This window comes from Lacticaseibacillus baoqingensis (genome assembly GCF_003946165.1).
Classification (GTDB): Bacteria; Bacillota; Bacilli; order Lactobacillales; family Lactobacillaceae; genus Lacticaseibacillus; species Lacticaseibacillus baoqingensis.
Map to the genome: position 1 here is coordinate 57672 of NZ_RHOI01000010.1, position 42066 is coordinate 99737.

Annotated in this window: 35 protein-coding genes (1 of these 35 cut by a window edge); 22 read left to right on the forward strand and 13 right to left on the reverse strand. The window is 50.9% G+C overall.

Going from position 1 to position 42066, the window contains the following annotated elements; genetic code table 11:
• Nucleotides 1-1016 carry the 3' portion of a DHA2 family efflux MFS transporter permease subunit gene (locus EKM91_RS05980; RefSeq protein ID WP_125751291.1) on the forward strand. It extends 490 nt beyond the left edge of the window, so the window shows 1016 of its 1506 coding nt (coding positions 491-1506); the start codon falls outside the window, past its left edge; the stop codon is at nt 1014-1016.
• A 53-nt stretch (nt 1017-1069) separates the two neighbouring features.
• On the forward strand, nt 1070-1747 hold the full coding sequence (locus tag EKM91_RS05985; RefSeq protein ID WP_125751294.1) for a DUF4811 domain-containing protein: 678 nt from the start codon (nt 1070-1072) through the stop codon (nt 1745-1747).
• 492 nt (nt 1748-2239) lie between these two features.
• Here the strand turns inward: EKM91_RS05985 and EKM91_RS14065 are convergent, their stop codons facing one another.
• Nucleotides 2240-2362, reverse strand: a complete 123-nt coding sequence (locus EKM91_RS14065) for a putative holin-like toxin (RefSeq protein WP_225419455.1) — start codon at nt 2360-2362, stop codon at nt 2240-2242.
• Between the two features lie 267 nt (nt 2363-2629).
• On the opposite strand from EKM91_RS14065, the gene EKM91_RS05995 reads away from it, so the two are divergent.
• On the forward strand, nt 2630-3391 hold the full coding sequence (locus EKM91_RS05995) for a DUF3923 family protein (protein WP_125751301.1): 762 nt from the start codon (nt 2630-2632) through the stop codon (nt 3389-3391).
• 90 nt (nt 3392-3481) lie between these two features.
• Here EKM91_RS05995 and EKM91_RS06000 read toward each other — a convergent pair whose 3' ends face one another.
• A complete protein-coding gene (locus tag EKM91_RS06000) occupies nt 3482-3847 on the reverse strand; it encodes a bacteriocin immunity protein (RefSeq protein WP_125751304.1) in 366 nt (121 codons plus the stop codon).
• Between the two features lie 148 nt (nt 3848-3995).
• Between EKM91_RS06000 and EKM91_RS06005 the strand changes: the two genes are divergently transcribed.
• From EKM91_RS06005 to EKM91_RS06040, 8 genes are all read left to right on the forward strand, one after another.
• Nucleotides 3996-4523, forward strand: coding sequence for a helix-turn-helix domain-containing protein (locus EKM91_RS06005; RefSeq protein ID WP_125751306.1), 528 nt, complete (start codon nt 3996-3998; stop codon nt 4521-4523).
• Nucleotides 4524-4955: 432 nt separating this feature from the next.
• On the forward strand, nt 4956-6269 hold the full coding sequence (locus tag EKM91_RS06010) for an L-cysteine desulfidase family protein (RefSeq protein ID WP_125751309.1): 1314 nt from the start codon (nt 4956-4958) through the stop codon (nt 6267-6269).
• A 194-nt stretch (nt 6270-6463) separates the two neighbouring features.
• Nucleotides 6464-10030, forward strand: coding sequence for a LamG-like jellyroll fold domain-containing protein (locus tag EKM91_RS06015; protein WP_225419456.1), 3567 nt, complete (start codon nt 6464-6466; stop codon nt 10028-10030).
• A 193-nt stretch (nt 10031-10223) separates the two neighbouring features.
• Nucleotides 10224-10616 carry an MORN repeat-containing protein gene (locus EKM91_RS06020; RefSeq protein WP_125751315.1) on the forward strand — a complete coding sequence of 131 codons (393 nt, stop codon included), beginning with the start codon at nt 10224-10226 and terminating at the stop codon, nt 10614-10616.
• Nucleotides 10579-12507: an acyltransferase family protein gene (locus EKM91_RS06025; protein WP_125751318.1), complete on the forward strand. Its 1929-nt coding sequence runs from the start codon at nt 10579-10581 to the stop codon at nt 12505-12507. The genes EKM91_RS06020 and EKM91_RS06025 overlap by 38 nt, the downstream gene beginning before the upstream one ends.
• Before the next feature lie 152 nt (nt 12508-12659).
• Nucleotides 12660-13505: an SDR family NAD(P)-dependent oxidoreductase gene (locus EKM91_RS06030; RefSeq protein WP_125751321.1), complete on the forward strand. Its 846-nt coding sequence runs from the start codon at nt 12660-12662 to the stop codon at nt 13503-13505.
• Between the two features lie 170 nt (nt 13506-13675).
• Nucleotides 13676-15037, forward strand: a complete 1362-nt coding sequence (locus tag EKM91_RS06035; RefSeq protein ID WP_125751324.1) for a LysM peptidoglycan-binding domain-containing protein — start codon at nt 13676-13678, stop codon at nt 15035-15037.
• Nucleotides 15038-15039: 2 nt separating this feature from the next.
• On the forward strand, nt 15040-15510 hold the full coding sequence (locus EKM91_RS06040) for a flagellar basal body-associated FliL family protein (protein WP_125751327.1): 471 nt from the start codon (nt 15040-15042) through the stop codon (nt 15508-15510).
• Between the two features lie 148 nt (nt 15511-15658).
• Here EKM91_RS06040 and EKM91_RS06045 read toward each other — a convergent pair whose 3' ends face one another.
• A complete protein-coding gene (locus tag EKM91_RS06045; protein WP_125751330.1) occupies nt 15659-16873 on the reverse strand; it encodes a Zn-dependent hydrolase in 1215 nt (404 codons plus the stop codon).
• Nucleotides 16874-17012: 139 nt separating this feature from the next.
• Complete coding sequence (locus EKM91_RS06050) at nt 17013-17906, reverse strand: DMT family transporter (RefSeq protein WP_125751333.1); 894 nt, start codon at nt 17904-17906, stop codon at nt 17013-17015.
• A 200-nt stretch (nt 17907-18106) separates the two neighbouring features.
• On the opposite strand from EKM91_RS06050, the gene EKM91_RS06055 reads away from it, so the two are divergent.
• The gene (locus EKM91_RS06055) at nt 18107-18793 is read left to right on the forward strand and encodes a TerC family protein (protein ID WP_125751336.1); all 687 of its coding nucleotides are present in this window, start codon (nt 18107-18109) and stop codon (nt 18791-18793) included.
• A 137-nt stretch (nt 18794-18930) separates the two neighbouring features.
• On the opposite strand, the gene EKM91_RS06060 is transcribed toward EKM91_RS06055, so the two are convergent.
• Complete coding sequence (locus EKM91_RS06060) at nt 18931-19875, reverse strand: Dyp-type peroxidase (protein WP_125751339.1); 945 nt, start codon at nt 19873-19875, stop codon at nt 18931-18933.
• Between the two features lie 300 nt (nt 19876-20175).
• Between EKM91_RS06060 and EKM91_RS06065 the strand changes: the two genes are divergently transcribed.
• Both EKM91_RS06065 and EKM91_RS06070 read left to right on the forward strand, forming a co-directional pair.
• Nucleotides 20176-21567: an amino acid permease gene (locus tag EKM91_RS06065; protein ID WP_125751342.1), complete on the forward strand. Its 1392-nt coding sequence runs from the start codon at nt 20176-20178 to the stop codon at nt 21565-21567.
• A 182-nt stretch (nt 21568-21749) separates the two neighbouring features.
• The gene (locus tag EKM91_RS06070; RefSeq protein WP_125751345.1) at nt 21750-25277 is read left to right on the forward strand and encodes a MucBP domain-containing protein; all 3528 of its coding nucleotides are present in this window, start codon (nt 21750-21752) and stop codon (nt 25275-25277) included.
• Nucleotides 25278-25392: 115 nt separating this feature from the next.
• On the opposite strand, the gene mmuM is transcribed toward EKM91_RS06070, so the two are convergent.
• Complete coding sequence (gene mmuM / locus EKM91_RS06075) at nt 25393-26328, reverse strand: homocysteine S-methyltransferase (protein ID WP_125751348.1); 936 nt, start codon at nt 26326-26328, stop codon at nt 25393-25395.
• Between the two features lie 141 nt (nt 26329-26469).
• Here mmuM and EKM91_RS06080 point away from each other — a divergent pair, with 141 nt between their 5' ends.
• The 3 genes from EKM91_RS06080 (at nt 26470) to EKM91_RS06090 (ending at nt 30110) form a co-directional block, all read left to right on the forward strand.
• Nucleotides 26470-27828 carry an amino acid permease gene (locus EKM91_RS06080; protein WP_125751391.1) on the forward strand — a complete coding sequence of 453 codons (1359 nt, stop codon included), beginning with the start codon at nt 26470-26472 and terminating at the stop codon, nt 27826-27828.
• Between the two features lie 85 nt (nt 27829-27913).
• Nucleotides 27914-29248 carry an MATE family efflux transporter gene (locus tag EKM91_RS06085; protein ID WP_125751351.1) on the forward strand — a complete coding sequence of 445 codons (1335 nt, stop codon included), beginning with the start codon at nt 27914-27916 and terminating at the stop codon, nt 29246-29248.
• An 82-nt stretch (nt 29249-29330) separates the two neighbouring features.
• The gene (locus EKM91_RS06090; RefSeq protein ID WP_125751354.1) at nt 29331-30110 is read left to right on the forward strand and encodes a putative ABC transporter permease; all 780 of its coding nucleotides are present in this window, start codon (nt 29331-29333) and stop codon (nt 30108-30110) included.
• 161 nt (nt 30111-30271) lie between these two features.
• Here EKM91_RS06090 and EKM91_RS06095 read toward each other — a convergent pair whose 3' ends face one another.
• Nucleotides 30272-31066, reverse strand: coding sequence for a hypothetical protein (locus tag EKM91_RS06095; RefSeq protein WP_125751357.1), 795 nt, complete (start codon nt 31064-31066; stop codon nt 30272-30274).
• A 211-nt stretch (nt 31067-31277) separates the two neighbouring features.
• On the opposite strand from EKM91_RS06095, the gene EKM91_RS06100 reads away from it, so the two are divergent.
• Nucleotides 31278-31946 (forward strand): hypothetical protein, encoded by a 669-nt coding sequence (locus tag EKM91_RS06100; protein WP_125751360.1) that lies wholly within the window; start codon nt 31278-31280, stop codon nt 31944-31946.
• A 165-nt stretch (nt 31947-32111) separates the two neighbouring features.
• On the opposite strand, the gene EKM91_RS06105 is transcribed toward EKM91_RS06100, so the two are convergent.
• A complete protein-coding gene (locus tag EKM91_RS06105) occupies nt 32112-32585 on the reverse strand; it encodes a GNAT family N-acetyltransferase (protein ID WP_125751363.1) in 474 nt (157 codons plus the stop codon).
• A gap of 22 nt (nt 32586-32607) precedes the next feature.
• Nucleotides 32608-33798: a hypothetical protein gene (locus EKM91_RS06110; protein ID WP_125751366.1), complete on the reverse strand. Its 1191-nt coding sequence runs from the start codon at nt 33796-33798 to the stop codon at nt 32608-32610.
• Between the two features lie 262 nt (nt 33799-34060).
• Here EKM91_RS06110 and EKM91_RS06115 point away from each other — a divergent pair, with 262 nt between their 5' ends.
• The 4 genes from EKM91_RS06115 to EKM91_RS06130 are packed head-to-tail and all read left to right on the forward strand — an operon-like array spanning nt 34061 to nt 38995.
• Complete coding sequence (locus EKM91_RS06115) at nt 34061-35401, forward strand: M20/M25/M40 family metallo-hydrolase (RefSeq protein WP_125751369.1); 1341 nt, start codon at nt 34061-34063, stop codon at nt 35399-35401.
• A 16-nt stretch (nt 35402-35417) separates the two neighbouring features.
• Nucleotides 35418-36596, forward strand: coding sequence for a metal-dependent hydrolase family protein (locus tag EKM91_RS06120; protein ID WP_125751372.1), 1179 nt, complete (start codon nt 35418-35420; stop codon nt 36594-36596).
• A 14-nt stretch (nt 36597-36610) separates the two neighbouring features.
• Nucleotides 36611-37789, forward strand: a complete 1179-nt coding sequence (locus tag EKM91_RS06125; RefSeq protein WP_125751375.1) for a metal-dependent hydrolase family protein — start codon at nt 36611-36613, stop codon at nt 37787-37789.
• A gap of 21 nt (nt 37790-37810) precedes the next feature.
• Complete coding sequence (locus EKM91_RS06130; RefSeq protein ID WP_125751378.1) at nt 37811-38995, forward strand: metal-dependent hydrolase family protein; 1185 nt, start codon at nt 37811-37813, stop codon at nt 38993-38995.
• 144 nt (nt 38996-39139) lie between these two features.
• Here the strand turns inward: EKM91_RS06130 and sdaAA are convergent, their stop codons facing one another.
• Genes sdaAA through EKM91_RS06145 form a run of 4 tightly spaced genes read right to left on the reverse strand, consistent with a single transcriptional unit; the run spans nt 39140 to nt 41837 of the window.
• Entirely contained in the window at nt 39140-40033 is an 894-nt protein-coding gene (gene sdaAA / locus EKM91_RS06135; protein ID WP_125751380.1) for an L-serine ammonia-lyase, iron-sulfur-dependent, subunit alpha, read from the reverse strand.
• Between the two features lie 27 nt (nt 40034-40060).
• On the reverse strand, nt 40061-40732 hold the full coding sequence (gene sdaAB, locus EKM91_RS06140) for an L-serine ammonia-lyase, iron-sulfur-dependent subunit beta (RefSeq protein ID WP_125751385.1): 672 nt from the start codon (nt 40730-40732) through the stop codon (nt 40061-40063).
• Nucleotides 40733-40756: 24 nt separating this feature from the next.
• Nucleotides 40757-41143 carry a PTS sugar transporter subunit IIC gene (locus EKM91_RS14175; protein WP_274379975.1) on the reverse strand — a complete coding sequence of 129 codons (387 nt, stop codon included), beginning with the start codon at nt 41141-41143 and terminating at the stop codon, nt 40757-40759.
• On the reverse strand, nt 41115-41837 hold the full coding sequence (locus tag EKM91_RS06145; RefSeq protein ID WP_274379976.1) for a PTS sugar transporter subunit IIC: 723 nt from the start codon (nt 41835-41837) through the stop codon (nt 41115-41117). The genes EKM91_RS14175 and EKM91_RS06145 overlap by 29 nt, the downstream gene beginning before the upstream one ends.
• Nucleotides 41838-42066: the final 229 nt, after the last annotated feature.

Below are 42066 nucleotides of genomic sequence, written 5' to 3' on the forward strand. Positions count from 1 at the left end.
GTTGGATTCTCAGTAAATCGCATGTTATCTTTGGACTCACAGTTTCTTCGTCATGGCGCTCGATGTTTCTGCCTTCGTTGCTGGTAACTGCGCTTTGTGTGGTATTGATTCCATTTGTGATGCATGATGTCGTTGAAAATCATCGACAAAAAATTGATTTCGTGTCAGTACTGCTTTCGACCATTGGGTTTGGTTTTTTTATTACCGGTTTCTCAAATGTTGCTGACAAGGGCTGGGGAGATCTGAGTGTCATTTTACCGGTGATTATTGGTGTTGTTTTCATTGGTTTGTTCGCATGGCGTCAATTACGCATGGATGATCCATTACTTGATGTTCGTCTATTTTTGAATTCGCGCTTCACCGTAGCGACTGTTGGCACTCTGTTGGTTACCATGGCGATGTATGGCGTTGAAATGATGCTCCCCACGTACTTACAGAATGTGCGAGGTATGTCGCCACTAAACTCTGGGATGACATTGTTTTTCGGTGCTTTAATGATGGGGGTCATGGCACCAATTGCAGGTAATTTGGCTGATAAATATGGGGTAAAAAAACTTGCCTTAACTGGATTTTTCATTTTGGCGATTGGGACGTTACCGTTTGCATTTATCAGTGCCACCACACCGACATTACTGATCAAGGTAATGTATGCGGTACGCATGATCGGGATCGCAACGGCGTTGATGCCACTGACCACTGCAGCCATGACGGCAGTGGCAGTGGAGCACTCAACCCATGCCTCAACGATCAACAACACAGCGCGTCAGATTTCCTCATCAATTGCGGTGGCCGTGTTGACTTCTTTGACTCAAAATACCACCACCAATGCACTGCCACAGCATGCATTGAAAATCGCAGATCCACTGGCTTATGGTGCTAAGTCAATTACCGCTGCGGTATCCGGTTTCCGCGTTTCATTCATCGCCGGATTAGTGTTGGCCATTTTGGGGTTTGTCTTTGTTTGTTTCATCAAGAAACAAACAAAATCTAATGACGTACAAATGGAGGTCGACTGAAGATTATCTATCTCATTTTTATTCTCACGATATTGGCTTTTGTCACAATTATTATGATCAAGTCGAAGACGTTGCGTGTGATTGCCAGTGGTATCTCTGTTGTGGGCTTGATCACAGCTGTCGGTTTCATGATCGGCAATCAAGAGTGGCACTGGGGCATGAAGCAGGAAACGTCGACTACGATGAGTACCAAGGTCTATTCTGCCTTGCCGATAGCAACGCCAAAGAATATTCTGATTTACCAAAATGTTGGAACAAACAGGCAACATCAGGTACTTGTTTTCCGCGATTCAAAGACTGAAAAGAAAGCAACCGCATATGCTAAGCCGGACGATGGTGATATATTGAAGGCGGACAAGACTACAGCAACCTATAAGCTCGCCAATACAACGGCACCCAAGCTGACGGTAAGGACTACATACTGGGTGTACACGTCTAAGCTGATGAACACTGTCTTTCACTACTCCGGTAATGGGAAAAAGTTTGTTTCAAAGTCGACTTTTTTGACGTTACCTAAATCTTCTTGGCAGGTGATGACTAAGAGACAGGTCAAAGATTATCAACAGCAATTGGTTGAATTGGCTAAGGTACAAGCAATGAAGGCTTCTCAAGGTGAAACAAGTGCAGTAATTAATCACCAATACAATGCAGAAAGTATGGAGATAAACTACGAGTGTATTTTTGAAAACAGGAATAGAGGTCTTCCATATTTGCTGTTTTTCATCAGTTAGTTCCATCATTGGCGAAAATCTTGGGATAAGGCTGAATACTGGGTGTTACTGGTATTTTGACTGAATCAACGTTTAATACTCAGTATAGAGTGCCACAACCGACGTAAAATCGGTTGTGGCACTTTATTTTTTCATGCGAGGAGGGGAAGCATAAGTACAAATGTAAGTCGTAGTGTAGAATTAACCGCAGGATTGTCTGTTACAGTAGTCCATATCACAAGTGAGGCGGTTAATTAAAGTGACCGCAGGTGAGGATTGCTTGACCGCAGGCGTTGTATCAAAGGTCTATTGAGTCGAAAAGAAGCATGAAGACCAGTCTGTGACGATGACATTGATAAACGTATGCAACCTGTTTCGTTTAGGAAACCTGCATGATATAATCAAGTCATAGAAAAAGACGTCATGCGTCAACATGGCGTCCGTGCAGACCGTTAAAGACGGTTGGCATTTAATAGAAGTTGGTACTAGACCGTTAAACTCCCGCCAAGAAGTTTACTGACGGTCTTTTTGATTGCCAACGATTGCTTGAATGATGACGACCACTAATCCGATGAGTGACAAGACGAACCCGCCGAACATCAGCATTAGGGTCAACGCATCAGCAACAGTTACCAAAAGGTGCCTCCTTTCCTTAGAGTTTGGATGATGTACATAGGCACCACCTCGCAATGGATCAGATTTACCAACCGTTTTCAACTTTCTGCCTGAATAGTGTATCATGACAGGGTACTTTGAACATGGTATACACGTTATGGTTTATTAAAGAGTAGAGGGCAAACTGCGTGAATGATTGATACATTCGTCCGTATCACAAATAGTGAGGATGCTAGAGAGACTAGCGTGACGTGATCGCAGTCGAGACGTACGCTTAGGAGGTCAACCATGTTTGAGCAAACATTACGTCAGACCAGGCAACAACGCGGTATGACACAGCAACAACTGGCGGAGCGGATGTTTGTCTCTAGGCAAACCGTATCCAGTTGGGAAACTGGCCGGAACCTGCCTAACCTCGAGACGCTGGCTGGACTTGCTGAATTGTTGGACGTCTCGACGGATTACTTGTTGGGACGGCAGTCCAATGACGTCGAGAAGCAAAAGTTGGCCTGCTTGCCAACGGCGGTGGCGATTGCCGTCATTATCCGGTTGGTGATTCCAACAACTGCTGAGATGTTGGTATTGTCTGATGCCATGATTGTTAGCCTGCTGGTCATACTTGGCTGTGAACATAAGCCGATTAAGCAGCGATACACCCAGATTGCCTCGTTTACGGTGGGTTTGCTGATGGTTGCTATCGCATGGGGACAAATCTTTGGGATGGATGTTGGCAATCAGCTGGCCTATGTCGTCATTGGCGCGTTGTTGACGAGCGAATCCGCGTGGCTACTTTGCCAAGATCGATTCCGTTTGAGGAGTGGTCTCTTGAAAAATAAAGCTTGGTGGATCGCCAATGGGATGCTGGGGTTTCTAATCGCCAGTGGGGGCGTATGGATCCTGATTCGACACGTTGATGGGTCAGGACACATCGAAAATACGGGCTCTCGACTGCTGGCGTTAGGCGTATTAGGGGTGTTCACAGCAGGTATTGTGGTGGTTGAGTTGGTAATCTATGCCGTGATCAGGCGCGCTCGTCGCTTCCCACGGTAGGCGAGATTTTGATGGATTCATCAAGACGAATAGAATACGAAAAAGGAGTCGCGCTGTGCGGCTCCTTTTCACGTTCAATCGGGTCTCGTTTCAGTCGCGAACCGGCATCTTCTCTAAGAAACTGTAAAACTGGCGCTTGTCTGAGAAATCCGCCATGTATTGGCCGTTGAAGCCGGCCTTAGCACCGATCCAAGCCAATTCGTCGATCAGGCTTTCTTGCGGCGTCGGGAATGTGATCTTACCGTTGCTTGCCTTGATGCGGATATAATTCACGAGCCGATTGATCAGCGCTTCTGGATTTTTGGCGGTGTCGAGCTTCTGGTAGACCTGACGCAACACATCTGTGATGTCTAACAATTGCGGCGATTGATCCGGGCGCTGGGCCAGCAATGCGGATAATGCTGTAATGGCTTGTTTTGCCGAAGTAGTCGTTTGCTTTTGTGATTTGGTTGACATCTATCTCACCTCGCCTTCAGCGTAGGCGTGCCTCTACTACAATGCAAGCAGCACCAGCAGATCCGAGCCGCAACCAACAGTTGCCCTGCCGTTTAGTTGACAATGTTGCGGTGGCTTTGTAGCCTTGGCTGATGGGGAGTGACGTAAAATGTTGAAGATGGGTAAATTGATTCAGGAACAACGGCAGCGCCGTGGGTTATCGCAGAGTGACTTGGCCGCGCAGTTGCACGTTACCCGGCAGGCGGTGTCTAAGTGGGAGAACGACCAAAGTTATCCCGATGTCGACATGCTGGTGCAGCTGGCACAGATTTTTCAGTGCGACGTGCGGGTGTTGCTGGGACTGAAGCAGAAGATGCAGTGGCGCGGCCTGTTTCGCTGGCGTGCTGAAGACAAAGAGATCAAGTGGTACGCCGGGGGTGGTGAACGGCGACGGCTGGCGATCTCATGGCTAGTTGATATCATCGCGCTACTGCCGCCGGAACAGGCGCCGCTGAAGGCATTGCTGGCACAACAGTATCAGCGCCTGATGACCGACGGCACGTCGACGCCTTATGTGCTGATGTCATTAAATATGGAGGTGGCGTCACTGATGCACCATGAGCATTTTGTCTTACCGACGGAAGCTGAAGCGAGGTATCAACAGTTGTTGCGGCTGTCGAATATTCGTTACAGGTGACCATACTGGAAATATTTCCCGGGAAAAGCCGCGATCAAATTACTTTGACGGCGGCTCTTTTGATCGAGGCGATGACGGCCCAGCCCGCCTGTTTCAGCAGTAGAATCGACCTCAAAACCGCTTAACATCGTTGAGTCATGTCACCAGCGCTGGCGGGACACATGAAGGGTGCTTGCAAGCAAAGCGTGTGACACCAGGGATGAAAAGGCCTTGCGAGCAACCTAGGCGTCACGCTGGTGCAAGGCGTCATCGCCGATGCGAGTCAAGCGGCCATTAGATCCGCGATCCGCGGATAGTCGTTTTTCGTGTTCAAAACCCGTATGCCGTTTCCATGGTTGACTTGCTGACGTTGATCAAGAGATAATAATGATAGCGTTTTCACCGAAATCTGCGTACAATAGTGATTAAAGCGGCAGATAGGAGCGTTCAAAAATGTCCGATGCAGATTTGTTCTTACATTGTTTACGCGCGGAAGTGGCGCCAGCTACCGGCTGTACCGAGCCGATCGCGATCGCGTATGCGGCGGCTAACGCGCTGACCTACTTAGAAGATGACACGATTGAAGCTATTACGGTGCGCGTATCACCGAATGTGATGAAGAATACTATGGCGGTGATGGTGCCGGGTGTTGGTGAACCAGGGCTGGCGGTGGCTGCTGCTGCCGGGGCAGTGGCAGGAGATCCTGATGCCGGCTTAGATGTGATCGCCGCGATCACCATGGCACAAGTCGCTGCGATCAAGCAATTAGCCCATTCAGGCCGGGTCCATACCAGCATGGCCGCAGTGGCTGATGATCTGTATGTCGCGGTAAAAGTGACGACTCGTGCAGGGTGGGCACAGGTGGAAATTGCGGGCAGCCACACCAATATTTATCGTGTCGAAAAAAACGGCACACGGTTAATTGACCAGCCTAAGCCGGCAGCACATGCTCGTTCTGCGCAAAAAGCGGCCTTACAACAAGTCAGTTTACAGCGGATCTGGGATTTTGCCACGACGGTGCCGCTGGCGAAGATCACCTTCATGCAAGCCGCGGATAAACTGAATTGGGCCTTAGCAGAAGCTGGGTTAACGCAAGCTTATGGCTTAGGCGTCGGCCGTGCTTACTCACCAAAGCATGCGCTTGATGCTGAGGCTGATTTGGCAGCGCAGATCCAAGCTTATACGACTGCTGCCAGTGATGCGCGCATGGGTGGGGCTGCACTGCCGGCAATGAGTAATTCTGGTTCGGGGAATCAAGGTATCACTGCCACGATCCCGATCAGCGTGATCGCACGCGCTCAAAATGTTGACCAGGAACACTTGTTGCGGGCCTTGACGCTAAGTCATTTGACGGCACTGTATGCGCATGCTTATTTGCCGGTATTAGGGCCGTTTTGTGCGACGGATACCGCAGCAATGGGGGCGGCAGTAGGCAGCAGTTACTTGTTGGCATTGGGGTATGCTGGGGCGTGCAAGGCGGTGCGCAACATGGCCGGAGATGCGCCGGGAATGGTTTGCGATGGCGCCGGCGCATCATGTGCCTTGAAAGTCGGCACGGCAGTCAATTCCATGTATCGGGCGGTGCAGTTAGCCGCTCAAGATATCGTGGTGCCGGCAACCAATGGGCTGGTTTGCGCTGATGTCGATGAAACTATTCGCGGGATCGGTCATTTAGGGACCGTGGGCATGCAAGGAGTCGATGCGGCGGTGTTGAACGTCATGTTGAATAAGCAAGCACCACGCATCACGATCAAGCCGCGGTCTTGATCACGGCTATTGGGGTCAGGTCATGATCCCTTTTTTTGTCCCATATCTCAATTTATTAATAGTTGGGTGTATCAGGCGTAAACTTAAGCATCGAAAACATTTACTGAATTATTGCGAAAATGCGATAGTAGGGTCTGCCAGTGGCGTGATAGGGTGATAAAGCATTAAATCATGCTATTGGAGGATATTTTTTGATGAGAAAAACGCGACTCGTTTCCCTGGCTGTCACGGCAGGTATCCTGTTTGGTCAGGCGGGACCTCTCACGACGATCCATGCGACAGAGACGCTGCCGCCAGAGTTGGCCCATTGGTCATTTGACGGTAATGCCAAAGACGCTACGGCGCAACACAATGGTCAAGTCACCGGTTCACCGCAATATACGCATGGGGTCAGTGGCCAAGCCTTACATATTACCAATCAACACGGCAGTAGTGGGCAGGCGGCGGATCAGTATGTGACCGTTGGTGATGCGACCACATTGCCGCTTGGCAAGCGCAATTTCGCTTTAAGTTTTTGGTTTAAGACCAAAGTCGGTACTGAAGGCGGCGGCGTCGTGATCGGGAACAAGGATTATAATTCCGGCTCGAATAAAGGGTTTGTCGTCGGCAATTTCAGCAATGATGTACGGATCAACTTGGCCAATGGACATTCACGGGTCGAAACCGCACGCATCGGCGGCGTGCATGATGACCAATGGCATCAATTTGTCGCCAATTATGATCGCAGCGGTAATTTAACCGCCTATGTGGACGGCCAACGCCGCTCCAGCAACTCATTGGCAGGGTTGGTCGACACGACGGCTGACGGCGAAAAAATCGTCATCGGTGCTGATAGCCGCGGGAAATACGGACTATTAGACGGCCAAATCGATGAAATGGTAATGTATGGCGGCACCGTGCCGGAAAGCTTGATCGCCCGGCGCTATGTCGACACCTTAGCAACCAGTACCAGCGCCGATGCTGAAGCTATGCTGCAAGCCGCACACACAGCTGGCTTAGGCACCGCTGAGCAGCATGCGCAAGCGCACAAGCTGGCTGCTGCGATCGCTGCTTTGGTTGGGCATGGCAGCCAGCAACAGCTAACCAGCATGAACGCCCAGCTGCAGGCGTTATTAGAAGCCATCAAGGCCACGCCGCAAGCTACTGTGGATCATGTCTTGCAGGCAAATTTTGATCATAATGATGCCGGGGATGCGCAAGGCCATCATCCCGGTGCTGTAGCCGGCCAGCCGACTTTTGTCGACGGGGTGAAAGGCAAGGCTGTGCGCTTGGTCAATCGGGCCGGCAGCCAGCCGCAGTTTATCGATTTTGGCCCGGTCAAGCTTGGCGCCGGCAGTTTCAGTACCAGCTTTTGGTATAAGAGCCAAGATGCGCCGAGCAGCGATGCGCTTTTTGGGGTAAAAAATTGGCAAACGGCGCAAACGCCTGGCTGGAGTATCGCGCGCAGTCAACAAGGCTTAGCCATGACGGCCACTGATGGACGCACCAACGTTAAGACCCCAGCCAAACAGTTAAATGATGGTCAGTGGCATTTCGTCGTCACGACTGTCGACCGGATGGCACAACAGTTGGCATTGTACGTGGATAATACCCAACAGCCGCTGGCAACGGCACCGCTGGGCAATTTAAGCGGCGCGTTAGATGATGGACGGTTGACCTTAGGGACAGATGCAGGCCATCATTATTCTGTTTCAGATGTTACCGTTGACGAAGTGAATGTTTACGCTCATCCGCTGTCGGCTGGCGAACGCGCTGGGTTGTATCTGCCCGTGCTAGGTGATCTTAAAGCGCATGAAGCGGCGGACTTTGAGCACGCTCATCCACAAGCTGATGCAGACAAAAAACAAGCCCTCGAAGCGATCCAAAAGCGTTTAGACGCCTTGAACGCTCAAAGCGGGGATGTATCGCGGACATTACGGGACTACGAACTGACCAAGGAATATTATTTGGATTCTGAGGCCAAAGCGGATGTGACCTTTAATGTCTTTTCAGATGTCCACGTTGGGCGCGGTCAATCTGCGACCCAATTTGCCACGGCGATGCAAGATCTCAATGCCTTGAGCCCGCAATCAGATGCCGTAATGTTTACCGGCGATAACACCGATTATGGGACCGTGGCCCAAGACGCCACATTTTATGATACGATCAAGCACTATACTGCACGCAAGGTGCCGATCGTGGCCAATGGGAATCATGATGTGCGCTGGCAAGGCACGCCAAACATTGGCCAGCCAAGCGATCCGCAGATCCCGACGACTGCTCCTGGCGGCACGACGCCAGCGTTTGCGCGATACTTGCAGTTCAATGGTCCTTACATGGTCAATTCCCGGACGCATGATGATCCAAGCAAGCGCGGACAATTGTATTGGGATCAATGGGTGCATGGGTATCATTTCATCGCGTTGAATACTGAACGTGATCTAAAAGATCAAGCCTATATTTCAGCTGAGCAGATCGCTTGGTTGAAAAAAACACTGGCCATCGACGCGCGTGCGGATAAGCCGATCTTTATCGCCTTGCACCAAGCGTTCAAAGGGACCAGTGACCATGAACGCGCCGATTGGATCGCTGGTGGTGAAACAGAATTGAAGGCCGCTTTGAAGGCGTATCCGCAAGCGGTAACGTTCACCGGGCACGTGCATAATGGCCCAGATCTGGTCGATCATTTTGCCCAAGGCTATGGCCATGTGGTCGATATGCCAAGTTTTGTCAACGCTGATTATGGGAGCAATCGCCAAGGCCAAAACGGGTATCAAATCAGTGTCCATGGGCGTCAAGTAACGGTGCGGATGCGTGATTTTGCCCATGACCAGTGGCGTGAAACGAAGCGGTTGGATTTTGACGTGACCAGCGTTGACCCAGCAACAACGGCAACCGTGCTGCCAAAGTCGAGTTATCAGCTCAAAGCGGCCAGCCAAACGTCAGAAGATACGGCCCACAAAGAAGGACCAGCCGCGTATTTGAATGACGATCAGCGCCAAACCAGTTGGCACTCGCAACCTAACGCTGATTTGAAGCAAGCTGCTGTTGAATTCAGCTTCGACAAGAAAACACCGGTCAGCGGGATCTATTACCAACCGTACGCCGGTTATAGTTATCACTGTGATTCCAACGGGAACATCACCCGTTACCAAATTGAAACCAGCACCGACTTTGGGCAGACGTATCAAATCGTGGCCCGGGGTAATTTTGCCGATGGCTTAAAAGCAAAAGTGGCTGAATTCCCGAAAGCAGCCGTCACCAACGTCCGCTTAGTACCGTTAGAAACCTATTTGACGCGGCAACAAACGCGCGCGGTCCCGTATGTGGCAGCAGGCGAGCTGAAGCCGGTATTAGTCAAAGAGTCTGCGGTGGTCCCAGGGCCAACACCTGAAAAACCGGATCAAAAGCCAGGTGAGAAGCCAGGTGAGAAGCCAGGTGAAAAGCCAAGCGAGAAGCCGGATCAAAAACCAGGTGAAAAGCCGGATCAAAAGCCGGATCAAAAGCCAAACGAGAAGCCAGGACAAAAACCAGGCGAGAAGCCAGGGCAAAAGCCTGGTGAAACCCCCAAGCCAACACCTGGCTCTGACCAGAAGAACCAAGCAGGTGCTGCAACTAACCATGGCGCAGCAGCTCAACCTGCTGATCAAGCCGCTAACGATGGTGCAACTGCAGATTTGCCTTTGACAGGTGAACAAAAGAACGTCGTATTGATGTTGTTAGGTGGTTTGCTGATCGTGGTGATCGGTGGCACGTATGTCTATCGTCGCCGGCAACAATAATAATTAAAACATTGACCGTGAGTCGCGCCTGATGCCAAGGATCGCCTCACGGTTTTTGTGCGTTGTTGGTAGCTGGATCGGCAATGAAGACGGCAAGTCTAAAAATTAATTCAGAGAAATGTTGTTTACCTATATAAAAGTTACTAATTTTTAGCTAGAATAGGATTATTCTGCATGAAAGAAGCGACATACTTTGCGATATTCTCGTTTGCGCGCGTTAGCTGAGCTGGTGACAGTCTTATTGATCGTCTCGGCGGCTTGGTTCGCGTTGCGCCCGGCGACAGCCCATAGCGCCCATTATACCCTCGACAAAGCGGCCATCACCTATGATGGTCAAGTACTCAAAGGCAAATTCAGCGGTCCAGGCACGCTGACCTTTAAAAATGGCGACCATTATCGCGGAACGTTCAAAGCGGGCCGCTTTAATGGTCGAGGCACTTATACCTCCCACCATGGTTGGCAATATCAAGGCCAATTTAAAGCCGGTGTGATGCAAGGCCAAGGAACATTGACAACTGCACATAAGACATACAAGGGGACATTCAACAATGGGGTATTCAACCACACATCAGTCGAAAAGGATTAAGTGGTTTAGTTTAGTCCGGATCACCGGGTTGATTTTAGTACTGACTTATCATTTTTTTCAGACGCGCTTTCCTGGAGGCTTTATTGGCGTTGACGTCTTTTTTGCCTTTTCAGGCTTTTTGATCACCAGTTTGATGGTCGACGAAGCTGCACGAACGCGTGATTTTCACTTATTGGCGTTTTACCGGCGCCGGTTTTACCGGATCGTACCACCGCTAGTGTTGGCGGTGTTGATCGTGGTACCGCTAACGCTGATTGTCACGCCTGACATGATCACCGGGTTAGGCCAGCAGGTGGCAGCAGCAGTAGGCTTTGTGACGAATTATTTTGAAATCGCCACTGGCGGCAGCTATGAGACGAAGTTTATCCCGCATCTTTTTGTGCACACGTGGTCTTTGGCCGTGGAAATGCACTTTTACCTTTTGTGGGGCTTAGTCAGCTGGGTGTTAGCGCGGCTGTTTTTGTGGCACGGCGGCGACGATTATCGCCGTTTTGCCCATTATCGGGCAGCTTTAGGCGTGGTCGCGGCAGTCTTAGCAGTTGGCAGTTATGCGGCGATGGCGTGGCGCGCGCAAGGACTGCATGAATTTTCGCCAGTGTATTTTTCCAGCGTGACGCATAGTTTTCCATTTTATCTGGGGGCGGTGGTCGGTACCCTTAGTGGGATCACTACAGTCAGCCAGCCGCTGGCTTGGCTGAGTCGCAAAACGGCAGCTTGGCAAGCGAGCTTGGTGATGGTGTTGGCCGCAGGCGCCTTAGGTTATCTGGGCTTGACCTTGAAATTCGATCAGCTGGCGACTTATACGTTCGGCATGGTTTCTGCCGTCGTTTTGGCATGTGTGATGATTGTTGCGGCTCGGATCTTGCATGAGCATACGCCTTTTGCCAAAGAACCTAAGGTGATCACCTTTTTAGCAGATACTTCTTATAGTTTGTATCTGTATCATTGGCCGCTATACGTGATCTTTTCCCGCTTAATGAACAACACTGCGGCGGTCGTGTTGACCGTTGCGTTAGGGCTGTGTTTATCTGCCTTGTCGTATTATGTCGTGGAACCTGTGATCGCCGGTCGGCCGGCGCACTTATTGGCATGGCGGCCGCGCGGCTGGCGGATCGCGCTGCCAATAAGCTTGGCGACTATCGCTTTAGTGGCAGTCAGCGGCTGGCGGATCCAATCCGCGCCGACGATGTCCAAACTTGAACAAACCTTGTGGATCGGCAATCTCTATCAAGACCGCGACCAAGCGGATCAAGCAGGCGCAATGGCGATGGCAGCAGAAAAGCCTAAGCCGGCCGCTCCAGTTCCTGTGGCCAGCCACGATACTGATGATTACCGCAGCCATAATCAAAAAAGTACGGCTGCCAAACACGGGATCCCTAGCGGCGTATCGATCATTGGTGATTCTGTGACCTTAGGGACCCGTCGATATCTGCAGCCGCATGTGGCCGATTCGGCCGTGGATGCAGAAGGCGATCGCACCATGGACTTGGCTTATCAAGTGATGATGGCGCAGCAAAAAGCCAAACAGCTGCGTGAGTTCGTGGTGATCTGTATTGGCACGAATGCGTTAGATGATTATGCCGAACAGCTTCAAAAGGTGCTCAAAGACTTGGCACCAGGGCATAAATTAGTCTTGATGACACCTTATAATCAAAAGGCTGCCCCGGATTGGAACTCGTCTAAATTGGCAGTGATCGAACGGAAGTTACCCGCTCAATATCCGTGGATCACAGTGGCTGATTGGGAAAAAGTTGCTGCACAGCATCCGGAAGTCTTTGCCGGCACCGATGGCGTGCATTTTGCCGGGCGTGCCGCTGGGGATAAGATTTATGCGGAAACGATCAATGCCGCATTGATCACTGCCGCCAAGCGGCCAGCTAAAGGCAAATAGAGCCGCTCGCGTCCTTGCAAGACGATTCAATCACTGAATCGTCTTGCAAGGACGTTTTTTAATGTGTGAGCGCAAACCGCACGAGTTGAAAAAGCACCCAGAGCTAGCGGGTTGGTGCTACACTGAAGCTAACCAATTTAGGAGGCGGCGCTATGCAAAAAACGATTCTGATCACCGGGGCATCTAGCGGCATGGGCAAGGCGGCAACGATATTGTTCGCGCAACACGGCTGGACAGTTTTTGCCGGTGCAAGGCGTACACAATTGATCCCTACCGGCGAGAACATTCATCCTTTGGCGCTTGATGTGACTGATCATGCCAGCAACTCAGCATTTGTAGCGCAGGCAATGACGGGACAAACGCGCTTGGATGTGTTGTTGAATAATGCCGGGTACGGCGAATTTGGGCCGCTTGAAGAAGTACCGCTTAAAGCCGCGCGGCAACAGTTAGAAACCAACTTGTTAGGGGCGGCAGATCTGACGCAGCTGGTGTTACCGTTAATGCGTCGGCAAGGATTCGGACGCATCATTAACAATTCCAGTATCGGCGGGGACATGTATTCACCGCTAGGCGGGTGGTATTACGTTTCCAAACATGCGTTGAATGTTTGGTCTGATACGCTTGATACTGAGATCCGCCAATTTGGGTTGCGTTCCATAGTGGTCGAACCAGGGGGCACGGAGTCGAATTGGTCCACCATCGCCATGCAACATGCACAGGCGAATTTGCACCCAGATTCGCCGTATCAGGCTTTGACCACCGGCTTTTTGACCGTGTTTGAGCGGTTTTTGGGGACTTCTTCGGCGACGTCTGCTGATCTGGCGGCAGTTTTTTATCAAGCGGCGACAGCCAAACGCCCGCACCGGCGCTACTTCAATGCCTGCAGTGACCGCCTGGTTGCCCGGTTTGCCCGCGTGCATCCGGAGATGTTCGCCCAGCTCATGGCTTGGGCCAGCCGTTTGGCACTTGGCGTTGCAAAATACGCGCGGGCCAAGTGACAGTCGCGCTGTTTCGGCGCGTCTGCATGTTAAAAGCGGCAAAATACGGGCTGCAGGGTTTTTAGAAGCAGAGTAATTTACGGCTAAGTAGTTCATTTATTTTATTAAAACGCGTATGATAAGGTAAAGCTACTGTGGGGTAGTCAAAAATTTTTTTGGAGGACTGTAACATGAATAAAAAGCGGATCGTCGGCGCTTCATTAGCTGGGGCGTTATTGTTCGTACCGTTTGTGACTAGAACGACGACGGCCTTAGCCGACAGTTTTTATACGAGTCAAACGAATGCGGAGCGCGCGGATATTACCAATTGGGTAGCCAATTCGTCGACTCAGATCAAAACCAATATCGCCGCGCAACATATTGATGTGAATAGTCTCAGCGGCACCCGGTATGTGATCCAGTGGGGGGATACATTATCCGGTATTTCGCAGGCAACAGGTATTTCTGTCGCGAAATTAGCTTATGACAACCACATCCAAAACATCGACTTGATCTATGCAGGGGATGTGTTGATCTTGAACCGTGACGGCGTGGTGCCAACCGATTGGCATTATGAAGGGGATGGCACGCATGTTGCCTATACCCAAGTCACGATCAACAGTTACACCGATAATAGCGACCACTCTGTCCATATCGATAATTCTCCGGTCACGATCAAACAACATGCTGAAGCCACGCAAGTCAATAACACCACCGAGTATGTTTCACCGAAAGACAATGGTTCTGAAACTGCCAGTGCCGCGGATACGACTAGTGAATCCAGCAGTGATGACAGCAGCACCACTAGTGCAACAACATTGTCTGAGGATGACTTTGAATCCGCTGTTCAAAGTGAACTGGCAGACAAGCTGGGACTATCTGGGGATAAAGCGGACCAGTTGAGCGTTGACTTCACCGCTAAAGACGATAGCGATGACAGCTCGGCTGATACTGCCAGTGACGATTCTGATTCCAGCAGCGCTTCTAGCGATGAAGACACGACCAGTGATGACTCGGATACTAGCGATGAAGACACCACCAGTGATGACTCGGATACTAGCGACGAAGATACGACCAGTGATGACTCGGATACTAGCGACGAAGATACCACCAGTGATGACTCGGATACCAGCGATGAAGACACCACCAGTGACGACTCCGATGCGGATACCTTGTATTCAGATGATCAGACAGTCACGTTAAGCAGCGATGCACTGACGAAAAAGAATGCGGTCAAGTTAGCTGACAAGGTTTACGACCAGCTTGATACTGACAGCAAGCTCAGTGACTTAGATAGTGCTGATGAAATCGATGTCACGATCACTCAAGACGGGTCCGATTTTGATTTCAATGTGTCTACCAACAGTGACGATGCTGACGCAGACAGCAGCTCAGATGATGCAGATAGCAGTGATGAAGATACGGATACCAGCGACGACAGCAGCACTGATGATTCAGATTCTGATTCTGACTATGATGATACCGGTGATGAAGATACCGATGACAGCTATAGCGACACGACATCTGATGATACGACAGAAGAGGATTACTAAGCATGCATAAGAAAAGATGGACGATCGTTGGCTTGATCATCGTGCTGATCCTTGCCATCGGTGGCGGCGGATATTGGTACGTCAGTCATGCAGCAGCCAAAAAAATTCCGGGCAACACGTTCCGGTATCAAAGTGTCTCTAAAGATAAGACCCTATACGTGACGTTTGCGACTACTGGTGACAAGGCCGTGGTCAATCCCGATCGTAATACCGCATTGACTGCCGCTAACAGCCAAGCAGATTTTGATAAAGCTTACGCTGCCCAATCTAAAGACGCGACTTGGAATTATAGTGTTAGCGCCAATTCGTTGACTTTAGCTAAGGCAGATAAAGACGGTCAAGTCTCACAGTGGCAATACAATGGGATCTTGACGTTGGGCAAAAAGCTCACTTCCCACAGTTTTACTTATCAAATCGCCAAAGCCGGCCAAGGTCAAGCAAAGACCAAGACCACGTTTGAACAGATCAACTAAAAGTGATTTGCCGGCTGCGACCCGCAAATGAGGCCCAAAAAAGACGTTGTCAACTGGCAACGTCTTTTTGGTGTTTGGATCTGTCAATGATGTGACCGGCCCAAGGGTCATATTGCAACCCGCCGGTCGGCAGAGCCTTTTTTAGGGCTTAATAGCATTCGCGATAAAGTTGGGCTTTAAGCACGGCGATCCCGCGTTCTAGATCCTCGGGCGCCGTGTATTCTGCGGGTGAATGGCTGATCCCGTCGCGGCTTGGGACGAATAACATCGCCGTTTTCGTTTTGCGATTCATGATTTGGGTGTCGTGACCAGCACCAGATGGCATTACCTGATAGCGATAGCCTTTTGCTTCGCAGATCTCAGCGAATTGATGCTGCAAGCGTTCATCCATGACCACTTCTGGGTAAGGCTCCATCAACGAGTCGACATAGCCGCTGACCGTGGTCAAAGCGGCGATCTGTTCGTTGAGCTTAGCTTCAAAATCGTCCACGACGGCTTTTTTAGGATGACGGACATCAATTGAGAAAACGACTTGGCTCGGGATCGCATTGGATGCACCAGGCTCGACCGTCAGGCTGCCGACGGTGAAGACGAGCGGTTCGCCTACTGCTTTGGCGTAGTCATCTAAAGCTGTGATCATGCGGGCTGCGGCTTTCATCGGATCTTTGCGCAGATGTTGCGGGGTAGTGCCGGCGTGATTGGCTTGGCCGGTCAAGGTCACATTGAAGCGCTTGAGCTCACAAATGCTCGAAACCACGCCTAATTGGATGCCAGTTGTTGCCAAGACTGGGCCTTGTTCGATATGCAACTCAAACCATTCGCTTGGCAGAGGTTGATCTTGACGCGTCACAAACGCAGGCAAAGCCGCGATCGCATGCGCTCGGGCTTGACCGAAAGTAATGCCGTCAGCGTCTTTGATATCTGGGTCGGTTTCGGCGACTTGGGCATAATGCTTGGAACCTGAAAAAGTGGTCGGAAAACGCGCGGCATCTTCTTCACTGATGGCCACAGCGGTCATGGTTTTCTTGGGCTGACCATATTCAGCATACAGATCAGTAATCGCCAAATAGGCAGCAGCCACCCCATAAGCGCCGTCGTAGCGGCCGCCGTTGACCACGGAGTCGATGTGTGAGCCTGCAGCGACGATCTCAGTCGATTCGCTTCCTGGGTAACTCATAAACGTTGTCCCATTAGCATCAACGCTCACGTCCATGTGCTTGCCTTGGGCTTCTTTTTGCAACCAAGAGACAGCGGCGATCCAAGCGTCGGTGTACACCGGCCGCGTGACCCCAGTTTCACCAGTTTTACCGAATTGTCCTAAACGAGCGAGAAAATCACTTGCTGCTTCACGTGTTTCTGTCATCTAAAATCCTCCTGAGCCAAAAATGGCATTTTGATGACAATACACTTAAAGCTCTCAAAAGTCAATTGGCAGGCGGGCTCGAGTATCTTGATGGGTGCTGTAATGGTTGGAATCACAAGGCTGCTGCCGGGCCAAAGAATCAAGCGCGTCGGCGGAACTGCCATAATCTGCGCAATCCGACTTGCATCAGCAGCAAGGCGAAGATGATCAAGCTGCCGCCGATCAATAAGTCTTTGGTGAAGGGTTCAAACCCGAAAGCGACTGAAAAGACACTGCCAAACATGGACTCTGTCATTAAGATCAACCCAGCGGGGGTGGGATCAGTGAAACGCTGGCCGACAACTTGGAGGGTTTGGGCGCCAAAGCTGGAGACGATCCCCAGTGCGATCACCGGCCATAGACCTGCTTGCCAATCGATGGCAGCAAAAGTTTGCTGTTCGAACAATAAGGTATATATAGCGCCGCCAACGCCTTGCACGATGCCTAACATGAATGCAATGATCCACGGACTTGAATCGGTGACGCTGCCAAAATACACGATCTGCAAGGCATAAAAAAGCGCCGACAAGATCGTTAAGGCATCACCGACATGCAGTGCCAAGCCGTGGGAAAAGACACCAGTCAAAAACGCCATCCCGAGCATACAGATCATGATCGCCAGATAGCTTTTGGGTTCGGGCCGCCGGTGAAACAGCAGCCAGACAATAAAGGGCACCAAGACGACATAGATCGCGGTCAAGAAGGCATTGTTTGCCGGAGTCGTATACATGAGGCCAATGGTTTGCAGCTGGTAGCCTAAGAAATTGATGCCGCCAGCAATCAATCCGACGCGCAAGTCGGCTTTTGTCATGTGATTGATCGCACGATGAAAGAATAAATAAGCCAAGCCGGCATAGATGAAACCGCGGATCGCATTGATCAATCCCGCATGCATGCCGGCATTAGTGGCTAGTTTAGAAAGCAGATAACCGGCCCCCCAGATCACTGCTGCGCTGAGCAACATCAAGTTGGCGCGCGTTTTTGAAATAGACATCTTCAACCCCCCCAGTCAATCCAATGTAACACGTTTAACTGGTACCGTAAAAAATAATCATGGGTTCGCTTTGATTTTATGAGATTTTAGTGAAAACTCTAGTATAATAGTGAATAAGTCAGAAGGAGGGACGACTCATCGACACACTCATCAAGTTATATGCGCCGTTTTTTGAGGCGGCAGATTGGCACGCCGCGATCATGACTGGTTCAGGACTGATGACGATTCTCACCCTGGCCATATTGGAATGTTTATTGTCAGTTGATAACGCCGTGGTGTTGGCGGCACAAACCGCGACCTTAGGCGATCCCAAAAAAGAGCGCTCGGCGCTGATGTGGGGATTGTGGGGGTCATACATATTTCGGTTTATCGCGATCGGGTTGGGCAGTTATTTGATCAAGTTTTGGGGGATCAAGGCCCTTGGCTCGGCATACCTATTATATATGGCGGTACACTTTTTCTATGAACAACATCAGCCGCAAACCGCACATGATGAAACGCCTGTGACAAAGCCGCATTCTTTTTGGGGAACAGTGGCGGCGATCGTGCTTTTGGATATTGTGTTTTCCATTGATTCGATCTTAACGGCGCTGGCTTTAGACAATAATCCGGTTATCGTCTTATTAGGCGGGATGATCGGGATCTTAGCGATGCGGTTTGTCGCCCAAATGATGATCGCATTGTTAGCGCGGATCCCAGAGCTATTGACGATGGCCTATGTGTTGATCGGCTTTATCGCGATCAAACTCGGGTTGAGTTTGCCAATGATCGATATCGAAGTGTCGAATACCTTCTTTTCGATCTTTGTGTTATTAGCGTTTGGGTTCACGATCGGCTTACATTATTGGCGACAAAAACATACGCGTGCCGATGAAGAAGAACACTAGGTATGGGAACAAAATAGCGGCTTTGCTCAGGACTTGATCACTTGGTCTCAGGCAAAGCCGTTTTTTGTGCGGTGCAAAAGCCCTCAGCACGGGTGATCGATCAACCACCCGTGCTGAGGGCTTTAAAGGCACTCGTGTTAGAGCGCTTCGCCGTCAGCGATTTTGGCTAACACGCTTAAAGAAGGGATGAAGAAGACTTCGCCGCTGATCGGCGTTGAAAAGTCTAATAAGCGGTCAGACTTCGTGAACATCCCGGACAGCATGCGCTTGGTCACGTCCCAATGACGGGCGTAGCCGATAAAGTAAGTCCCGTTTTCGCCTTCAGCAGGGTTCGCGAAAGGCACATTCATGCGCACGATCTTGTGCTCGACCCCGTCGTGGTTGTCTTGGGAGACGATGTTGTGAGCGTTAGGCGCTTTTTGGTCGTCATCCAGCTCGACGTCATTGAACTTCTTGCGGCCGATCGCTTGTTCTTGTTGTTCGACTTTGAGTTTGTTCCATGCGGTCATGTTGTGTAAGTATTTTTGCGCGAAGGCATATGAACCATTGATGAATGCGGGATCTTCATCACCGACTAAAGCATAATCAGGGGTATCTAAGGCGCTGGGATTTTCCGTACCATCCACAAAACCGATGATGGCGCGCCCTTCAAAATATCTAAACCCATGAGTTTCATCCAAGACATTGACGTGATCACGGATGCGATCCATCACCATGGACATAAATTCAAATGGTACCGCAGAGTTTTTAGCGCGAATATGGAAAAACAAGTCTGCAGGTGTGGCTGGGGCAGTGTATTTAGGCCCGGTGATCGGGGTGAATTCTTCCAACTCAGCCGGCCGCTTTTGCTCGGCAAACAAGTAGTCCCAGGCTTTGCGCGAAAAGCCGAATGCAACGGCCAAGCCCGCTTCCGGGTAACGCACGTTCAGCGAATTCGAGAAGGCAGGAATATGTTCCGCGAGGTCTTGGATCGCCTCCAGATCCGCCGCGTGATCTTGGCGCTTGAGGTCCATAGTGGTGAAAATGATGTTATCGCCGGCGTCTTTGTATACGGATTGGACGTCTTTTAAGTCGATTGGCAAAATGACTCCCCCTTTAGCAGATGAGAATAATTCTAAATTGTACGCCTCGATTGTAGCATTGATCGCGCCTTAGCGAAACTGCATTCGTTACCGCCGGGCTTCATTATAAATCAGGTGAACAAAATTCATGTAACTCTTAATAAATTTCATATTGATCATGCAAGCCTGTTGTCGCGCGGCTGGCGCCACTTTTGGCGGTGGATGGCAGTTGCCAGCGGCGGTTAGCGAAAGCTAAGATAGATGGCAGTGACATGGTTCGGTAAACGAAGCATGTAATCTGGATGAACGGGAGACAAGTGCATGGCAGAGCAGCAAAACGCAGACGGAACCAAACGTGAATTGACCAAGCGGCATGTCCAAATGATCGCTCTTGGCGGGACGATCGGTACGGGGCTATTTCTTGGCGCCAGCAATTCGATCATGAAAACCGGTCCTTCGATCCTTTTAGTTTACTTGGTGTTAGGGATCATCTTCTTCTTGATGATGCGCGGCATCGGTGAGCTGATGTATCACGACCCTGATAAGCACACGTTTATCTCTTTCATTGGGAAGTATTTAGGCGATCAAGTAGGGTATTTCGCGGGCTGGACTTACTGGTTGGGCATCATTTTTGTCGCGATGGCAGAATTGACTGCGGTTTCCAAGTATGTGCAGTATTGGTTCCCAAGTTGGTATACTTGGGCGATCCAACTCGGTGTGTTGGCGATTTTGGTGGCGATCAACTTGATCGCTGTCGGTTTGTTTGGCGAAGCAGAGTTCTGGTTTGCAATGATCAAGATCACGGCCATCGTGGTGATGATCTTGGTCGGAGGCTTCATGGTTTTCACCAACTACAAGACGCCGATCGGTCATGCCAGCTTGGGTAATATCACGACCCATTTTGCCATGTTCCCTAACGGCTTTATGAGTTTTGTCGCGGCGTTTCCAATGGTGTTCTTTGCGTTTCAAGGAATGGAATTCATTGGCATCACTACGAGTGAAACAAAGAACCCGCGCAAGGTTTTGCCTAAGGTGATCAATGAGATCATCTACCGGGTGTTGATCTTTTACATCGGCGCCATCGCGGTGATCATGGCGATCTACCCATGGAACAGCTTGGATCCGACGCAAAGTCCTTTCGTGCAAGTCTTCCAATTGGCAGGACTCAAAGCAGCCGCGGCTGTGATCAACTTCGTGGTTTTGACTGCGGCAGCATCGGCTTTGAATTCCTATATGTATTCTGCAGGCCGGCATTTTTATCAGCTGGCTTTGGATACCGATGCAAAGTTCATGCGGCATTTTCGCAAGATCTCCAAAACCGGCGTGCCGGCTCGCGGCATTTTATTTTCGGCCGCGCTGGTCTTGATCGGCCCGATCTTGAATTCCTTGCCGCAGATCTCTAATGCCTTTACCTTTATTGCCAGCGTGTCTAGTGATTTGTATATCATCGTGTACTTACTGACGATGATGGCGCACCGCAAGTATCGCCAGTCGCAAGACTTCGAGCCAGACGGGTTTTTGATGCCGGCGTATAAGTTTACCAGTCCGTTAGTGATCGGCTTTTTCATTGCGATTTATTTAAGCCTCTTTATTACCGGTGATGGCATTTGGCCGGCATTAGGCGGGTTGATCTGGACGGTGGGCTTCATGACCATCATCAAGTTAACGACACGCAAGCAAGGAATCGAAGCTGGCGTGGATATCAATGATTGAAAATGAATTTAGTGGTCAAGCTGTGACAGCAGCTTGACTTTTTTTGCGCTTTTTCCCGGTATGAGGCGATTCGCCAATTTTGACAAACAATTTATATATAAAGATGACTTAAAAGTTTTTTTATAGACTTTATACTAAAGCTTAGATAGTCCGTCGTGGCACTGATCAAAGGGGGCAGCACAATGTTCAACGCGAAATCAAGCAAACGGCATGTTAAATTATATAAAGATGGTAAGATTTGGATTGCCGCAGCCATTTTCACTTTTGGCGTAGGTATGGTCACGGTGACGGTACCGTTGACGCCGCATGGCATGCAAACGGTGCTTGCAGATGGGCAAACGCCGATCGTTACGACCAAAGATGATAACGGAAATTACTCAGTCGATCCGCACAATTCAACTGGCGGGGTGATCACCGTCACCAATGCCAATATGGCGGATTATTTCACGGCGGCCGACAAAGACGGCACACAAAAGCCGATCACCGGCAACACTGTGCAACTCACGACCGGCCATGAGTCGACAGCTAATGGTTATGGGCCTGGCATGGTATTGCTGTTAGCTAACAAACAAATTGACTTCACGACGAAATTTGCCTTAAATCTGACCATGGCAGTGGCTTGGAGTCCAGAAATGTCAGATTGGGTGGGTGGTGATGGCACTGCATTGTTCTTTGAGCCGGTCAATGCTACGACTGCTTTAGCCACTGCCAAAACCGGTTATGACTTAGGCCTTTCGAATGCAGTGGGGGCTGACAAGATCGTCAGTTTCAATATTTCGACCAATGCCTTGACGCAAATATCCGGGTATGCTGCTGAGCGCTGGTTGATCTATGAATCGAATGGGGATGCCGCTCATCCGATCGACACCCCGATCGATACCGGAATAACGGTGCCTGCAGGGAGTACCGGGACGATCACGTATACGTTCGGGATGAGCTATGATCCAAACACGCGGATGATCACCACACATGTTCTAAGTGCTAATGGGGAGACGCTGCAGACTTGGACGTATCAAGTGCCTGAAAACTGGGTCGGCCAAGGTTACACTTTAGGTGTTTCTGCGGCGACCGCTGAGTCTAAAGCCGCCTATCAAGCGACGATCAACAGCTACAGCTACACGCCAGCTGGGGCAACGCTAAGCATTCGCTCGACTGGGCTGCCTGCGGGCGTCAGCGGTCCGAGCCAATCTGGGATCAAAGCCAACGCTGGGAATGTCGTCGGGTTTTATCCTGAAGGCACCACTGCGCCGACTGTGGATGGTGATGGCCAGCCGTTAACGGCAGCTTATGCCGTCCCAGCGGTAGGCGGTTACCGGTTGAAGACGCCGCAATTTTTGACGGTAGGGACTGATGACAGCAAAAATGTGGTGACGCTGGCTTATGCCAAAGCTTCCCAAGTCAATGTGACCTATGTTGATGAAGCCGGCAACGTCTTGCAAACCAAACACTTAAACGGGTTTGTGGGTGATGATTACCAAGCGGATACGACGTTGGCGGGGTATATCTATGATCGGCCTGCAGCTGATTCAGCCGCACCAACCGGCCAATTTGGCGATACCACCAAGAATGTGACGTTGGTTTACAAGCAAAAAGCAGCCGGCTTGACCATCAATTATGTGGATGCGCAAGGCCACCAGCTGCAAGCGCCAACCACCAAAACAGGGATGGTGGGTGATGCTTATACCGCTGCTCCGGCGACTATTGCCGGGTATACCTTCGCGCAAGCAAAAGCTGGTTCAGCCGCAGATACTGGCACGTTGACCAAAGCCCCGCAAACGATTACTTATGTCTATCAACAAAATGCCGGGGATGTCACGGTACATTACGTTGACGAAGCAGGTCATCAGCTCAAAGCCCCAACGGTAACCACCGGTTATGTCGGCGACGCGTATCACGTGGATACCAACTTGGCTGGCTATACCTTCGATCATGTTCAAGCAGGTTCGGCGGCTGTGGACGGCCAATTCAGCAAGGCCGCGCAAACAGTCACACTGGTGTATCATGAAGCACCAAAAATTGCTGGCGGCTTGACGGTGAACTATGTGGATGAAGCTGGAGATCCGATCAAAGCTCCTGACGTCAAAACGGGACATGTCGGCGACACTTATACCTTGAGTCATCCGACAATTACCGGTTACCAATTTGACCAAATCAAAGCCGGCTCTGTTGCTGAAAGCGGCACGCTGACTGCTGATCCGCAGGTGCTTACCTATGTTTACCGTGCTATCCCGCAACCAGCCGGCGGCGTAACCGTCCGTTACGTGGATCTTAACGGCAATGAGATCAAGCCAGCCGATACGCAAACCGGTAATGTCGGTGATACCTACCACGTTGCACCTGACACGATCACTGGGTATACGTTCAACCATGTTGCTGCCGGATCGGCCGCATTGCAAGGGACGCAAACTGCCGCTAAGCAAACGGTGACTTTAGTTTATCAACCTGCAGACAGTATCAGCGACAAGCCACAGGCAAGCGGCTTATTGACGATCCGGTATGTGGATGAAAAGGGTCACGAATTACAACCTGCCCTCACCAAGTCCGGTTATGTGGGCAATGGCTTTACGGTCACCGCCGATAAGCTCAATGGTTATACCATTACCGGCGCTGGAAAAGTCAGCGGGCAATTTACTGCCAGTGCCCAAACGGTCGACTTGGTTTACCATCAAGAGCAAGGCCTGGTTCCGCAACCGGTCAAAGCTGGCGATTTGACCATCAACTATGTCGATCAAGACGGTCACCAGATCCAACCGGCTACGACCAAAGCCGGTTATGTGGGCAATGGGTATACCGTCACCCCGGACACGTTTGCCGATTATGATTATACTGGCCTAGGGACGGGTTCAGCTGGGTTAACTGGACAACTGCAAGCCGATGCGCAAACGATCACGCTCGTTTATCAGCGTAAATCCAGCACGATACCAGAACCGGTGCCAGCAGGCGATTTAACGATCCATTATGTAGATAAAACCGGTCGGCAGATCCGTCCTGATGTGGTGAAGACCGGCTATATTGGTAATGGCTATCAAGTGACCCCGCCACAACTGACAGGTTATCTTTATGTCGGGATGGGACCGGGTTCAGCGGCATTGAGTGGCCGATTCAATCAAACGGCTCAACAGATCACGCTGGTTTATACGGATCATGCCAGTGTCCCAGACACCGGCAACGGCGGCGGCACGCCAACGACACCAGACACCGGCAACGGCGGCGGTACACCAACGACACCAGACACCGGCAACGGCGGCGGTACACCAACGACACCAGACACCGGCAACGGCGGCGGGACGCCAACGACACCGGACACCGGCAACGGCGGCGGTACGCCAACGACACCAGACACCGGCAACGGCGGCGGCACGCCAACGACACCAAACACCGGTAACGGCGGCGGGACGCCAACGACACCGGACACCGGCAACGGCGGCGGGACACCAACGACACCAGATACCGGCAATGGTGGCGGAGTTGATCAAGGCCAGCCAGCCCGGATCAGCTTGCCAAATACTACAGCCGCGCCGGCACCACAGCTGCCAGAGACGGCGGCCGCTAAAACGCTGAATCAGATTCAAGCGGGCAGCGTTCAAGCATCAAGAGCACAGCTGCCGGCAACCGGCGAGCAGCAGACACGGCCTTTGGCGGTGCTGGGGACGATGTTGTTGACCGGCTTCGGCGCTTTGATCGGGTTGAAGCGGTATCGTCAACGTTAAACATGGTTGCGTTTGGAAAGACAAAACCGCCTCAAAACCGGGGATCATCCCAGTTTTGAGGCGGTTTTTTGTGGTTTGTTGAAAGCCTATTGGCGCTAACAACAGGCGGCTGTCGTTAGCCTTGGCAGCTTTTGACGATCGCGCGAATATCTGCCGGGGTCGTGCGACAACAGCCGCCAATGATCTTGGCACCGGCTTGTTGCCATTGCGGGGCTAGCGCCGCAAAACTAGGCGCATTAGGGGTGACATGCCAAGTTTTGTCGCTGGGATCATAGTGATCGCCATTGTTGGGGTAAACGACCAGTGGCTTATGGGTCAATGGGCGCAACACGGCCAGTGTCTGCGCAACGTTGGTCATCGCGGTGCAGTTGATGCCGATGGCCTCGATTTGAGGGCTTTCATTCAGCAGCTGGCAAACCGCTTCAAGCGCGGTGCCATCGCAAAGTTGATCATGGGCGTCGCCAACGGACAAAGACGCCCAAGCCGTCATCGTCGGGAACTCATTTTCCAGCAAGTGGACCAATGCCGTTAATTCCTGCAGATTAGGCATCGTTTCAAAGGCAAAAAAGTCACTGCCGCTAGCGGCCAAAAGCTGCATCCGCCGGCGATGAAAAGCCTGGTATTGCGCTTGCGTCAGCGTGTAAGCCCCGGTATATTCGCTGCCGTCTGCCAAATAGGCGCCATAGGGGCCGATCGATCCGGCAATCAGCAACTCGTCTGCACGCTGGGGGTGGGCAGCAAGATACGCACTGCGCGCTTCTTTTGCCAGCGTGACGGTTTGTTGGATCAAGTGATCAGCGGCATTTTCTGACAAGCCGAGTTTCACAAAGGCTTGCGGGTTGGCTTGGTAGGAATTGGTTGTGGCGATGTTGGCGCCGGCTTCAAAATAGCTGCGGTGCACGGCACGAATCGCCTGCGGGTCGGTGAGCAGTGCCATTGCCGACCATAAGGCGTTGTTAGTGGGCACGCCGGCTTTTTCTAACTCGGTCGCCATGGCACCGTCATTGATCACAACGGTTTGGCGCTGCAATAAAGCATTTAATTTGGACATAGCGTGACCTGCTTTCTGCTATTACGTTTATTGAGTATTAATGTTAATCTAATTAACAGCGCTGTGCAAATTTTGCGGGTGCAACTCAGAGATGAATTAGGAGACGGTAATTTGGCTGCACACACGACGCTGGAACGAAAAATGGAATCGCGACACTTATTAATGATCTCCTTAGGCGGGGTGATCGGTACAGGGCTATTTCTAAGTTCCGGTTACACGATCCATCAAGCTGGTCCGATCGGCACGATTTTAGCCTATGCTATCGGGGCGGTGGTGGTTTACCTGGTGATGTTGTGTTTGGGAGAATTATCGGTTGCAATGCCAGAAACCGGATCGTTTCATGTGTATGCCGATAAGTTTATCGGCCCGGGAACCGGGTTCACTACGGCGATTTTGTATTGGCTGACTTGGACGGTAGCGTTAGGATCTGAATTTACCGCGGCGGGTTTGATCATGCGCACTTGGTTCCCGCACAGCCCAACATGGGTGTGGAGCGCGCTGTTCATGCTGGTGATTTTTACCGTCAATGCGTTATCGGTGAGATTTTTTGCCGAAGCCGAGTTTTGGTTTTCCAGTATCAAGGTGGTTGCGATCATCTTGTTTATTATTTTAGGCGCTTTAGCGATCGTTGGGGTGTTGCCAATGACTGGCGGAAAAGGCGCACCAGGGCTGCATAATCTCGTCAAAGACGGCTGGTTTCCGACTGGCTTTAAAGGTGTTTTCACCACGATGTTAACGGTGAACTTTGCCTTTTCAGGCACCGAATTGATCGGGGTGACCGCTGGTGAAACCAAAGATCCAGAAAAAAACATCCCCAAAGCGATCCATACGACATTGTTGCGGTTGGTGATTTTTTTCATTGGCAGCATCTTTGTGATGGCCGCATTGATCCCTTGGCAACAAGCAGGGGTGACCAAAAGCCCATTCGTGTTGGTTTTTGAAAGCATCGGCTTGCCTTACGCCGGCGATATCATGAATTTTGTCGTCTTAACGGCGATCATGTCTGCTGCCAATTCAGGCTTGTATGCGTCTACGCGGATGTTGTGGTCATTGGCCCATGAAGGGATGATCAGTCCCAAATTTGCGCATACCAATGCACATGGGGTGCCGTTTAAGGCCTTGTGCGTAAGCATGATCGGAGGGATCTTAGCGTTATTGTCCAGTGTTTTTGCCGCAGATACGGTGTATTTGGTCTTAGTTTCAATTTCCGGCTTGGCAGTGGTGATCGTATGGATGGTGATTGCCTTATCCGCATTGAACTTTCGCAAGCAATGGGTGGCAGATGGCCATCAAGTCGCCGCGTTAAAATTTAAAATGCCTTGGTATCCGCTGGTGCCATGGGCGGCTTTGATCATGAGTTTGTTGTCCTGCGTGTTAGTTGTTTTTGATCCGACGCAGCGACCGTCGCTGTATTATATGATCCCATTTGTCTTGTTGTGCTATGCGTTTTATTATGCGCGAGAATATTGGCGCCGCAAGCAGCGCACACCTAACGCGTGAATGCGAGCAGTCAGTGTTAAATCAAGATCTGGCAAGTCCAAGCGGGCGAGCGACCAGAGATTAGTCGATGTCTGGAGGACTTTTGATGGAAGAATTATTTGCGCGTACTCCGGTGCCACAAGCTTATCGCCAACTGGCCTTGCCAGTGGTGATCGGCATGGTGGCCAGTATGGTCTACAATCTGGCGGATACGTTTTTTGTGGCCCAAACCGGCAATGCCGATTTGGTTGCCGGGGTGGCTTTAGGGGCACCGCTATTTTCATTCATGCTGGCAGTTGGTGATATCTTCGGCCTGGGCGGCAGTGCGTTGATCTCGCGGTTAATGGGTGCTGGCGCACATGAAAAGATCCGCCAGTTGAGCAGTTTTTGCTTTTATGCGGCGATCGCCTTAAGTCTCGTGATCACCATTGCGCTGTTGGCTGGCGAAAATCAGGTGCTCATTTGGCTCGGGGCCACCGCGGCCACCCGGCAATATGCGGCGGGATTTTACCGCATGCTGGCGCTGGGGGCGGTGTTTATTATCACATCACTGGTACCAGGCAATATCATTCGGACAGAAGGCTTGGCGAAACATTCGATGGTTGCGACGGCTTGCGGCACCGCGTTGGCGATCATTTTAGATCCCATTTTCTTGTTTTGGTGTCATTGGGGCGCTGCTGGTGTGGGGTTGGCCAATGTCTTAGGCTATGCGTTGAATACCGCATTATTAGTATGGTTCACCGCGCATGATGCGCAATATCTTAGTGTGGCGCCAAAAAGCGCGCGTATCACCGCTTCAGCCTGGTGGGCGATCATTAGCATCGGCATCCCGGCGTCTTTGACCAATTTTATGCAAAGCTTTGGTACCATGCTGCTCAACCAGCGCTTGGCGCATTATGGTGCCGAAGCGGTGGCAGCAATGGGTATCAGCCAAAAAATTTATATGGTCGTGATGTTAGTGATGGTCGGGTTTGCGTTTGGTGCGCAGCCTTTGATCGGCTATAATTTTGGGTCTGGCGATCGCCGGCGGTTACAGGCGATCTTGCGGTATGATTTTTTGGTTGAAGTGGGGTATGCGGTGGTTTGCGCCGGGCTTTTGATGGTGTTTGCCCCGCATTTGATCGCCTGGTTTATGCCGCTGCCGCACATCGTTTCGGCAGGCAGTTTGATGCTGCGCGCGTTGTTGATCACGACTCCGGCGATCGGTGCGATCTTAGTCTTTACCACGGTCTTTCAATCCACCAGCCAGCCGCTTGCGGCTTTGGTGATGGCGTTGGCGCGCCAAGGGGTGCTGTTTGCCTTGACCATCACATTGTTTGCGCATTGGTGGGGGTATCATGGGGTGCTTTGGGCGCAAGCAGGAGCGGACATCCTCACCTTTGTTTGCGGTTGGGGGTTGTATGCGCACGGCTGGCGCAAGCTCGCACGCCGATCATCATAAGCTGTGAGGCGCCAATTGGAAGCCAGCTTGTCACCGACTAGGGGCGGTTGGTAAACTAGTCTTAAGAGACAGGAGGCGGGTCATGGCTTTTCAACAACAATTTACGCTGTGGGTGTTGTACTTTTTTGCTTATGCGTTCATTGGCTGGCTGTGGGAAAGCGGTTATGTCAGCGTGCAAAAAAAGCATTGGGTCAATTCAGGTTTCTTGAACGGGCCGATCATTCCAGTGTATGGTTTCAGCATGGTGACGGTGTTAGCCGCGATCGCACCATGGCAAAATAACCTGCTGGTCTTATATGTCTTGAGTGCGCTGGTGATCACCGTGATCGAATATTTGACCAGCTGGCTGATGGAATTGCTCTTTCACGCCCGGTGGTGGGACTATAGCAAGGTCCCGCTGAACCTCAATGGTCGCGTCGCTTTGCCGATCTCGATGTTTTGGGGCATTGGCGTGGTGGTGATCGTCAAGTTGATCCACCCATTCGTGGCGGCGGGGGTGCTGTTTTTTGCGGCGCATTATGGGATCTTTGCGGCGATCGCCTTGTTGGTCATGGCCAGCTTTGACTTTGGCTTCACCTTAGCTAATGCTTTGGCATTTGGTGCGGCGACCAAGCGCATTGGCGATACCATCGAAGCCAAAAAAGCACAGCTGCATGAGCGTGTCACCTCAGAGTTGAGTGAAGAACGGGCGTGGCTGGCTGCGTTTCAAAGCGATGCCAACGCACGGGCTAAGGTGCCGCGGTTGAATGCTGTACAGCGGCGCTTGCTTAAGAGTTTCCCGCATCTGAAATTGCGTGATACGCATACCCCTGCTAAGGATATTGAAGATCTTGTGGCTTTGTTGAAGTCCAAAAAGCGCTGATTTCGTGACTTAAAAACGACGTGACTAAGACATCTCCGTCTAGCCACGCCTAGCGACACAAACGCCTTGGGACCACGATCCTAAAACGAATCGTGGTCCCAAGGCGTTTTATCGTGGGCTAAAACCGCTTTGGGTCTCAGCCTCGTTGTTTTGGTGAAGGGTTAGTCAGGATTGGCGATCAATGCGAGGAGTTTGCCGCTGGCGGTGATTTGATATTGAGCAGCCAGCTGCGTCATCTCACTGCCAGTGATCGGTTTGCGAAAGGCAATGGTCCATGCTCCATCGGCGCCTTTAGCACATTCGACTTGGTAGTTCGTTAACACATGGGCGGCATCATCATGCAGATATTCATGATGGTAATGATTCCACGCCCAAGTGATCGCTTTTTGCCGTGTCATGTTGGCCATATCCGCTTTACCGTCATAAGTGGCAGCGGTGTCTTTGCTGGTATTGGTGGTGGCTTGATGCATCGCAGTTTGGGTATCGATAGTCAACAAGTTCACCATGTTTTGGAGCTTGCCAGCATCGGTTTTTTTCGCCAGTGCGGTGACGGTCGTTTGGGTGCCGTTTGCGGCAAATTTGGCAGCGGTCGTGGCTGTTTCAAGATTGCCAAAGATCACCGTATCTCCATTGAGATACACCATGTGATAGCCGCTGGTGCCGCTTGGCAGCTGCAGTTGGTAGACTTGCGCCGTTTTGGGGGCATCGGTGATCACCTTGCTGACCGGATAGCGATAAGCAGTCAGCTGCAGCCGGTTTTGTAAAATATGGGCGGTGTCGAGGCCTGAGGCTTGCATTGCCGGGGCTAGCGCCACTAAGGCGAGCCGCTGCTTCAGTGAAAGTTGTTGATCCTGGGCCGAAACGGTGACGGGTTGACTAGGGTTAGTCGCTTGCCCGTTGACGCTGCAGCCTGTTAATAAGGCGAAGCTTGTGATCATGAGTGGGAGTAGACGCATACTCAGACCTCCTTTCGAATAGTTAGCAATATCATAACAGATTCTCATCGAAATGGCATAATAAAAACAGATTTATATTCTATAAATTATAAACGGCTGTTTTTACAAGGCGGACACGGCACAATTAAGTGAATGAAAACATAGCGCTTTCATCAATTTCACCGAATCACTTGGTACAATAAGGACAGACCAAAAGTGAGGAAGGATCAATATGGATAATCAGGTGAATAGCGTTTTTGATATCGTCGGGCGCATCCCGATCACACCAACTCAGCAACACATCGACGCCGCTTTCAACCTTGGAAAGGCGCTGAGGAGCCTATTGCCAACCCCGATCACCAAAATTAGTTTTGATCTCGATGCGGGGATCCGGCAATCGAGTTTGACGGTTGAATTGCAAACGGCTTTAGTCGCCGGTATGGCAGGTATCGCCAGCTTGACTGAAACCAAGAATATTTACGAGTATGCTTACCAAGAAGGCATCAAAGTCAGTTTTGCGCCGAACAGCAAAGACCTTGAGCAGCCGGATACGACCAAGTTGACCGTTGCATCAGCACAGCACCAACTGGTCTTGGCGTTAACGACGCAGCGCGCGGCCGATAAGTTAGTATTGACGGCGATCAACGGGGTCCCAGTGACGCTTGATCTCGGGACGGCCACACGGGTATTGTTGTTGACGAATGATGACCAACAGTTGCGCGAGTTAGCCGCTAACGATGAATTGGCCTTGCGCGTCGAATGCGGGGCGCAATTGAGCGACGACATGGCGTTGATGGTGGTTGAAGCCGTTGGGGATGCAGTCAAGTTATGCGACGAGCTGCGGCCATTAGAAACAGTTGCCGGCGCTGCAGTATATGCGGCCCCGCAAGCACAAGCTTAAAAAGATCAGAGCGTGACCACGAGATCATCGGCTAGTCGCGTTTTAAAGAGCCACACCCAGCGACACAAACGCCTTGGTACCGCGATTCTAAAACCGAATCGTGGCCCCAAGGCGCTTTTTGTCATGGGCTAAAACCGCTTTTTGTCACAGCCTCATCTTTTTTGGTTAGAGGTCTTTGATAAAGAAATAATCCATTGTCGTATGCGGACCAGCGTGCAGCGGCTTTGGCAGCTGCCGATAGCCGCTATGTGCATAAAGCGTGATGGCAACGCCTAAGTTATGATGGGTTTCTAAGTAGACTTGGGTGTAACCGGCTTGCTTGGCGAAATCCTCACAAGTTTGCATCAGCTGATGACTGGCGCCTTGGCCGCGAGCACTAGGGGCGATGTAGAGCTTTTGCAATTCTGCCACTGGTCCTTGATATTCGCCGATCCCACAACCGCCGATCACCTGATTAGCGGCGTCGACTAAAACAAAGTAAGCCCGGCCGGGGTTTGCGGCATAAAATTCACTGAGATGATCGAGTTGCGGGTCAAAATAGGCAGTCCCGGGCTGATCAAGCTTGGCTGCTTGTAAGCACGAGCGGACCAATGCGGCAACTGCGGCATCATCTTGGCTGGTAATAGGACGAATTGGCATGAGGCACCTCCAAAGCAAACGATTAGATCAATTTCAAGAAGATCGAAGCGATGATGACAGACGCAACAGACACGGTGGCAAAGCCGCCAACTAACATTTTAGGCATCATTTGCTGCGTAAGGTATTCTTCTTCATCTTCAGTAGACGCCATGGCCCGAGCTACTTCAGAAGTCAGGATATAGTCAGCTGGGAAACCAAATAAGGCGGTTAAAGAGCAGGAAAAGGCCATTTGCCAAGACATCCCAAAAGGCTTCGCCAAGATCCGAGAAGCCAAGAACATCCCTAAGACCCCTAAAGCGATCAAGACGACGATCTGTAAGACGATCCCGCCTAAAACGTCAGGCGTTGCGGCACTGAGTTGGCCGAAGATGTAAGCCAGTAACCCATACATCAACCAGTTGAAGACGCCGGCTTTATTTAACGCATTGTCTTCCAAGAAACCGATTTGGTGAGCGATGACCCCAAAGATCAGGCAAACCACGTTGGAGTTGACGACATTATTGGTAAGTAAACCAAACCCGGCAGCCAATAAACCGACGATGGCGACTCGTGCCATAATGAAAGCACTGGTTTGATAAGCTTCAGGCAGTTTCAATAACTTCGGCCGGTTGTCAGTGGTTTCTTCTGCACCGCGGCGCATCTTTGGTACGTTAGGATCAAGCTTGCTGCCATTAGCACGAAAGCCTTTCAATAAACGCCGGCTTTCTTGTTTCAAAAGCACTGAAGTTAATGGGTAGCCCACGACTGAGTGGAAGACAAACATGGCCACAGGCAAGGTAACTAAGGCAGTGACGCCTTGGGCTTTTAAGCCGTTGGTCATCAGTAAGGCGGAAACCAAGCCGCCGGTCAATGGCGGAACGGCGGCGACGACGGTGCGCCAGTCAAAGATCAACGTCCCGATGGTCAACGTCAATAGTAAGGTCCCGCAGACCCCTAATAGCGCGATACAAACCGCTTTCCATTGGGCGATCAATTCACGCAGGTTCATCAAGGTGCCCAGATGCACCAGTAAAAGTGAAATACAGATACTGATGAAGCTGCTATTGAATGAAGCAGTGGTGACGATGTTTTTTGGCATCACGGTCCAAAAACCGATGACAAATAATACCGCGGTGATAAAGACTGATGGAATAAAAGCTTTGGTGACAGTGGAAATCCACTCACCAGCGGTCATGAAAACCATGACCACTGCAAAGGCAATAAGAAAATTCATAGTGACCCTCCGTATTAGAAAATATTAAGAATATGGAGCTAATTCTAATTCTAATTTCAGGAATGTCAATAACTTCGCCAGAAATTCTCATCATTTTTGGCTTGGAACCCGCGGTTTCATCCTATATCCAGGCACTGTCATCACCGCAAAACAGATTTTCCTAAATTCTGTGATTGGTGCATCAAAAATGAGAAATTGCGGTTGACGATTCTCAAAATGAGAACTATATTAAAAAACGAACAGTTGAAGGAGGGTCATTGCGATGAGCAGACAAACAGAAGTCGAACAATTTGCCGTCGACTATTTGCCGAAGCTGGAGGATTACCTTCGGATCCCGACAATTTCAGCACAGAATAAAGGCATTCGCAAGACCGTCGATTGGGTCAAGGATGCGTTTGCCGCCCTTGACGCAGATAAGGTCGAAGAGTGGCATGATCAAGGCGGCAACCCCGTCGTGTTTGCAGAGTTTACCGGCAATAGCGATAAAACCGTGTTGTTTTACAACCATTATGATGTGCAGCCGCCAGAGCCATTAGCGGAATGGCATACCGAACCTTTTGAGCCCACGATCGTTGATGGCGAATTATTCGCCCGCGGTGTGGCGGATGACAAAGGGGAATTGATGTATCGCCTGACCGCGTTGCGGTGGCTCAAGGATCATGGCGGCTTCCCAGTCAATTTGAAGTTCTTTGTTGAAGGGGAAGAAGAAATTGGCAGTCCGCATGTCGGTTTATATGTCAAAGCCCATGCCGATCAATTAACGGCAGACGCTTGTATTTGGGAAACTGGCGGCAAAAATGAAGCCGAGCATTTCCAAGTCACGGCTGGGATGAAGGGGATCGTTTCGTTTGACCTCAATGTCCAAACGGCAGATGCCGATATTCATTCATCGCTAGGCGCATATGTTGATAATGCCGCTTGGCGCTTGGTACAAGCCTTAGCATCACTGCGCGATGCCCATAACCAGATCCACATTGACGGGTTTTATGATGATGTGGCGCCGCTGGATGCCGCCAGCAAAGCAGCCATCGCGGCGATGGATTTTGATGGGGAGGCGATCAAGCAAAATTATGGCTTGAAGCGGCCTTTCATCACGGATGATCCTAAGCAAGCCGCAGCTGCAGCACCGACGATCACCATTAATGGGTTGTCTTCTGGCTACGAAGGTGAAGGGCTGAAGACGATCGTGCCAAAATCAGCCTTAGCCAAACTGGATTGCCGCTTGGTACCCGGCCAAAAGCCAGAGAAAATCGCCGCGCTGATTCAAAAACAATTGGATAAAAATGGTTATTCTGATGTGCGGCTGCATTACAACTTAGGCGAAGATGCCTTTCATTCAGACTTGAATGATCCGCATTTGCAACTTGCCAAACAAGTTGGCGAAGAAGTTTACGGTGATGGCCAAGTCCGGTTTGTACCGATGATGCCTGGCGGCGGTCCCGCGAAATTCTTTGATGATGCCTTGCATTTGCCGATCATCTTAGTGGGCGTCAACTATGCCGGCTCCGGCCCGCATGCGCCGAACGAAAGCGTTCGGGTGGCTGACTATCAGCAAGGGACGTATTACATTATCCGGTTGTTGGAAGAGTACGCGCGAGTATAAGGAAAGAAGCGTCGCAATGAGTACAGTATTTACGAATTGTCATTTTTTTGCCGGGACCAATGCGACGGTGCAAGCCGACGCTTGGTTTGTCGTCGATGATGCCGGCAAGCTAACCGCGACTGGCACTGGTGTTGCGCCTGCAGCAGATACCGCCGTTGATTTGCAAGGCGGCTATGTCGCACCTGGATTGTTTAACGTGCATACACATATTTCACTTGATCCTCAAACACCCGATGGCGGCGCCGGTGCCAATGTGGTCGCCTCTACTGTGCGGGCGACGAGGCATTTGCGGGAGTTATTGAAATCTGGTGTGACGTATATTCGCGAGTGTGGGTGTACATATGATATCGATATCGCCTTACGCCAGATGCAAAAAGCCGGTCAGCTCAAACAAGTCCCAACGATCATGCCGGCTGGCGGGTTGTTTTCAATGACTGGCGGGCATGGGGATGTGCCGCATGGCGGTAATGTGGTGGATTCACCAGATGAAATGCGCAAGGCCGTGCGCACGGCGATGAAAAATGGTGCCGAAGCGATCAAATTAGTGGCTACCGGCGGGGTGATGACCCCTAACGACTTTATGAATGATCCGCAATTGTCAACGGCCGAAATGGCAGTGGCAGTTACTGAAGCCCATCATAAACACCGCGTGGTCGCCTGTCATGCAGAAGGCAACCCTGGCATCATGAATGCCATCAAGGCGGGCGTGGATTCGATCGAACATGGGTTTTACGTTAACGATGACGAAATCGATTTGATGCTGGCACAAGGCACCTACTTAACACCAACCATCGTGGCTGATTGGGCCTTTCCAAAGTATGCGCAAGGCAAAGTTCCAGCTTGGATGCTCAAAAAAGCCACGGATGCTTATGATGATCTATGCCACAACATCATGCATGCCTTCAAGCGCGGGGTCCCGATCACCTTAGGAACGGATGCCGGCACCGTGTTCAACGACTTCACCATGACGCCGATCGAGTTGCAGCTGATGGTCGAAAATGGGATGAGCCCGTTTGAAGCTTTCAACACATCCGTCAATGGCGCCAAGTTGATGCATGTCGATGATGAATATGGCACTTTGGAAACTGGCAAGTATGCGGATTTCATGGTGCTTGATGCGGATCCGATGCAGGATGTGAAGGCATTTCAACAAGCAGATAAGGCCGTTTACCTGAAAGGGCAGCGGCAATATTGAAAGGAGTTTCTGGTATGACAACAGTATTCAAGAATTGTCATTTCTTCGCCGGCACCAGCGCCACTGTGCAACAAGACGCCTGGTTCACCGTGGGTGATGATGGCAAACTAACGGCAACTGGTACCGGTCAGGCACCGGCAGCTGATAACGTGGTGGATCTAGGCGGTCAATATGTGACGCCTGGGTTGACTAATGTGCACACGCATATTTCTTTGGATCCGTTGACTGGTGATGGCGGTTCTGCCACCGGCGTCGTGCCAACGACCGTGCGGGCAGTGGCCCACTTGCATCAATTGTTGAAATCAGGCGTGACCTATATTCGCGAATGTGGGTGCAGCTTTGATATCGATATCGCGTTAAAGCAATTGCAAACTGATGGGCAATTGACCAAGGTGCCAACGATCATGCCATCAGGGAAGCTGTTTTCTATGACTGGCGGCCATGGGGACTTGCCTAACACCGCTTATGTCGTCGATTCGCCAGACGAAATGCGCAAGGCCGTGCGCACCGCAATGAAAAAAGGGGCCCAAGCGATCAAGGTGATCGCCACTGGCGGGGTCATGACGCCTAGCGACTTCATGAATGACCCGCAGCTGTCAACGGCTGAAATGGCAGTAGCCGTTGAAGAAGCTCACCATAAAGGCCGGGTCGTGGCAGCGCATGCTGAAGGCAACCCTGGCATTATGAATGCGATCAAAGCCGGCGTGGATTCGATCGAACATGGTTTTTATGTCACTGACGAAGAAGTGGATATGATGCTTGAACAAGGTACTTATATCACCCCAACTTTAGTGGCCGATTGGGCGATCCCGACTTTTGCTAAAGGCAAGATCCCGGATTGGGAAGTCAAAAAGGCTGCCGATGCGTTGGATGATCTCTACCACAACTTGATGCATGCCTTCAAACGCGGAGTGCCGCTGACTTTAGGCACGGATGCCGGGACGCCGTTCAATGATTTCACCATGAGCCCAGTGGAATTGCAGCTGATGGTCGAGCAAGGAATGACGCCGTTTGAAGCTTTCAATACCTCTGTCAATGGTGCGAAGCTGATGAAAGTCGACTCCGAATATGGCACTTTGGAAGTCGGCAAGTACGCAGATTTCTTAGTTTTGAACGCTGATCCGATGCAGGATGTTAAGGCTTTCCAACAAACAGACAAAGCCGTTTATCTCCAAGGCCAACGCCAATATTAAACTCATAAAGGAGCAACACATATGACAACTACAGCTTTTACAAACGCGAACTTCTTCGCCGGGACTTCTGATGCCGTGACGGCTAACACCTGGTTTACCGTTGACGATGCCGATGGCAAGGTCTTAGCTACCGGCACTGGCAAAGCTCCAGCCGCTGACAACAGCGTTGATCTTGATGGCAAGTATGTGATGCCAGGCTTGATCAACTGCCATACTCACATCACGATGGATCCGACGACTGGCGATGGCGGTACTGGCGCCAACGTGGTCGAAACTTCCGTGCGTTCGGTGGATCATTTGCACGACTTGTTGAAATCCGGGGTCACTTGGATCCGGGAATGCGGGTCTTCTTATGATATCGACTTGGCTTTGGATAAAATGTACAAAGAAGGCAAGCTGACCAAAGTGCCTGATATTTTGCCTTCTGGCCGCCCTTATTCGATGACTGGTGGGCATGGCGACTTCCCGAACTTTGGTCACTTGGTCGATTCTCCTGACGAAATGCGCAAAGCGGTGCGTGAAGGCCTCAAAAAAGGGACCATGGCAGTTAAAGTCATGGCTACTGGCGGCGTTATGACCGCCGGGGACTTCATGGATGACCCGCAGTTGAGTACTGAAGAAATCAAAGTTGCCGTTGAAGAAGCCCATCATAAGGGCCGCATCGTGGCAGCGCATGCTGAAGGCAACCCAGGGATTTTGAATGCGATCAAAGCCGGTGTGGATTCGATCGAACACGGCTTTTACGTCAACGATGAAGAAGTCGATATGATGCTTAAACAAGGCACCTACTTGACCCCAACGCTGGTTGCTGATTGGGCGATCCCAGAATACGCGCAAGGCAAGATCCCTGATTGGGAAATCAAAAAGGCTGCTGATGCCTTGGATGATCTGTACAAAAACATCATGCACGCTTGGAAGCGCGGTGTGCCAGTGACCTTAGGGACGGATGCCGGGACGCCATTCAACGACTTCACCATGACGCCGGTTGAGCTGGAATTAATGGTTGAACAAGGCGCGACCCCGTTTGAAGCGTTCCAGACTTCCGTCAACTCTGCTAAACTCATGAAGATCGATCAAGAATACGGGACTTTGGAAGCGGGCAAGTACGCTGACTTCTTAGTGCTCGATCAAGACCCATTGCAAGACGTCAAGGCCGTGCAACAAGCGGATAAGGCGGTTTACAAGTACGGCAAGCGCGTTTACTGATTCGCGGTTGTTGCTCACAAAGCACGCCGGTTTGCTGCCTCCAGTTTGGAGGGCGAGCCGGCGTGCTTTTTTGATGGCTATTTTTAGCCCATGAAAAAAGGACCGTCAAAGACGGTCCTTTCGACACACTGCAAACGCTTTGAATCAGCTGGCGACGTGTTCGTTCTTGCCGAAGATGCGTTCCTTCATTGCTTTACCAGTAGGGGTGCCGGCTAAGCCGCCCAAACCAGTTTCACGTAAGGCTTTTGGTAAACCTTCACCAACTGTCTTCATTGCTTGAATGACCTCGTCAGCAGGGATCTTGTTCGTGCACCCAGCTAAGGCCATGTCAGCTGCGATCAAGGCGTTCCCAGCGCCGACCGCATTACGCTTGACACAAGGTAATTCCACTAACCCGGCAACTGGGTCGCAAACCAACCCGAGCAGGTTAGACATTGCCATCGCGAAGGCTTCAGCACTTTGTTGTGCTGAGCCGCCAGCTGCTTCGACAGCCGCTGCTGCACCCATGGCAGAAGCACTCCCGACTTCAGCCTGGCAGCCGCCAGTCGCACCAGCGATCATCGCTTTGTTGGCAACGATCATCCCGAAGGCACTGGCCGTGAATAAGAAGCGGACCATGTCTTCATCAGATAAGCCCAAGCGCTTTTCCAAGATGAATAAAACGCCTGGTAAAGTCCCGGTAGAACCGGCGGTAGGGGTCGCACAGATCACACCCATAGAAGCGTTGACTTCGTTGGTCGCGATCGCATTTTGCACGGCTTCGACCATCGAATCACCAGATAAGGTGACGTGATTCTTCCGGTACTTGCGCAGCATCGCAGCCTCACCACCGGTCAAACCAGTCTTGGAGAAGACCCCTTTGCCATGCGCGCCTTTTTCGACGGCAGCACGCATCACTTCAAGGTTCTTTTCCATTTCGTGCCAGACTTCTTCACGGGAACTGTGAGACTTCTCGCACTCTTGGTTAATGATCAGTTCAGAGATCGGCTGCTTCTTAGAGACTGAATCTGCAACTAATTCTTCAATACTCATATACATAATATGACTTCCCCTCGTTGAACTCGGTTACATGTAGATCATTTCATCGGTCAATGCGCTCAAGGCCTTGATCTGATCAGCCTTTAGGCGGGTATCCAATTCATATTCGAGCAACATATCTTTGCGTTGAGACCCAAGATACTTTTGCGTCTTATTGATGATCGACATCTCAGCCAGATCCTTGTTGAATTTATCTTGATCTTCAGGAGTCTTAAAGATGGCCAAGATCACCGGCAATGTACCAGTTGGGGAGATGTCGTAGCCTTCCATCTTGATGTTGCGGACTTCGATAGTCCCGCCGCCGATGGAACAGCCGGAAAGTTCAATGGCATGCTTGTCATTGCTTAATTCAACCACTGCGGTGTTAGGATGATGGATCGGGCTGTCAGTTTGTTCTTCGATGAAGCTGACTGAAATGCCGCGTTCTTCAGCAATATTTACGGCGTCTGGTACCCGGGCATCATCCGGAGCAAAGCCTAAGATCCCACTGATGATCGCGTAATCTGTACCGTGACCTTTGTGGGTCTCGGCAAAGGATTCATAATAATGGATCACGATCTTAGTCGGGTCATCGCGGTAGACTTCGCGAGCAGCCTTGCCAATGGCAACGGCGCCTGCGGTATGCGAACTGGAAGGGCCGATCATGATCGGGCCGATGATATCAAATACACTTTTGTAATTAACTGTAGTAGCTGTCATTACTATCGCCTCTGTATAGATTGACTAGTGTGCCAGATCGGTGGCACCCTCTTGGGTGTCTGTAGCATTTTTGGCATCTTCTTTAGCTTCGTCTGCATGCAATTCCTGAACCGTATGGATCGGGAAGTTCTTGAAGACGATCGCGCCAAGATAGCCGAAGATCGTGCTTGCAACCAGGATCAACAAGACGGCCATGATGACCTTCATTGGATCGTTGAAGCCGAATGCCACGATCAAACCAGCCCATGGCGTTGCCATCCCGGTAACGTTGATCACCAAGCCGAAGAGCGTCACGATGATCCCGTTGACCGCTCCGGCGACTAAGTTGACCCCGAAAATCGGGATCGGGTTGGCTGCGATGATGTCGATTTGAGTCAGTGGTTCAAATGGTGACAGCGATCGTGGTCGCATTGTCACCAAACTTCATCTTACGGAAGAAGGTGAAGTTCAAGAAGGAGTTACCGGTACAACATAATGCACCGATGGCCATTGGGATCCCAGTCAAGCCAATCAAACTGGTCAAGACCATAGAGCTCAATGGCGTCATTCCGACTAGTGGAATGATCCCGCCTAAGATTGCCCCCATGACGATCGGACTGGTTACGGCGGCGGTCGTGATCGCACTGCCGATGACGTGTAAGATCATCATGACCACTGGGGTGATCAAGCCAGCAATGGCATTGACCAACATTGGGCCGACCAAGACCACGACGATCAAATCAAGTCCGCCAGTGACCTTCTTTTCGATCCATTTGATCAAGAAGCTGACTAAGTATGCTGCAATGAAGGCCGGTAATAGCTTGACCTTCAACAGGGAAACACCGAGTAAAACACTGAAGACAGGGCTGATCCCAAATGATAATGGAACCAGTGTGCCGGCGGCCAAGCCACCCAGGTTACCCATGATATCCCCAATTTGTTGTGCGAATTGGACGTGGAACACGCCGCCGATCGCGTAACTCAGAAAGGCCTGTGGTAAAAATGTTGCACATGCCGCGCCAGATAATGCGCTGACGGCTTTTTTACCGTGCGGGGCCTTGAATGTAAATAATGTCATTACCGCGATCACGGCGGCCAACATCAGGACGCCTAATACGATTTGCATGATAATGCCTCCTCCAACGAAGTATATTTGATTTGCAGTGTGTCGCTGCTGGGTGCCGGTCACCACGTGAAATTTATAACATGCCTAGAAGCCGCTTACATTGATATTCGGTGAGTCATTTTAGGCAAGCGCCACCGTCTGCTCATGAAAACGGGTCTAGAATTTTTGGTGTTGGTAGTAATCAACACTGGAGATGCTAGACCCTTTTTAGATAACAAAAAGACACCTG

Coding starts and splice junctions, on each gene's coding strand:
- EKM91_RS14175 (WP_274379975.1), bottom strand. CDS start 41,143: ATGCGACCACGATCGCTGTCACCATTTGAACCACTGACTCAAATCGAC.
- EKM91_RS06035 (WP_125751324.1), top strand. CDS start 13,676: ATGAATAAAAAGCGGATCGTCGGCGCTTCATTAGCTGGGGCGTTATTG.
- EKM91_RS06005 (WP_125751306.1), top strand. CDS start 3,996: ATGTTGAAGATGGGTAAATTGATTCAGGAACAACGGCAGCGCCGTGGG.
- EKM91_RS06015 (WP_225419456.1), top strand. CDS start 6,464: ATGAGAAAAACGCGACTCGTTTCCCTGGCTGTCACGGCAGGTATCCTG.
- EKM91_RS05985 (WP_125751294.1), top strand. CDS start 1,070: ATGATCAAGTCGAAGACGTTGCGTGTGATTGCCAGTGGTATCTCTGTT.
- EKM91_RS06145 (WP_274379976.1), bottom strand. CDS start 41,837: ATGCAAATCGTATTAGGCGTCCTGATGTTGGCCGCCGTGATCGCGGTA.
- EKM91_RS06120 (WP_125751372.1), top strand. CDS start 35,418: ATGAGTACAGTATTTACGAATTGTCATTTTTTTGCCGGGACCAATGCG.
- EKM91_RS06055 (WP_125751336.1), top strand. CDS start 18,107: ATGACTGGTTCAGGACTGATGACGATTCTCACCCTGGCCATATTGGAA.
- EKM91_RS06080 (WP_125751391.1), top strand. CDS start 26,470: ATGGAATCGCGACACTTATTAATGATCTCCTTAGGCGGGGTGATCGGT.
- EKM91_RS06100 (WP_125751360.1), top strand. CDS start 31,278: ATGGATAATCAGGTGAATAGCGTTTTTGATATCGTCGGGCGCATCCCG.
- EKM91_RS06000 (WP_125751304.1), bottom strand. CDS start 3,847: ATGTCAACCAAATCACAAAAGCAAACGACTACTTCGGCAAAACAAGCC.
- mmuM (WP_125751348.1), bottom strand. CDS start 26,328: ATGTCCAAATTAAATGCTTTATTGCAGCGCCAAACCGTTGTGATCAAT.
- EKM91_RS06030 (WP_125751321.1), top strand. CDS start 12,660: ATGCAAAAAACGATTCTGATCACCGGGGCATCTAGCGGCATGGGCAAG.
- EKM91_RS06085 (WP_125751351.1), top strand. CDS start 27,914: ATGGAAGAATTATTTGCGCGTACTCCGGTGCCACAAGCTTATCGCCAA.
- sdaAA (WP_125751380.1), bottom strand. CDS start 40,033: ATGTATATGAGTATTGAAGAATTAGTTGCAGATTCAGTCTCTAAGAAG.
- EKM91_RS06040 (WP_125751327.1), top strand. CDS start 15,040: ATGCATAAGAAAAGATGGACGATCGTTGGCTTGATCATCGTGCTGATC.
- EKM91_RS06010 (WP_125751309.1), top strand. CDS start 4,956: ATGTCCGATGCAGATTTGTTCTTACATTGTTTACGCGCGGAAGTGGCG.
- EKM91_RS06065 (WP_125751342.1), top strand. CDS start 20,176: ATGGCAGAGCAGCAAAACGCAGACGGAACCAAACGTGAATTGACCAAG.
- EKM91_RS06105 (WP_125751363.1), bottom strand. CDS start 32,585: ATGCCAATTCGTCCTATTACCAGCCAAGATGATGCCGCAGTTGCCGCA.
- EKM91_RS06090 (WP_125751354.1), top strand. CDS start 29,331: ATGGCTTTTCAACAACAATTTACGCTGTGGGTGTTGTACTTTTTTGCT.
- EKM91_RS06125 (WP_125751375.1), top strand. CDS start 36,611: ATGACAACAGTATTCAAGAATTGTCATTTCTTCGCCGGCACCAGCGCC.
- EKM91_RS06115 (WP_125751369.1), top strand. CDS start 34,061: ATGAGCAGACAAACAGAAGTCGAACAATTTGCCGTCGACTATTTGCCG.
- EKM91_RS06050 (WP_125751333.1), bottom strand. CDS start 17,906: ATGTCTATTTCAAAAACGCGCGCCAACTTGATGTTGCTCAGCGCAGCA.
- EKM91_RS06025 (WP_125751318.1), top strand. CDS start 10,579: ATGGGGTATTCAACCACACATCAGTCGAAAAGGATTAAGTGGTTTAGT.
- EKM91_RS05995 (WP_125751301.1), top strand. CDS start 2,630: ATGTTTGAGCAAACATTACGTCAGACCAGGCAACAACGCGGTATGACA.
- EKM91_RS06130 (WP_125751378.1), top strand. CDS start 37,811: ATGACAACTACAGCTTTTACAAACGCGAACTTCTTCGCCGGGACTTCT.
- sdaAB (WP_125751385.1), bottom strand. CDS start 40,732: ATGACAGCTACTACAGTTAATTACAAAAGTGTATTTGATATCATCGGC.
- EKM91_RS06070 (WP_125751345.1), top strand. CDS start 21,750: ATGTTCAACGCGAAATCAAGCAAACGGCATGTTAAATTATATAAAGAT.
- EKM91_RS06095 (WP_125751357.1), bottom strand. CDS start 31,066: ATGCGTCTACTCCCACTCATGATCACAAGCTTCGCCTTATTAACAGGC.
- EKM91_RS06045 (WP_125751330.1), bottom strand. CDS start 16,873: ATGACAGAAACACGTGAAGCAGCAAGTGATTTTCTCGCTCGTTTAGGA.
- EKM91_RS06110 (WP_125751366.1), bottom strand. CDS start 33,798: ATGAATTTTCTTATTGCCTTTGCAGTGGTCATGGTTTTCATGACCGCT.